This window comes from Actinoplanes sp. NPDC051346, from assembly GCF_040682215.1.
In the GTDB taxonomy this organism is placed as follows: domain Bacteria; phylum Actinomycetota; class Actinomycetes; order Mycobacteriales; family Micromonosporaceae; genus Actinoplanes.
The window spans coordinates 168,741-225,589 of the sequence record NZ_JBFBAJ010000013.1 but is presented as its reverse complement, the minus strand read 5'-3'; the positions used below and the strand labels follow the sequence as shown (position 1 = coordinate 225,589).

General features: G+C 72.1%; 48 protein-coding genes (2 of these 48 cut by a window edge). 28 read left to right on the top strand and 20 right to left on the bottom strand.

The annotated features are described in order from the left end of the window. Positions 1–520, bottom strand: partial view of an MBL fold metallo-hydrolase gene (locus AB0M36_RS29325; protein ID WP_364163731.1) — the 5' portion only. It extends 257 nt beyond the left edge of the window; only the first 520 of its 777 coding nucleotides appear in the window; its start codon is at positions 518–520; its stop codon lies beyond the left edge, outside the window. Between the two features lie 194 nt (positions 521–714). Here AB0M36_RS29325 and AB0M36_RS29320 point away from each other — a divergent pair, with 194 nt between their 5' ends. The 5 genes from AB0M36_RS29320 to AB0M36_RS29300 all read left to right on the top strand — a co-directional run bounded on the left by AB0M36_RS29320 (position 715) and on the right by AB0M36_RS29300 (position 9,036). Then, complete coding sequence (locus AB0M36_RS29320) at positions 715–1,158, top strand: DUF5990 family protein (RefSeq protein WP_364163728.1); 444 nt, start codon at positions 715–717, stop codon at positions 1,156–1,158. A 262-nt stretch (positions 1,159–1,420) separates the two neighbouring features. Continuing rightward, positions 1,421–4,750, top strand: coding sequence for a DEAD/DEAH box helicase (locus AB0M36_RS29315; RefSeq protein ID WP_364163726.1), 3,330 nt, complete (start codon positions 1,421–1,423; stop codon positions 4,748–4,750). Next, positions 4,743–5,495, top strand: a complete 753-nt coding sequence (locus AB0M36_RS29310) for a hypothetical protein (RefSeq protein WP_364163723.1) — start codon at positions 4,743–4,745, stop codon at positions 5,493–5,495. The genes AB0M36_RS29315 and AB0M36_RS29310 overlap by 8 nt, the downstream gene beginning before the upstream one ends. 185 nt (positions 5,496–5,680) lie before the next feature. Next, positions 5,681–7,405, top strand: coding sequence for a protein kinase (locus AB0M36_RS29305; protein WP_364163720.1), 1,725 nt, complete (start codon positions 5,681–5,683; stop codon positions 7,403–7,405). Positions 7,406–7,479: 74 nt separating this feature from the next. Next, entirely contained in the window at positions 7,480–9,036 is a 1,557-nt protein-coding gene (locus AB0M36_RS29300) for a nucleotidyl transferase AbiEii/AbiGii toxin family protein (RefSeq protein WP_364163717.1), read from the top strand. A gap of 46 nt (positions 9,037–9,082) precedes the next feature. Here AB0M36_RS29300 and AB0M36_RS29295 read toward each other — a convergent pair whose 3' ends face one another. Then, a complete protein-coding gene (locus AB0M36_RS29295) occupies positions 9,083–11,446 on the bottom strand; it encodes a VIT domain-containing protein (RefSeq protein ID WP_364163714.1) in 2,364 nt (787 codons plus the stop codon). Beyond that, on the bottom strand, positions 11,443–12,054 hold the full coding sequence (locus AB0M36_RS29290) for a MerR family transcriptional regulator (RefSeq protein ID WP_364163712.1): 612 nt from the start codon (positions 12,052–12,054) through the stop codon (positions 11,443–11,445). The genes AB0M36_RS29295 and AB0M36_RS29290 overlap by 4 nt, the downstream gene beginning before the upstream one ends. Before the next feature lie 64 nt (positions 12,055–12,118). Here AB0M36_RS29290 and AB0M36_RS29285 point away from each other — a divergent pair, with 64 nt between their 5' ends. After that, positions 12,119–12,829: a cyclase family protein gene (locus AB0M36_RS29285; protein ID WP_364163709.1), complete on the top strand. Its 711-nt coding sequence runs from the start codon at positions 12,119–12,121 to the stop codon at positions 12,827–12,829. A gap of 9 nt (positions 12,830–12,838) precedes the next feature. Here AB0M36_RS29285 and AB0M36_RS29280 read toward each other — a convergent pair whose 3' ends face one another. The 4 genes from AB0M36_RS29280 to AB0M36_RS29265 form a co-directional block, all read right to left on the bottom strand. Continuing rightward, positions 12,839–15,253 (bottom strand): peptidase M6 immune inhibitor A, encoded by a 2,415-nt coding sequence (locus AB0M36_RS29280; protein ID WP_364163706.1) that lies wholly within the window; start codon positions 15,251–15,253, stop codon positions 12,839–12,841. Positions 15,254–15,301: 48 nt separating this feature from the next. Then, complete coding sequence (locus tag AB0M36_RS29275; protein WP_364163703.1) at positions 15,302–15,568, bottom strand: hypothetical protein; 267 nt, start codon at positions 15,566–15,568, stop codon at positions 15,302–15,304. Between the two features lie 249 nt (positions 15,569–15,817). Next, the gene (locus AB0M36_RS29270; RefSeq protein WP_364163700.1) at positions 15,818–16,624 is read right to left on the bottom strand and encodes an ABC transporter permease; all 807 of its coding nucleotides are present in this window, start codon (positions 16,622–16,624) and stop codon (positions 15,818–15,820) included. Beyond that, the gene (locus tag AB0M36_RS29265) at positions 16,621–17,517 is read right to left on the bottom strand and encodes an ATP-binding cassette domain-containing protein (RefSeq protein WP_364163697.1); all 897 of its coding nucleotides are present in this window, start codon (positions 17,515–17,517) and stop codon (positions 16,621–16,623) included. The genes AB0M36_RS29270 and AB0M36_RS29265 overlap by 4 nt, the downstream gene beginning before the upstream one ends. A 134-nt stretch (positions 17,518–17,651) precedes the next feature. On the opposite strand from AB0M36_RS29265, the gene AB0M36_RS29260 reads away from it, so the two are divergent. The 4 genes from AB0M36_RS29260 (at position 17,652) to AB0M36_RS29245 (ending at position 21,737) form a co-directional block, all read left to right on the top strand. Beyond that, the gene (locus AB0M36_RS29260; RefSeq protein ID WP_364163695.1) at positions 17,652–18,914 is read left to right on the top strand and encodes a histidine kinase; all 1,263 of its coding nucleotides are present in this window, start codon (positions 17,652–17,654) and stop codon (positions 18,912–18,914) included. Between the two features lie 734 nt (positions 18,915–19,648). Further along, positions 19,649–20,353, top strand: coding sequence for a response regulator transcription factor (locus tag AB0M36_RS29255; RefSeq protein ID WP_364163693.1), 705 nt, complete (start codon positions 19,649–19,651; stop codon positions 20,351–20,353). 335 nt (positions 20,354–20,688) lie between these two features. Continuing rightward, positions 20,689–21,084: a hypothetical protein gene (locus AB0M36_RS29250; RefSeq protein WP_364163691.1), complete on the top strand. Its 396-nt coding sequence runs from the start codon at positions 20,689–20,691 to the stop codon at positions 21,082–21,084. 101 nt (positions 21,085–21,185) lie between these two features. Then, positions 21,186–21,737, top strand: coding sequence for a YciI family protein (locus AB0M36_RS29245; protein ID WP_364163688.1), 552 nt, complete (start codon positions 21,186–21,188; stop codon positions 21,735–21,737). A 174-nt stretch (positions 21,738–21,911) separates the two neighbouring features. On the opposite strand, the gene AB0M36_RS29240 is transcribed toward AB0M36_RS29245, so the two are convergent. Then, positions 21,912–22,424, bottom strand: coding sequence for a hypothetical protein (locus AB0M36_RS29240; RefSeq protein ID WP_364163685.1), 513 nt, complete (start codon positions 22,422–22,424; stop codon positions 21,912–21,914). A gap of 517 nt (positions 22,425–22,941) precedes the next feature. Here AB0M36_RS29240 and AB0M36_RS29235 point away from each other — a divergent pair. Then, positions 22,942–23,853, top strand: coding sequence for an AEC family transporter (locus AB0M36_RS29235; RefSeq protein WP_364163682.1), 912 nt, complete (start codon positions 22,942–22,944; stop codon positions 23,851–23,853). Here the strand turns inward: AB0M36_RS29235 and AB0M36_RS29230 are convergent. Then, positions 23,843–25,051, bottom strand: a complete 1,209-nt coding sequence (locus tag AB0M36_RS29230) for a dipeptidase (RefSeq protein ID WP_364163680.1) — start codon at positions 25,049–25,051, stop codon at positions 23,843–23,845. The genes AB0M36_RS29235 and AB0M36_RS29230 overlap by 11 nt on opposite strands. A gap of 206 nt (positions 25,052–25,257) precedes the next feature. Here AB0M36_RS29230 and AB0M36_RS29225 point away from each other — a divergent pair, with 206 nt between their 5' ends. The 4 genes from AB0M36_RS29225 to AB0M36_RS29210 all read left to right on the top strand — a co-directional run bounded on the left by AB0M36_RS29225 (position 25,258) and on the right by AB0M36_RS29210 (position 29,816). Beyond that, on the top strand, positions 25,258–26,967 hold the full coding sequence (locus AB0M36_RS29225) for a DNRLRE domain-containing protein (RefSeq protein ID WP_364163677.1): 1,710 nt from the start codon (positions 25,258–25,260) through the stop codon (positions 26,965–26,967). 102 nt (positions 26,968–27,069) lie between these two features. Beyond that, positions 27,070–27,654, top strand: a complete 585-nt coding sequence (locus AB0M36_RS29220; protein ID WP_364163675.1) for a sugar O-acetyltransferase — start codon at positions 27,070–27,072, stop codon at positions 27,652–27,654. Further along, entirely contained in the window at positions 27,651–28,280 is a 630-nt protein-coding gene (locus tag AB0M36_RS29215; RefSeq protein ID WP_364163672.1) for a TetR family transcriptional regulator, read from the top strand. Before AB0M36_RS29220 ends, AB0M36_RS29215 begins: the two co-directional genes overlap by 4 nt. A gap of 36 nt (positions 28,281–28,316) precedes the next feature. Then, on the top strand, positions 28,317–29,816 hold the full coding sequence (locus AB0M36_RS29210; protein WP_364163670.1) for an MFS transporter: 1,500 nt from the start codon (positions 28,317–28,319) through the stop codon (positions 29,814–29,816). On the opposite strand, the gene AB0M36_RS29205 is transcribed toward AB0M36_RS29210, so the two are convergent. Beyond that, a complete protein-coding gene (locus tag AB0M36_RS29205) occupies positions 29,773–30,225 on the bottom strand; it encodes a TetR/AcrR family transcriptional regulator (protein ID WP_364163667.1) in 453 nt (150 codons plus the stop codon). The genes AB0M36_RS29210 and AB0M36_RS29205 overlap by 44 nt on opposite strands. 249 nt (positions 30,226–30,474) lie before the next feature. Between AB0M36_RS29205 and AB0M36_RS29200 the strand changes: the two genes are divergently transcribed. Then, complete coding sequence (locus tag AB0M36_RS29200) at positions 30,475–33,198, top strand: EAL domain-containing protein (protein ID WP_364163664.1); 2,724 nt, start codon at positions 30,475–30,477, stop codon at positions 33,196–33,198. Here the strand turns inward: AB0M36_RS29200 and AB0M36_RS29195 are convergent. Then, positions 33,102–34,319: a helix-turn-helix domain-containing protein gene (locus AB0M36_RS29195; protein ID WP_364163662.1), complete on the bottom strand. Its 1,218-nt coding sequence runs from the start codon at positions 34,317–34,319 to the stop codon at positions 33,102–33,104. The genes AB0M36_RS29200 and AB0M36_RS29195 overlap by 97 nt on opposite strands. An 83-nt stretch (positions 34,320–34,402) precedes the next feature. Here AB0M36_RS29195 and AB0M36_RS29190 point away from each other — a divergent pair, with 83 nt between their 5' ends. Beyond that, positions 34,403–36,061 (top strand): FAD-binding dehydrogenase, encoded by a 1,659-nt coding sequence (locus tag AB0M36_RS29190; RefSeq protein WP_364163659.1) that lies wholly within the window; start codon positions 34,403–34,405, stop codon positions 36,059–36,061. Positions 36,062–36,134: 73 nt separating this feature from the next. Here AB0M36_RS29190 and AB0M36_RS29185 read toward each other — a convergent pair whose 3' ends face one another. Next, positions 36,135–37,175: a VCBS repeat-containing protein gene (locus AB0M36_RS29185; RefSeq protein ID WP_364163656.1), complete on the bottom strand. Its 1,041-nt coding sequence runs from the start codon at positions 37,173–37,175 to the stop codon at positions 36,135–36,137. Positions 37,176–37,530: 355 nt separating this feature from the next. Here AB0M36_RS29185 and pgi point away from each other — a divergent pair, with 355 nt between their 5' ends. The 3 genes from pgi (at position 37,531) to AB0M36_RS29170 (ending at position 41,767) form a co-directional block, all read left to right on the top strand. After that, complete coding sequence (gene pgi, locus AB0M36_RS29180; protein ID WP_364163653.1) at positions 37,531–39,162, top strand: glucose-6-phosphate isomerase; 1,632 nt, start codon at positions 37,531–37,533, stop codon at positions 39,160–39,162. A gap of 86 nt (positions 39,163–39,248) precedes the next feature. Next, positions 39,249–40,307 carry a winged helix DNA-binding domain-containing protein gene (locus tag AB0M36_RS29175; protein ID WP_364163932.1) on the top strand — a complete coding sequence of 353 codons (1,059 nt, stop codon included), beginning with the start codon at positions 39,249–39,251 and terminating at the stop codon, positions 40,305–40,307. A 140-nt stretch (positions 40,308–40,447) separates the two neighbouring features. After that, complete coding sequence (locus AB0M36_RS29170; RefSeq protein WP_364163650.1) at positions 40,448–41,767, top strand: hypothetical protein; 1,320 nt, start codon at positions 40,448–40,450, stop codon at positions 41,765–41,767. Here the strand turns inward: AB0M36_RS29170 and AB0M36_RS29165 are convergent. Both AB0M36_RS29165 and AB0M36_RS29160 read right to left on the bottom strand, forming a co-directional pair. Then, positions 41,764–42,546, bottom strand: coding sequence for an SCO2525 family SAM-dependent methyltransferase (locus AB0M36_RS29165; protein ID WP_364163647.1), 783 nt, complete (start codon positions 42,544–42,546; stop codon positions 41,764–41,766). The two genes, AB0M36_RS29170 and AB0M36_RS29165, sit on opposite strands and share 4 nt — an antisense overlap. Positions 42,547–42,657: 111 nt before the next feature. Next, positions 42,658–43,584 carry a hypothetical protein gene (locus tag AB0M36_RS29160; protein ID WP_364163644.1) on the bottom strand — a complete coding sequence of 309 codons (927 nt, stop codon included), beginning with the start codon at positions 43,582–43,584 and terminating at the stop codon, positions 42,658–42,660. Positions 43,585–43,790: 206 nt separating this feature from the next. Between AB0M36_RS29160 and AB0M36_RS29155 the strand changes: the two genes are divergently transcribed. Genes AB0M36_RS29155 through AB0M36_RS29145 form a run of 3 tightly spaced genes read left to right on the top strand, consistent with a single transcriptional unit; the run spans position 43,791 to position 46,088 of the window. After that, positions 43,791–44,885, top strand: a complete 1,095-nt coding sequence (locus AB0M36_RS29155) for an LLM class flavin-dependent oxidoreductase (protein ID WP_364163642.1) — start codon at positions 43,791–43,793, stop codon at positions 44,883–44,885. Continuing rightward, positions 44,882–45,493: an FMN reductase gene (locus AB0M36_RS29150; protein ID WP_364163639.1), complete on the top strand. Its 612-nt coding sequence runs from the start codon at positions 44,882–44,884 to the stop codon at positions 45,491–45,493. The genes AB0M36_RS29155 and AB0M36_RS29150 overlap by 4 nt, the downstream gene beginning before the upstream one ends. 25 nt (positions 45,494–45,518) lie before the next feature. Beyond that, a complete protein-coding gene (locus tag AB0M36_RS29145) occupies positions 45,519–46,088 on the top strand; it encodes a histidine phosphatase family protein (protein ID WP_364163636.1) in 570 nt (189 codons plus the stop codon). Positions 46,089–46,098: 10 nt separating this feature from the next. Here AB0M36_RS29145 and AB0M36_RS29140 read toward each other — a convergent pair whose 3' ends face one another. Together AB0M36_RS29140 and AB0M36_RS29135 are read right to left on the bottom strand one after the other, a co-directional pair. Then, positions 46,099–47,175 (bottom strand): glutamate--cysteine ligase, encoded by a 1,077-nt coding sequence (locus AB0M36_RS29140; protein ID WP_364163633.1) that lies wholly within the window; start codon positions 47,173–47,175, stop codon positions 46,099–46,101. Further along, positions 47,172–48,113, bottom strand: a complete 942-nt coding sequence (locus tag AB0M36_RS29135; protein ID WP_364163630.1) for a class I SAM-dependent methyltransferase — start codon at positions 48,111–48,113, stop codon at positions 47,172–47,174. The genes AB0M36_RS29140 and AB0M36_RS29135 overlap by 4 nt, the downstream gene beginning before the upstream one ends. 158 nt (positions 48,114–48,271) lie before the next feature. On the opposite strand from AB0M36_RS29135, the gene AB0M36_RS29130 reads away from it, so the two are divergent. Both AB0M36_RS29130 and AB0M36_RS29125 read left to right on the top strand, forming a co-directional pair. Beyond that, positions 48,272–48,733 carry a hypothetical protein gene (locus AB0M36_RS29130; protein WP_364163627.1) on the top strand — a complete coding sequence of 154 codons (462 nt, stop codon included), beginning with the start codon at positions 48,272–48,274 and terminating at the stop codon, positions 48,731–48,733. Between the two features lie 211 nt (positions 48,734–48,944). Then, positions 48,945–49,190 carry a hypothetical protein gene (locus tag AB0M36_RS29125; RefSeq protein ID WP_364163624.1) on the top strand — a complete coding sequence of 82 codons (246 nt, stop codon included), beginning with the start codon at positions 48,945–48,947 and terminating at the stop codon, positions 49,188–49,190. Positions 49,191–49,252: 62 nt separating this feature from the next. On the opposite strand, the gene AB0M36_RS29120 is transcribed toward AB0M36_RS29125, so the two are convergent. Continuing rightward, positions 49,253–50,260, bottom strand: coding sequence for a TerC/Alx family metal homeostasis membrane protein (locus tag AB0M36_RS29120; RefSeq protein ID WP_364163929.1), 1,008 nt, complete (start codon positions 50,258–50,260; stop codon positions 49,253–49,255). A 115-nt stretch (positions 50,261–50,375) separates the two neighbouring features. Here AB0M36_RS29120 and AB0M36_RS29115 point away from each other — a divergent pair, with 115 nt between their 5' ends. Continuing rightward, complete coding sequence (locus tag AB0M36_RS29115; protein ID WP_364163926.1) at positions 50,376–51,488, top strand: MFS transporter; 1,113 nt, start codon at positions 50,376–50,378, stop codon at positions 51,486–51,488. A 6-nt stretch (positions 51,489–51,494) separates the two neighbouring features. Here AB0M36_RS29115 and AB0M36_RS29110 read toward each other — a convergent pair whose 3' ends face one another. From AB0M36_RS29110 to AB0M36_RS29100, 3 genes are read right to left on the bottom strand one after another with little or no spacing between them, the layout of a single operon-like run. Continuing rightward, positions 51,495–52,262 carry a class III extradiol ring-cleavage dioxygenase gene (locus AB0M36_RS29110; RefSeq protein ID WP_364163622.1) on the bottom strand — a complete coding sequence of 256 codons (768 nt, stop codon included), beginning with the start codon at positions 52,260–52,262 and terminating at the stop codon, positions 51,495–51,497. A 60-nt stretch (positions 52,263–52,322) separates the two neighbouring features. Then, the gene (locus AB0M36_RS29105; protein ID WP_364163619.1) at positions 52,323–53,537 is read right to left on the bottom strand and encodes a DUF1501 domain-containing protein; all 1,215 of its coding nucleotides are present in this window, start codon (positions 53,535–53,537) and stop codon (positions 52,323–52,325) included. A 12-nt stretch (positions 53,538–53,549) separates the two neighbouring features. Continuing rightward, the gene (locus AB0M36_RS29100) at positions 53,550–54,797 is read right to left on the bottom strand and encodes a DUF1800 domain-containing protein (RefSeq protein ID WP_364163616.1); all 1,248 of its coding nucleotides are present in this window, start codon (positions 54,795–54,797) and stop codon (positions 53,550–53,552) included. Between the two features lie 326 nt (positions 54,798–55,123). On the opposite strand from AB0M36_RS29100, the gene AB0M36_RS29095 reads away from it, so the two are divergent. Both AB0M36_RS29095 and AB0M36_RS29090 read left to right on the top strand, forming a co-directional pair. After that, on the top strand, positions 55,124–55,771 hold the full coding sequence (locus tag AB0M36_RS29095) for a GPP34 family phosphoprotein (protein WP_364163613.1): 648 nt from the start codon (positions 55,124–55,126) through the stop codon (positions 55,769–55,771). A gap of 32 nt (positions 55,772–55,803) precedes the next feature. Further along, on the top strand, positions 55,804–56,849 hold the 5' portion of the coding sequence (locus tag AB0M36_RS29090; RefSeq protein WP_364163610.1) for an APC family permease. 442 nt of this gene lie beyond the right edge of the window; 1,046 of the gene's 1,488 nt are visible here — the first part of the coding sequence; it begins with the start codon at positions 55,804–55,806; its stop codon lies beyond the right edge, outside the window.

Genomic DNA, 56,849 nt, shown 5'->3' with positions numbered 1-56,849 from the left:
CCGCGACGAGGTCGCCCTCGCCGGTCAACACGGACACCGACCCGGCCGTGTGCCCGGGCGTGGGCATGACCCGCGCATCGACCCCGAAGTCGTCGAGCGCCGTCGGCCCGTCGAGCAGCACGTCGGGCTCGACCGGCTCGGCCCGGACATGCAAAGCCCGTGCCCGGGCCAGCAGGCGGCCCATCGGACCGGTCGGCAGGTACGGCTTGCGGACCCGTCCGCTGCGGTACTGCCCGGCGTCGGCGACGTGCCCGGCGACGGGAGCGCCGGTCCGCCGCCGCAACTCGGCCGCCGCGCCGAAGTGGTCGATGTGGGCGTGGGTGAGAACGATCAGCGCCAGGTCGCCCGGGTCGACGCCGAGCCGGGCGATGCCCTCGTAGATCCGGTCCGCGCTGCCGGGAATGCCGGCGTCGACGAGGATCGGACGCCGCCCGATCACCAGGAAGGCGTTGATGTTGTGCTTCCCGGCAACCGGCACGGCGGCGACCCGGGTACGGCTTGCCGCGAATTTGTCTCCCATGGTGGTGCCTTTCCTTTGTGCCCGCCTCACGGCGCGACCGTCGGTTGACCGACCGGTCAACTGCGCGGATGCCGCTTGACTGATCGGTCAACTCACCCTAGGGCCTGGTTGACTGATCGGTCAACTGGTCGCCGTCACCGCAGGTCCGAGTGCCGCGCCGGAGAAATGTCGGAGGGGCGGCCTAGAGTTCAGGCGTGTTCATCCGGATCGAGGGCGACGACCTGCCGGGGCGGCGAGGCGGAGCCGAGGCCGACGCCCTGCGGCGCGGCAACGTGCACGTCGGCGTGCAGCGCAAGGCCGAGGTCGTCGACCGCTTCCCCGCCGATGCCACGGCGGCGCGGTGGGAGATCGAGGTGACCAGCCGCGAGGTCGACGGTCTGCTCGACGTCGGCGGTCCCTGGGTCCACGGTCGTCCCGGCGCCCGCTTCCTCTACCTCAGCTGGGGCACGGTCGACGGCGCGGCCTTCGCCATGTTCCGGCGGGCGAAGCTGATGTTCGGCGACGTCCCCACCACCATGCTGCGCGCCGCCCACGACGGCGGCGGGGTCCTCGTGGCGCGCCTCGGCCTGACCGCGCCCGACGGCGGCCCACGGTGCGCGCGCGTGCGGCCGCCCGACATCGGATGGCACCTGGAATGAGCATGGCACCGGGAATGAGCATGCCTGGAACGGGTGTGGCGCTTGGGGCGGGTGTGGCGCTTGGGGCGGGTGTGGCGCCTGGAGCTGGCGTGGCGCTTGGGGCCGGTGTGGCGCTTGGGGCCGGTGTGGCGCTTGGGGCCGGTGTGGCGCTTGGGGCCGGTGTGGCTTTTGCCGCTGGCGTGGCTCCTGGAGTGGGCGTGGCGCCTGGGACGACTGGGGTTTTCGGCGCGGGCGTGGCACCTGGAACGGTGAGGCACGTGGCATGACCGGTGTGGCGGTGTCGCACGGGTTCATCGCCCGCGACGGCGCTCTGGCCGTCTGGCTCGAGGGGGTCGGTCCCCAGGGCGGCCCGGCCGGGGTGCGGGAGCGAGGCGCGCACCCGTGTGCGTTCGCCGCCGCCGGTGAGCCGCGGCCGACCACCCTGCTGCTGCCTTCGACCTCCGCCGGGCCGTTGCCGTCGCCGCAGCTCGGGCTGGCGCCCCGGCGGGGGAGGCCACGGCTGCGGCCGTGGCGGGTGCCCGCGGTCGCCGTTCCGTTCGTGACCGCCGAACTCGCGGACGAGTGGGGCGCCCGGCCCGCGCCCTCGCTGACCTACCTCGCCGAGGTCTGCGCCTTCGCCGCCGACCTGGTCGCTCGCGGGCGCGTCCTGCCCGCCATGCGGTCCGCCGGTGAGCGGGTCCGGACCCTGTGGCGGCCCGTCCTGACCGGGCCGGATGCCGCGCGGCACGCCGAGCTGGTCCGGGTCATGCCCGCGGCCTGCCGCGCCGAACGCCTCAGTCCCGGTGACATCGCCGGCCTGCCGGCCGTCGACGCACTGCACGCCGCCCTGGAGCGCCTGGTGGACGGGCTGGTCCGAACCCGGCTGGCGGAAGGTCGCGTCCACCTGACCGGCGCGCCGTGGCTAGCCGCTCTCACCGCCGACGAGGACCCCACCGTCGAGGCCCGGCCCCGAGAGCTCGACCCCGTGGCCGATGCCCTGGACGAGTGGCACGCGGAAGCGAGCAGCGGCGCCGCCGTCCGGCTCGTCTTCCGACTCAGCCACCTCGCCGACGACCCCGAGCCCGACGAGCCCGACGCGACGACAGTCCACGACGCGACAACCCCGGCCGACGCGATGACTGTCCACGACACGACAACCCCGCCCGATGCGACGACCGTCCACAACACGACTTCCCCGCACGCGACGACCGCGCCAGGGGCGGTTACCGGGCCGGGGACATCGAGCGCTGCCGACGGGACGGGCGCGACCGGCGCGATGACGGTCCGCGACGCGTCGACCCCGCCCCGCGCGTCGACCCCGCCCCGCGCGTCGACGCAGGCCATCGCGGCGAGCTCGGCCATCGCGGCGAGCCCGGCCATCGCGGCGAGCCCGGCCGACGCGATGACCCCCGCCGACGCGGTGACCGTTCGTGGCGACGTCTCCGTTCGCGACGCTGCTGCGGATTCCGGCGGGAGCGGCGACTCGTGGCTGCTCGAGTTCCTGCTGCAACCGCTCGACGAGCCCAGCCTGCTCGTCCCCGCCGCCGACGTGTGGCGTGACGCCGTTGCCCCGTTGCGGCGGTGGACGCATCGGCCGCAGGAGCGGCTCATCGCCGGGCTCGGGCGGGCCGCGCGGTTGTTCGGCGAGCTCGACGTCGCGTTGCGGCTGGCCCGGCCGGCGGAGCTGGTTCTCGACACCGAGGGCGCGCATCGGTTCCTCGGTCACGCCGGGGTGCTCGAGCAGGCCGGGTTCGGGGTGCTGCTGCCCGCGTGGTGGCGTGAACCGCAACGCCTCGGGCTTGTGTGTGAGGTGCGCAGCCCGCAGGCCGCCGCGCCGGTGCTGCGGGATGAGGCCGCCGACCTCCGGGCGATCGTCGGGTACGACTGGGGGTTGTCGCTGGGCGGGCGGGTGCTGACCGACACCGAACTGTCCGAGCTGGCCCGAGTGAAGGTTCCCCTGGTCCGGATGCGGGGGCGCTGGGTCTACCTCGATCCCGAGCGGCTGCGTGCCGGGCTGGAGTTCCTGCGGCGCGGCGGGGGCACGATGACCGCCGGGGATGCCTTGCGGCTGGTGCGGTTGCTGCCGCCCGAGGAGGTGCCGCTGCCGGTGACCGAGGTGCGTGGCAGCGGATGGGTCGCCGATCTGCTGACCGGGCGGCTGGGCGAGCGGCTCGAGTTGCTCGATCCTCCGTCGGGGCTGGTGGGTGTGCTTCGGCCGTACCAGAGGAGGGGCTTTTCGTGGTTGGCCTTTCTTGACGGGTTGGGTCTCGGCGCCTGCCTTGCCGATGACATGGGTCTGGGCAAGACCGTGCAGTTGCTGGCGTTGCTGCTGCATCGCGCGGATGGGCCGACGCTTCTTATCTGTCCGCTGTCGGTGCTCGGGAACTGGCAGCGGGAGGCCGCCCGGTTCGCGCCGTCGCTGCGGATCCGGGTGTTGCACGGTGCCGACCGGCCGGATCCGGCGGGGCTGGCTCGCGGCGCGGATGTCGTGCTGACCACGTATGCGACCGCGACCCGCGACGCCGACGCTCTCGCCGCCGTGGCGTGGGATCGGGTCGTGCTGGACGAGGCGCAGCACATCAAGAACAGCGCGGGCGGTGCGGCGCGGGCGGTGCGGCGGTTCCCGGCCCGGCACCGCGTCGCCCTGAGCGGCACGCCGGTCGAGAACCGTCTCGCCGAGCTGTGGTCCATCCTCGACTTTCTCAACCCTGGCCTGCTGGGCAGCGCGCACACGTTCCGTAACCGCTATGCCGTGCCGATCGAACGGTACGCCGACGAGGACGCCGCCGCCCGGCTGCGCCACGCCACCCGGCCGTTCCTGCTGCGCCGGGTGAAGTCCGATCCGGCGATCGTCGGTGACCTGCCGCACAAGCACCATACGCGGCATCTGTGCGGCCTGACCGTCGAGCAGGCCACGCTGTATCGCGCGGTGCTCGACGACATGCTGCTGCGGATCAAGGAGGCCACCGAGACCCGCCGCAAGGGCTTCGTCCTGGCCGCGATGACGAAGCTCAAACAGGTCTGCAACCACCCCGCCCAGCTGCTGCGCGACGGTTCTCCGCTGCCGGGGCGCTCGGGCAAGCTGGAGCGGCTGGAGGAGATTCTCGACGCCGCGCTCGGCGAGGGGGAGAGCGTGCTGTGCTTCACCCAGTTCGCGCGGTTCGGCGCGATGTTGGTGCCGCATCTCGCCGCCCGTTTCGGGGTGCCGGTGCGTTATCTGCACGGGGGCACCCCGCGCGGGGCCCGCGACGAGATGGTGGCGGAGTTCCAGGCCGACCGCCGGCCCGGGATCTTCGTGCTGTCGTTGAAGGCGGGCGGCACCGGGCTCAACCTCACCGCCGCCAACCATGTCGTGCACGTGGACCGTTGGTGGAATCCGGCGACGGAGGCGCAGGCGACCGACCGCGCGTTCCGCATCGGCCAGCACCGCGACGTACGGGTGCACACCCTCGTCTGTCTCGGCACCCTGGAGGAACGCATCGACCGGCTCATCGCCGGCAAGGGTGTGCTCGCCGAGCGGGTGGTCGGCAACGGCGAGGGCTGGCTCACCACACTGTCCACCGACGAGCTGCGCGACCTGGCCCGGCTGGATCCGGAGGCCATCGGTGACTGACCGGTATTCCGCGCCGTTCGTCGCGATGTTCGAGGCGCTGCGGATGGCGCCGACCTTCGCCCGTGGCCGCCGCGACGCCCGCGCCGGGCACGTCCGGAGTCTGACCATCTCGAGCAGCCTGGTCGTCGCCCAGGTCCGGGGTCCCGAGGACACCCATGCGTTCCGCGCGCGCATCGCGGTTCGGGCCTTCGGCGCGTCGGAGTGGGCGCGCGTCGAGGGCGAACTGGCGGCCCAGGCCCGCTATGTCGCCGACCTGCTGGCGGGCCGCATGCCGGACGACATCGACGACGTCTTCGCCGCTGCCGGCCTGACGCTGTTGCCGCTGTCGCTGGACGAGGTCGCGATGGATTGCGGCTGCGAGCGCTGGCCGATGCCGTGCGTCCATCTCGCGGCGACCTGCTACGCCCTGGCCGCCTCGTTCGAGACCGACCCGTTCGGCGTCTTCGCCTGGCGGGGCCGGGGCCGCGACGAGCTCCTGATCCGGCTCAGCGACCTGCGCGGCACATCGGTGCACGAGGCGGACGCGGCCCCGGAGCCCCGCGAGCCCGCAACCGCGGGTCTCGGCGATCCGGCGGATTTCTGGGGTACGGGTACGCCCCCGGCGCCCGCACCGTCCCCAGCGGCCACCCGCGCCGACCTGCTGCTCGACCAGCTCGACCCGCCGGCGCTCAGCTACGGCGGGGTGCCACTCGCGGAGCTGCTGCGGCCGGCCTATCTCGCGCTGCCCCCGGACGAGCCGCTCTGACCCGACCCGCCGGATCGATGGACCTCTCGGGTAAGCCAGCGCGTCGGCGGACGGCGGGGAGGCCGGGTGATCCGCGGGTCGTCGCTTCGACGGCCGTCGAGATCGGCCGGCATCGGGGGGCCCGGCCGCGTACGTAGTATCGTCGCTGCGATGTTCAGTGATCCGGTCAGCGAGAGGATGGCCAGGTGAGGGGCCCGCTACGGCCGAATGATCCGCGCCGGCTCGGCGGTTACCGCCTGGAGAGCCGCCTCGGCCAGGGTGGCATGGGCACCGTCTACCTCGGCTACGGCCGCGACCGGCGGCCGGTGGCGATCAAGGTCATCAAACCCGAGTACGCGTACGAGGAGCAGTTCCGCGCCCGCTTCCGCAGCGAGGTCAACCGGGCCCGGCAGGTGCCGCCGTTCTGCACCGCCGAGGTCCTCGACGCGGACGCCGACCACGAGACCCCGTACCTGGTCGTCGAGTATGTCGACGGGCCGAGCCTGGCCGAGATCGTCGCCGAGCAGGGCCCGCTGACCAGCGGCAACCTCTACAGCGTCGCCGTCGGCGTGGCCACCGCGCTGGCCGCCATCCACGGCGCCGGCGTGATCCACCGCGACCTCAAGCCGCGCAACGTCCTGTTCTCCCTGGGCACGCCCAAGGTGATCGATTTCGGGATCGCCCGGGCCTTCGAGGCCACCAGCCAGCACACCGGCACCGATCAGATGGTCGGGACGGTCGCCTACATGGCACCCGAGCGTTTCGAGGCCGACGCCAGCCGCACCGTGGGTCCGGCCGCGGACGTGTTCGCGTGGGGTGTCGTCGTCGCGTACGCCGGCACCGGCCGTACCCCGTTCGGCGGTGACTCGGCGGCGGCGACGGCCGCGTCCATTCTCACGCAGCCGCCGGATCTCACCGGCCTTCCCGCACCGTTGCGTGACATCGTCGCGTCGACGCTGGAGAAGGATCCGGGCAGTCGGCCCTCCGCGTCGGACCTTCTCGACATGCTGCTCGCGGCCGGCGCTCAGGACCCGTCGGGGGAGGCCGGTCTGGCGGGCCCGCCGGAGTTGCGGCGCGTGGTGCGGGAGGTGCGGCGTTCGGGTCCGGGCGCCGGCCGGCGCCGACGTGGGGGACATCCGGAGACTCACGGCACCGGGGTGACCTCACGGCGCTGGAGGCGTGCGGCGCCGGCCCTGGCCGCGGCGGCCATCGTCGGCATCGCGGCCGCCGGCCTGCTGATGTTTCCACCGGCCCGGCAACTGGTGCTGGGCCAGGATTCGGACGCCGCTTCGCGAGGTGCGGTGGCCGCCCCGGCGGACCTGCCGGCGCCGAGCGGCGGCGCGGGATCGAATGTCAGCCCCTCCAGCGAGGGGAAGCCGGGCCGCGGCCGGGCCTCCGACCCTGCGGCACCCGCGGGTGAGGCGGGACGCGACCGGGACGCGCCGACCGCGACGGCCACCCCGGCCGTGTCTCCGCCGGTCCGGCTGTGCCGTAACTCGGACATCGCGCTGTCTATCTCGGCGCAGGGCGACAACCCGGGAGCGCCGGGCACCCAGAAGGCGATCGTCGCGGTAGCCAACAAATCGGCCACCGCCTGCCGCGTCGACGGCCGCGCCTTCATCACCCTCTACAACGCCGCCAACGAGCCGGTGGCGGTGCCGACCGAGGTTGTCGACGAGCCCGGCCCGGTCGTCGCCATGGTCATCCGGCCGGAGAGGACCGCCTTCCAGGGCATGAAGTGGCAGGCGTGCGACCGGGGTGACACGGATTGCCCGGTCGGCAACACGCTGGTCGGCAGCCTGTCCAGGTCGTCCGAGGGCGTGGCGGCCACGCTGGAGGGATTTCCCTCGCCGCTGCAGAGCAACATCACCATGCGGACGCTGCAGCTCGGCACCCTGCAGGGCAGCACCACCGGCGTCGTGTCGTGGTGAGCCGGGAACGGCCCCGGCCCGCCCCACACGCAAACCGGTCGTCGCGTGGCGGCCCCACGCGCTAGCCTCGCGCGGTGATCAACGGCACCTTCGAAACGCACCTCACGGGGTGGGACCACGACCGCGCGGCGTTGGCCGCGTTCGCGGCGGAACACGGCCTCGGGTACGTCTACATCGAGCTCGACCGGGGATTCACCCGGCACCAACCGATGCTGACCCTGCCCGGATCCGGCACCCTGGAGCAGCAGCACGCCATGGTCCGCGACTGGTGCGCCCGGTTGAAGAAGGCGGGAATTCGGCCGACCCGCACCAAGATCGAGGCCGCGCCGTGGTCCACCGGGGTGCCGGACACCGACCGCGCCGCCAGCGCCGAGCCCGACGGCCGTTACTTCGAGCATCACGTCAAGGTGCGGCTGCCGTCGGCGGCGGTGGCCGACCTGCTGGCGCTCACCGATCTGAGCGAGGCCCACGGCGCGCGCCTGTCGCGCAACGCCCGCCGGCGCGACACCGACGGCGGCGAAGAGCGGTTCGTCAACCAGCGCTGCCACAAGGTGGGACGGGCGACCGCGACCGAGCGACTGGACCGGCTCGTCGCCGCTCTGCGTACGGCCGGGCACGACGTCGCCTCCGTCGAGCAGGAGTACGTGGTCTACGACAGCAACCTCGACCTCGACCAGGGCTGGCTGAACGCGGCCCCGCCGCCGGAGCCGTGGGTGACGAAGTGGGAGCAGCGCAACCTTCCCGCGCCGGCCGCGTCGCGCGCCTATCCGGCCACCTACCAGCCGCTGCGGCGGGGGTGGGACGTGGCGCAACGGGCCGCTTTCGACCCGGCACTCAAGCAGCACGGCAACGCGTTCACCGCGGGAGAGCCGGTTTTCGCCGACCCGGAGCTCGGGCAACGGTGGAAGGATGCCCGACGGTCGGCGATGCGCCACCTGTTGACCGTGATCGCGGGCATCAAGTGGGCCAACCACCTGGTGCTGCGCGGCAGCAGCACCATGGCTTCCTGGGTGGGCACGGCGGCGCGGGAGCCCGGTGATCTCGACTTCGTGGTCGTCCCGCCGGCGATGACCAGCGGCAGCGCGGACGCCGAGGCGCTGCTGGCGGACCTCACCGCGGCGGTGGCCGCCACTCCCGGCGCCGGGCTGCGGCCGGAGCGGACGACGCAGTCGGCGATCTGGACGTACGAGCGGGCGGACGGCCGCCGCCTGGTCATCCCGTTCACCGGTCACAGTATTCCGGACGGCATCGTGCAACTGGACCTGGTGTTCGGCGAGTCGTTGCCGATCCCGCCGGAGCCGATCACGGTGCTCGGCGTGGACCTCCCTGGGGCGGCCACCGCCGAGTTGTCGCTGGCCTGGAAGCTGCTGTGGCTGGCCACCGACAGGTACCCCCAGGGCAAGGATCTCTACGACGCGGTGCTTCTCGCCGAGTACACCACTGTGGACCTGGGGCTGGTCCGCGAGTTGATGCGGCCGGAGTTGCGGGAGCTCGCCGACGAGTTCACGGCGGCGACGGTGCTGAGCTGGCGGGACGTGGACTGGGCCAACTTCGCCGCCGAGTATCCGGGCGTGGAGGGCACGGCGGAGCAATGGCTGCGGCGGTTGGCTCTCGCTCTGGACCGCTCGTAAGTCCGGCGCCGATTGCCGGGGCCGGCGTGGCCGGCCCCGGCATAGGTCAGCGCTTCCAGAACGCCTTGCGGTGCGCAGCCGCCGGGGCGAAGCCGTCCAGGACCTGTCGGGCATATGCCCAGTCCGCGGCCAGGTCTCCCGGAGTCCGTAGCCGCTCGACCAGCTCGCGCAGGGCGGCGACCTCCGGCCCGGTCAGGGCATCCAGCACCGCGGACAGCCGGGTCTCCAGGTCGGCCAGCAGGTCACGCCGCTCCGCCGCGGGTCGGTCGTCGGCGTCGCGCAGGCGTGCCGCCTCGACCGCGACGATGGCGGTGAGGCTGTCGAGCGTCACGCCGGGGCCGCCCCGCGCGGCCATCTTGCGGCCGCCGCCGCGCGCCATCACCGTTGACGGCAGGGCCGCGAACGGCTGTGGGCCGCGCGCCGACCGGGCCTGGACCGGCGCGAAGCCTGGCGCACCCGCAGGGGCCACGCTGGGCGCGGGCGGAGGGGGCATGCTGGGCGCGGGCGGAGGGGGCATGCTGGGCGCGGCGGCCGCTGCCGCGCCCACGGCGAGCGGGAACGGCTCGTCCAACTCCCACCCCGATGGTGATTCCACGGGCTGGGTGATCCGGCGCCGCTCAGCGCCCTCGTGGACCACGCGGCTGTCCACGGCGACGAACGCCGTGAACCGGCACAGCACCCCGTAGCGCAGCGAGGTCGCGACGATCTGCGACTCCAGGCCGTTCTCGCCGGCGACGTAGCGGTCCTCCAGGTCCCGCAGGTGGGTGCGAGCCCATTGCGCGGTGATGGCGGGCACGTCGCGGACCTCGGCCGGGACTTCGACGGCGAAGTCGCTGTCGTCGCGGGTGCGGCCGCGCACCGCGACCGAGGCCGGGGCGGTGCCGGTGTAGCGGCCGAACACGACCAGCGGCACCCCGGGGAAGAGGGACTGCGGCCGGGCCTGCTCCACGCCGGTGACTGTCACGTCGGTGACCAGCGGCGCACCGATCCGGCGGTGGATGCGTTCCATCGCCTCGTCCAGCCGGTCCTCGCTCTCCACCAGTTCGCAGCGCCCGGCGCCGAGGGTGGCGAGGCGGCCGAGGAAGCCCGCGTTCACCGCCCGGTCGATGCCGACGGTGTGCACGCGGGTGGTGCCGATGTGTGCGCTCACCTCGGCGAGGATCTGGTCCTCGTTGCCCACCTGGCCGTCGGTCACCAGCACCAGCACCCGATCGCGCCCGGCCGAAGGTTCGGCCAGCAGGGACAGGCCCTCACTCAGCGGCGCGAGGAGCTCCGTGCCGCCGCGGGCGTCGACGCGGGCCAGGTGCTCGACCGCGCGGAACCGGTGCCGGTCGGTCGCCTCCGACAGACCCTTGCCGAGGTCGTCCGGGCGGTCAACCTGGTGGTCGAAGGTCAGCACCGCGAACCGGTCGGCCGAGGTGAGCGTGTCGACCACCCGGGCGGCGGCGCGGCGGGCGGCGACCATCTTCCAGCCGCGCATGCTGCCCGAGCGGTCGAGCAGCAGGACGACGTCCTTGGCCCGCGGGGGCGTGTCACCGGCGGCCGGCGGCAGCACGACGAGCTGGTAGGTGCCGCCGGGCTCGTCGCCGGTCCGGTCCGGCACGAACACCGCCCCGGAGCCGTCGCCGGCGTACGGAAGTCGCAGGATGAAGTCGCGGTCCGCCCGCTCGCCGGCGGCGATCTCGATCCGGGTGCCGGCCGTGGTGACCGTGTGCAGGCTGGACCGGATCTCGCCCAGCGGCAGCCCGGCGGTGTCGATGTCGACGCCGACCGACAGCCGCAGCGGGTTGGGGAAGCCGGGCAGCAGCACCGGCGGAGTGATCCGGGAGGCGTCCGGGACCGCGTCGGTGTCGCGCGACTGACCGTCGCCGACCGGGGTGCCGGGCAGGGGGATCCCGGGCACGTAACGGGGCGCGACCACGAGCGGGAACCGGAACGTCGCCGCGCCGTCCTCCCAGGGCAGCGGGCCGACCAGGCGGAGCTCGACGACGACCCGCTCGCCGGGCAGGATGTTGCCCACCCGCATGGTGAAGACGTCGGGACGTTCCTCCTCGGCGATGGACGCCCGCTGACCGGCGTCGACGGCCCGGTCGTAGGCCTCGCGGGCCGCGCCGCGTTCCCGCAACTCGGCCTCGACCGTGCGCCCGTCCGCGGTCATCGTCATGCCGGTGACCGCGGCCCGGTCGGGCAGCGGGAAGACGTACGTGGCCTCCAGCGTGCTGTCGTAGGCGTTGACGAACTCGGTGGTGACCGTGGTGTGGGCGACGAGCCCGCTGATCCTCGCCTGGACGTCGAGTCGGTCCAGGGGAAGGTTGCCCCGGTCGGTGCGGAGCGCGCCGAGGCCCGCGTCGCTCAGGGCGCGGATGCGGCCGAGTTCCGCCGGCTGCATCGGTGAGACGGACAGGGTCATGAGGGGCTCCCATCGTCGGTGTGCTGCTCATCGGGCGTGCGCGTGGTGTGCGGGGCGGGGTGGGTGCGGGCGTCGAGCAGCCCGCGGGTGGCGAGCAGGTCCAGGAGGGGCGCGGCGGCGGCGGCGATGTCGGGGTGGTCGGCGGGCTGGGGGCGTACCGGAAGAATCAGGATGGCGCCGCCGCCCAGCGCGACGCCACCGACCTCGGCAGGGGCCGGGGCCGGGGGAGCCGGCGGGGTGGACCAGAACCGGGGCCGGGCCGGTTCGGGCGCTGGCGCGGTGACTGACGGCACGGTCGGCATCCGGGCCACCTCGGCGAGCTCGGCGTCGGTGGCGCCGGCGAGCTCGGCCTGGATGGCGGCCAGCGAGTGTCCCTGCGCCTGGCGGCGCTTGACCGCGACGAGTTGCAGGAGATGGCGCGGCCCGTAGAGGGCCGTGCGTCCCCGCATGCCGGACGGGCGGTCGACCAGGCCGGTCGTCGTGTACCACCGGATGGCGCGCCGGTCGGGCACATCGCGGACGCGCCCGTTGGGGGCGCCCGGATATTCCGCCGCGAGGGCGCGGCGTACCTGATCAACGAGCTCGTCCATCGTCCACACGCCGACCATCGTGACACTGTCAATGTGACAGTGTCAATGTGCGGCGCGGGTTCGGGAGCGGCAGACTGGCGGGATGCGGCTCGATCTGGTCAACCTGTCGCACGTCGCCGATCCCGCGACGACCTGCGTCTATCCCGGCGACCCCACCTTCGCCGTGGAGGCCGTCGCGACGCTCGCGGAGGACGGTTTCCGCCTGAACTACGTGCGGCAGGGCGAGCACACCGGCACCCACTGGAGCGCGCCCGGGCACTTCACCGACGGCGGCGCGCTCGCCGACGACCTCGACGTGCAGGATCTCTTCCGGCCAGCGGTCAAGATCGACGTACGGGAGCGGTGCGCGAACGACCCCGACTACACGCTGACGCGTGCGGACCTGCTCGCCTGGGAACGCGACCACGGCCCGATCCCGCCCGAGTCGATCGTCGTCCTCTGGACCGGCTGGGACGCCAAGTGGGGGCGCGACGCCTACTACGGTTACGACCGCGCCGGCGTCATGCACCAGCCCGGCTTCGAGGTGGACGCGATCCAGTGGCTGATCGACACCGGACGCCTCGGCGGGCGCGGCGGCACCGGGACCGACACCTTCGGACCCGACCCGGGTGCCGATCCGACCTACGCGGTCTCCAAACTGGTCCACCGGGAGCACCGGATCAGCGTCGAGGTGCTCGCCAACCTGGCCGCCCTGCCCGAGACCGGGGCGTCGCTGTGGTGCGGCGGCCAGATCGTCAAGGGCGGCACGGGCTCCCCGGCGCTGGTCTACGGCGTGCTGCCGCCGACGCCCTGACGGGGGCTGCTACGGCGCTCCGCCGGGTTGCCGAACCCCATTCACCGTCAATGTGTACGGCGCATACTGCGTGAGCTCCCCGCTGGGCTCGTCGTAAGCCACCACCGCGACCACCTTCGGGTACGGCCGCAGCGCCGCGAACTGGCTCACCGGCACCTGCCGCGCCCGCCGCCCGGCCTCGTCGAGGCCGACCAGCCGCACGTTCCACGCGTGCACCGCCACCGGCGCGATCTGCGACGGCGACCGGAATTCCCGCAGGCTCGAGCCGTCGCTGATCGTCTGCGTCCCCACCGCCACGTCGTCGACATACCAACCGCCCTGGTTCACCGCGCCGTCGCTGACGTAGCGGAAGCCGAGCAGGACGCTCTTGCCCGCGAACGCGGAAAGGTCGTAACGATGCGGCACGAAGCCATCGGTGTCACCGGTGACGCCGGGGCCCAGCGGGCCGGAGACCGTCCGGTCGCCGGCGAGCGCGTGGTAGGTGCGACCACCGTCGGTCGAGACCGTCACGTACCCGTAGTCGTAACCCTCCTCGGCGCCGTACCGGGCGCGCAATGTCAGCGCCGGCTCACCGTCGGGCACCCGCACCGTGACGATCGCGGCGGCGTCGGTGTTGCTGGCGTCGCCGGAGAACAGGGCACCGTCGCGGACCTGCCAGGTCAGGGACAGCGGCGGCAGCGTGCGCGCGCCATGGAACCGCACCGATCGCAGCGCCCTCCCCGTCAGCGACCGGCCGGCGGCATCGCGCAACCGCACATAGTCGGCGCCGTTCGGAGCGGCCCCCGGACGGTCGTAGGACGCGGGATTGGCCAGGTTGACCGTCGAACGCAGGCTGGGCACGCTGACCCGCTCCCGGGGCACGCCGATCATGGTGCCCTCGCCGACGACCTTGTCGACCAGGGTCATCGTCTGAAAGTCGTGCAGGACGCCGTAGAGGCGCGCGTCCGGACCGATCGCGCTCTGCACCGCGGCCAACCCCTGGTGGGTGCCGTCGCGGTGCAGCCGGGACAGCACCTCGGCGCCGAACCGGTCACGCAGATACAACATGAACTGGTAGGCGTTGCCGTAGTCGGCCAGGACCTCCGCGGGCTTGCCCTCGTCCCACAGGTTCAGCGAATTCTGCGCGCCGCCGCAGTCGCGCGGATTGGCGTTGAAGGTGGTCCGGACGACGGCGAAGCCCTGGAAACACACCAGATGGGTGTCCGCGCCGGGGTGGTGCACGGTGGCGTTGCCGTCCGCGTACCCGACCAGGCTCTGGGCATAGTCGGACAGGCCCTCGTTCACCCAGAGGTCCTCGCCCGGGTCGGTGTAGTGCTGCAGCAGGTGCTGCCACTCGTGCGCGAAGGTGCCCTCGTACATCCGGGGGCGGGCCGGGCGGCTGGTGCACAGGTCGTCGGTCGGCTCGTTCAGCGGGGCGGGGCCGGTGCGGTGCTTCCAGTCGTACACATCGATCGTCATGACATTGCGGTCGACGAGATCGTTGAGCTGCGAGGAGAAGAAACCCGCGATATAGGTCTCCGCGGCGGGGAAGTCGAAGTAGTTGTCGTCGCGGATGTTGTCGACCAGTGTCACCGTTCGGTCGCCGGCGCCGGTGAAGTCGCCGGAGAGCTGGGGAGCGGTGCCGTCGCGATTCGGCGGGGTGCTGAAGGCCGCGGTCTCGCGCGGGTAGATCGTCTGGTCGAACTCGCGGACCAGGTCGGCTACCTGGGCGTCGGTCACGTCGGTGGAGTTCGTCGGGCGGCAGTCGCCCGCCGGGAAGGCGATGTCGTCGGCTACCCAGACCTCGATGTGCTCGCCGATGGCGCGCAGCTTGAAGTTCTTGCGGTAGTACTTGCCGGCTAGGTCGTCGAGGGCGGGCCACTCGCGGACGGTGCCGGTCGTCGGGGTGGGCCCGGGGGCGCGCCGGGCGAAGCCGGGTTGGCGTGTGTCGAGGCCCGTGGTGGAGAACGTCTTGCGGGACGGCTCCCGGACGTCATCGCTCAGATTCTCCGTGCCGGGGGCGGTGGCCGTGGCGGGTGCCGTGCCCGGGCCGGCGACCGTCCCGAGTGCAGTGACGGTGCCGGGGTCGGGTGTCGTGCCCGGGCCGGCGACCGTCCCGAGTGCAGTGACGGTGACGGTGCCGGGGTCGGGTGTCGTGGCCGTGCCGGGTGCGGTGGCCGTGCCGGGTGCCGTGGCCGTGGCGGGTGCCGTGCCAGGGCCGGTGGCCGTGGCGGGTGTCGTGGCCGTGCCGGGTGCGGTGGCGGCGCCGGGTGCCGTGGCCGTGGCGGGCGTCGTGGCCGTGCCGGGGGCGGTGGCCGTGCCGGGTGCAGCGGTCGTGGCGATCGCTGTGCCCGGCGCTGCGGCTGCGGTGACCGGCGAGCCGGCCGGGAGCAACAAGGTGGTGGGCAGGAGGACGGCGGCGGAGAAGCGGAGTGAGGCGCGCACAGCCCAGGACGCTACCGCCACGTTGCGGACAAAAGGGGTAAGACGCGGCTACTCGAAGAGGGAGTGATGCCGGCCGCCCTCCGCCCTCGCCCGTGCCCGCCGTCGCAGCTGCACCACGACGGCGTCACCGGCGGCGACCACCGCCCACCCGGCCAGCAGCCAACCGGGCACCGGCCATCCGCGCCGGAACAGCACGACGGCTAGGACCGTGCACACGACGACGCCGAACAGGGCCAGGACGAGCCGCAGATTAAGCGCACTGAAGGGCTTGTCGACGGTTCCCCGCCGGCCGGGAGGCTGCGCACCGATCGGCATCTCATCAGCCTAAGCCCGCCGCCCCGCCCCGGCGAGAGCGAGCCGCCGGAGACGGCCCGCCGCTCCGGCCGCGGGACCCCACGCCGGCTGCTCTCGCTGTGGGGGCCCACGCCGGTTGCTCTCGCTGTGGGGGCCCACGCCGGCCGCTCTCACTGTGGGCCCCAGACCCGCCGCTCTCGCCTTTGGGGCCCGGCCGCTCGTGTCGCGGGGCCCTCACACCCGCCGCTCGCGTCGCGGATCCCGCTCGCGTTAGGAGATCTCCCGGCGCAGCATCCGAACCGTGCCGAGCACCAGTGGCAACCCGACCCAGACCGCACACGCCACACCCAGCCGCCCCCACTGACCGCCGCTCATCGTCGCCGCGCTCAGCGGCATCGACGTGACGTTGATGTCGAGCCACTCGGCCGCCCGCCCCAGCCACTTGACCATCGCGCCGAGCACCGTCCACGCCGTCGGGAGCGCGAAGTACAGCACGATGGCCACCGGTGAATTCATCAGCAGCGCCCCGAAGGCCGAACCCATGAGCACGAAGATGACCTGGTTGAGCAGCAGCCGGCCGATCTGACCCGCGGTGATCTCCCAACTGCCGTCACCGCCGGTGCCGATCGCGACCAGGTTCGCCGCCGCCGACAGTGCGGCCGCCGCGGCCGTCGACGCGAGCGCGATGAGCACCGCCGCGGCCAGCTTCGCCACGATGATCCGCCCCCGGGCCGGCGTCAGGGTCAACGTGCCGAGCGCCGTCCGCTGCGACCACTCGCTCGTCATGGAGAGGATGCCGAGCACGGGCAGGAGCACGCTCGACGGAAGCAGGCCGAACGCGAACAGCGCGCGAAACGTCTGCTCCCCGTCCGGCGACGCGGAGATCATGATTATCGCCGTCCCGGCCGCGGCCAGGCCGATCGCGATCAACAACCACAAACCCGATCGGGTGTCGGCCAGCTTGCGCAGCTCCACCCGGGTGAGTCGGGCCAGGGAGACCCCTTTTTCGGTACGGCTACCGGGCGAGCCAGACGCAACACCGGGCGCCGAGGTCGGCGCGTTCTGGACGGCGGTCATCGCATGGCCTCCTGGGGCTCACCGGCGGTCAACGTCAGGAACAGGTTTTCGAGCCCACTGCCACCGGCCGGACGCAGCTCGAGCAGCGCCACCCCCGCATCGGCGGCAAGGCGCCCGATGGTCTCGGCGTCCGCCTGCACCACGACGCCCCCGTCGGCCGCCGTAGTGCAGATAAGCCCGGCCCGCCGCAACGCCAACTCCAACGCGTCCACGTCGAGCGCCCGCACCACTGTGCCGGACGCGTCGAGCAACTCGGCCTTGTCGCCCTGGGCCACGATCCGGCCGCCGCCGATGACGACGAGCCGGTCCGCCACCGCCTCCACCTCCCGCAGCAGGTGTGAGGAGAGCAGCACGGTGCCGCCCCGGTCGGCGAAGTCGCGCAGCAACCCGCGCATCCAGAAGATGCCCTCCGGGTCGAGCCCGTTCGCCGGCTCGTCGAGGATGAGGATGCCCGGGTCGCCGAGCAGGGCGTAGGCGAGGCCGAGCCGCTGGCGCATCCCCAGCGAATAGGCCTTGACCCGGCGCTTGGCGGCGACGCGGTTGAGGCCCACGCGTGCCAGGCTCTCGTCGACCCTCCGCGTGTCGACGCCCATGGTCAGCGCGGCCAGGGTCAGCACCTCGCGCCCGGTGCGCCCGGCGTGCTGCGCGGAGGCGTCCAACAGCACGCCGACGCGCCGCCCCGGGTTGCCCAGTCGCCGGTACGGGACGCCGTCCACGGTCGCGGTGCCAGACGTGGGCGGGGTGAGCCCGCAGATCATCCGCATGGTGGTGCTCTTGCCTGCCCCGTTCGGCCCGAGGAAGCCGGTCACCGTGCCGGGCGTGCAGGTGAACGACACGTCGTCGACGGCCGGGTGGGGTCCGTAGCGTTTGCTCAGGTTCTGGACCGTGATCATGCGTCATAGCGTGTCGAAGTCGGGCCGCTGTCCACGACGGCCAAAGGTCGTCTTCAAGGGCGAACCTTGGTCTAGCGCACGGTTCGACTTTGGTCGGTATCGCGCCCGGAAACGGCGCCCGTACGATGGCCGCCATGGGAGAGCTCGCGCCGGTCAGCCCGCACGGGCAGCCGGAATACAGGTGGCTGCTCCCGGCCGTGCTGCGCGACGAGGCGGACGCGCCGCCCAGCCCGCGCACGATGCGCGACTGGCTCATCGACATCCTCTGCTTCGTGCTGAGCATCGGCTGGACCCTGCTGGTGACGGTCGACCTGCTGAGGCCGACCCCGGTGGTGATCCTGGAGTTCGGCTACACGCCGGACTGGATGGTCTGGAGCGACCTCCCCGTCGGTGTCGCCTTCTCCGTCGCGCTGTGGTGGCGCCGTCGCTGGCCGGTGCACCTCGCGGTCGCGGCGATGGTCTGCGCCACGGCATCGATCACCATCACCATCGCCGCCCTGGTGGCCATGTTCTCCGTGGCGGTGCACCGCCGCTTCGCCGTGACGGCCGTGGTGACGGTGGGCGCGATGCTCAGCAACACGGCGTTCTGCGTGATGCGGCCCGAGGAAAACAACCCCGTTCTGGAGTCGCTGCTCTGGAGCCTCGCCGTCCTGAGCATCGTGCAGCTCTGGGGCATGATCGTGCGAGCGCGCCGCGAGCTCGTGGTGTCGCTGCGCGACCGCGCCGAACGGGCCGAGTCCGAGCAGCAGCTGCGGGTCGCCCAGGCCCGAGCCCTCGAACGCACCCGCATCGCGCGCGAGATGCACGACGTCCTCGCCCACCGCATCTCGTTGCTCAGCCTGCACGCCGGCGCGCTGGAGATTCGACCCGACTCGGCCCCCGCCGAGGTCGCGAACGCCGCCGGGGTCATCCGCGCCAGCGCCCACCAGGCCCTGCAGGACCTGCGTGAGGTCATCGGCGTGCTGCGCGAACCGGTCGGCGAGTCCCCGCCGGAACGTCCCCAGCCGACCCTGGTCGAGCTGCCCGCCCTCGCCGCCGAGTCCCGAGCCGCCGGAATGAAGGTGACTCTGGCCCTGACCGTCGACCCGTCCCAAGAGATGCCGTCCGGCATCGGACGCGCGGCATACCGGATCGCGCAGGAGGGCCTGACGAATGCCCGCAAGCACGCGCCCGGCACCGCGGTGGAGGTAACCGTCGACGGCGCGGCCGGCCGGGGCCTCTCCATCGACATCCGCAACCCGGCCCCGCTCAGCCGCCCGGCAACGGTCATCCCGGGCGCCGGCACCGGCCTGATCGGCCTCACCGAGCGCGCCACCCTCGCAGGCGGCCGACTGACCCACGGCCGCGGCCCGCGAGGCGACTTCGTGCTGGCGGCCTGGCTCCCATGGCCGGAATGAAAACCGTGCGCCCGGAGCCAGCCGATCCGTTGACGTCCGTGCGCCCCGAGCCAGCCGATCCGTTGACGTCCGTGCGCCCCGAGCCAGCCGATCCGTTGACGTCCGCGCGCCCGAAGCCAGCCGGTCCGGTGACGTCCGTGGGTCCAGGGCCCGCGGCCGGGTCCCATCCACCTGCGCGGCCAGGCCGGCAGCCTGCCCCACGGTCGCGGCTCGCGGCGCGTTTTCGTGCAGGCGGCCTGGCTGCCGTGGCCGGGATGAGGGTCGCGTGCCCGGAGCCAGCCAGCGCCGGTGACCTCCGCGGGTCTGGGGCCCGCAGCCGGGTCCTACATATCTGCGCGCATATCTGCGCGGCCAGGCCGGAAGGGCTGGGCCCACCTGGCGACCGGTGCTGCGATGCCAAGCGCGGGCGGCGACGGCGCGAGGTCCGGCAGGTGCCCTCCGATGCCGGGGGCGACGCTGCGATGCCGGGGGGCGACGCTGCGATGCCGGGGGGCGACGCTGCGATGCCGGGGGGCGACGCTGCAATGCCGGCAGAGGCCATTGCAATGGTAGAGGCGTTGCAATGACCGGTAGAGGCGTTGCGAGGTCGGGCGAGGGCGCTGTGATGTGGGGCGAGGGTGGTGTGGTGTCGGGCGAGGGCGCTGCGATGCCGGCCATGGATGGTGCGAGGATGAGCGCGGCTGGCGATCGGCCTGACCGCGGATCTGGTCTCAGAGACGGGGGAGGCTGTCGCAATGCCGGATTGGGATGGTGAAACGCCCGCCGTGGGCAACGGCTCGCCTTCCGCGCCGATTCGGGTCCTGATCGTCGACGACGACGCCCTGGTCCGTGCCGGCCTCACCATGATTCTGTCGGGTGCCGACGACGTGCGGGTCGTCGCCGAGGCGGCGGACGGTGCGCAGGTGCCGCAGGCCGTCGCGGAACACAGCCCGGACGTGGTGCTGATGGACATCCGCATGCCCCGTGTCGACGGGCTGGCAGCGACCGAGGCCCTCCGCTCGCTTCCCGGGGCGCCTGAGGTGATCGTGCTGACCACGTTCGACGCCGACGAGGACGTGCTGCGCGCCCTGCGCGCCGGGGCTAGCGGTTTCCTGCTGAAGGACACCCCGCCGATCGACATTCTCCAAGCGGTCCGCCGGGTGGCCGGCGGCGAGGCCACACTCTCCCCAACGGTGACCCGCCAGCTGATCGCCCACGTGGCCGCCCCGAACGGCAACGCCGGCCAACACCGCGCCCGCCGCCTGCTGGAGACCCTGACCGAACGCGAACGCGACGTAGCGCTGGCCGTCGGGCAGGGCAGAACGAACGCCGAGATCTCGGCCGAGCTGTTCATGAGCGTTGCGACCGTGAAGGCCCACGTGTCACGCCTGCTAACCAAGCTCGACCTGGACAACCGTGTCCAGATCGCCCTTCTCGTCCACGACGCCGGCCTAGCGTAGCCGCCACTGTCGGCCGCTGGCTGGCTGGCACTGTCGGCCGCTGGCTGGCGCCACTGTCGGCCGCTGGCTGGCTGGCTGGCACTGTCGGCCGCTGGCTGGCGCCACTGTCGGCCGCAGGCTGGCTGCTACCGCCGGCCGGCCTGGGTTGGTACCGAGCTTGCCGGCAACTTCCGGCTTCGATCCAGCGTCGCTGCTGGATCAGCCCTGTGCGCCGCCAAGGGTGACGACGGCGGCTATCGGCGGGCCGGCCTGGTGCGGGCAGAGACAGGCCGAGCGCGCGTCTTTTGCGGCAATGAGCGCGCCACCTTGGCAAGTGGCTTGCCATGATTGCATACGTGATTGTCGAAGTGGAGAAGATCGCCAAGTTCCCTTCGAGTCCTCTCCTGGCCCAGATCCGGACTCCCTTCGGCCATACCGCAGTTCGCTGGTGCGGAGCTCCAGACATCCCATCCGGGCAGTACCCCGTGGAATGGACGATCGACGAAGAGATCGTATGGGGACAGAATGCCCGCCCAGCTGGCGAGGCTTCACCGACTCTCCAGCAAGAAGGTCACCGCGTCATCGTCCGGGGCCGGCTCAAGCTCACCATTGATGGCGCAGCGATTCTCGACTTGGGCGGCGATCAGATCCTGCTGGACGTGGTCGGATCCATCCCGACCGCGACCGACGGATCCTGGGTGAACCTCTACCTCCAGCGGGAGAAGGTCGCCCTCCACCCGTACGAGCTTTGATGACTGGCGCGGATCGTGGCAGTAGAGCGCATCTGCCGAATGTATGCGGAGGGGTGCACCCGCGTGCGTTCGTGTCTGGGGTCGAGGTCCAGACTCTGGGCATGGAGTTCTTCTGCTATCACCGGGACAGGCGAGGTTCTTCGGCACTGCGCGAGGAGTTGCTGGAGGCACATTGGTCCTACATGGATCGGTATGCCGAAGCGATGATCGCCCGCGGTCCGACCTTCGCGGACGACGGTGATGCGGCGACCGGCAGTGTGCACATGGTCGACCTGCCTGATTCCGCTGCGGCGCGCACGTTCGCTTTTGACGAGCCCAACTACCAAGGCGGTGTATATCGGGACGTGCAGCTGCGCCGTTGGCGGAACTTGCTCGGTCGTACTATGTGGGACTTTTCTGGGGGCCGGGACGGCGGCAACCGTTATCTCGTGCTTGGTCTCGGCGTTGACCGGGACGGCGAGCTCGCTGTCCCGTCTGATCGGGACGAGCTGATCGCGTACGGGCCGTTGCTGTCCGACGACGGGGTCATCTGGATCGGTACGGCGGTGCTGCTGCGAGCGTCGGGCCCGAACCAGGCACTCGCGGTGCTGGATTCGAACCGGTATGCCGAGATCGAGGTGCATAGCTGGGCGTTCGGCGGACGGCGGTCATGAGTCGAGGATGGCTGTGAGCTTTCCCGTCAGGCTTGGAAGGCCGCGCCGCGAGACGGATGTAGCGGGGATGTCTGGCACTGCGCCGTCGCCCCGCATGGGTAACGGTGGATCACCGCGATCCGGCCAGGACGCACGCACAGCGGCAGATTCGGATGCTGTCGGGCTCGGGGCTGATCAATTCGGTATGAAGTTCCAGAGTTTCGGCAGGGCGCTGTCGCACAGCGCGCAGGTGAAGTCGCCATCGCGGACGATGTTGCGCTCGCCGCAGGCGGGGCACCGACGGAATACGAGCTTGGCGGTGAACTCTCCGGGATGGCGTACGCCCAGCAGGTCGAGCGCTACCCCCACGGCCGGCCAGCAGTCCGGATCGGGGCAGTATCCCGTCGACTGGTTGGTCACCTCGACAACACACCGCCCCGCTCCGTCCGGAGCGAACCTCAGCTCCCCGGCGGCGAGGACATCCTGACCGCTGGCGAGCGCGACATGTTCGCTGCGACGCGGCCCGAGCCGCAGCATGCCGTCGAGCGCGATGACGAACGTGAAGGGTTCGTTGCGTTCCTCGCGGCCCTGACTGCCGAGCCAGCCGTCGAGCGTGGCGGGCGCATCCAATACAACAGCATTCACTGCCACGGCCTCGTCGCGGAGATCAGCCGGACCGACGTAGCGGTACCACCTGGGCTGCACCACCGCGCGACGGTAGCGGCTGAGCGCCGAACTCGTCCATGCCATTTCCACGCCCTGCGTACAACCGCTACGGAGCGCCCGGACGGTGGTCCAAATGAGCGCACGTGAGCTGGTGGGACCGCGTCAATGTGGTCATGAGTTGCGCAGTCGCCGGGCTGAAGCGGTGAGGTCCTGGCGGTGTGGGACGACCGCACGCGAGCGCAGCATTGGTTGGTGACCGTTCACGATGGCGGCCGGCAGTCTGTCCGGTCGGTAGTTCTCGACGGCCGCCTGCGCCCGAGCTTTGTCCAGCCCTTGCCAGACGGCCGCGTTTTGCTGGTGGCAGCACGCCGGAGGCAGCGGCCTAACGCCGAAGTCTGGGACGTCGACGGGCGCTGTCATCATGCCGGATGGAACTGCGAAACACCCGCTCAACCAGCCGCGGACCCGATCTCCACATCATCATCGGCATTACCTGGTATCGCACCACCTGGCAAGCTGCTCGGCAATCCGAAACCGCTCTCCGCTAGCGTGTCGCTGCGTGATCTCCGCTCTCTCCGGTTTCGCGCTCATCGGGGCCATCGTGCTGGTCGGATGGGTCGTCGCCCGGTGGGGCGGGCTGCCGGAGAACGCGGAGGCGGTGCTCGGCCGGCTGGTCTACTCCGTGCTGACGCCGTGCCTGCTGTTCACCGTCGTAGCGGCGGCCGATCTCCCCGTTCTGCTCAGCGAGCCGTTGCTCGTCTCGGCCGTCGCGGCGTTTGTCTGCTTCGGGCTGTCCGTGCTGGTCACCGCTCGCCGCGACCGGGGCACCCAGATTGTCGGCGCCCTGGCGGCGGGCTACACGAACGCCAACTATGTCGGTATTCCGGTCGCCACCTATGTGCTGCACGACGCCGCCCTCGTCGTGCCGATCGTGATGCTGCAACTGCTTGTCGTTACCCCTGTCGCGCTTACTCTGCTCGAGATCGCCGCTACCGGCCGCACGTCGGTGCGGTCCACGGTGATGACGCCGCTGCGTAATCCGCTGATTGTCGCCGTTCTGCTCGGCCTGGTTGTCTGTGTGAGCGGCCTGCGGATACCGGCGGTGCTTGCCCAACCGGTCGCGACGATCGGCTCGGCGGCGGTGCCTGTGGTGCTGATCGCGTTCGGGATGTCGCTGCTGGGCCGGCGGGTTCTCGAGCCGGGCGCCGACCGGGTCGCCACGATCGCGGCTGTCGCGCTCAAGACCGTGGTCATGCCGGTGCTCGCGTTCGTTCTGGCCCTCGCGCTGGGACTGCGGCGTGACGCCACCTACGCGGTGGTCGTGCTGGCGGCCCTACCCACCGCTCAGAACATCTTTCTGTACGCGCAGCGCTTCCAGACCGGCCTGCTCCTGGTCCGCGACGCGATCTTCCTCTCCACGGTCGCCTCGGTGCCGGTGCTGCTCCTGATCGCGGTGCTCTTCACGCTGTGACCGCCCGGCCCGGCCACATCGGCTCGGTGGCGTGCTCCTCGGCCGCCCGGAGCACTCGCAGGACGTTGCGGCCGGCCAGCTTCTCCAGTTCCGGGGCGGTCCAGCCGCGCGTCGCGAGTTCGGCGAGCAGGCGGGGATAGCCCGAGACGTCCTCGAGCCCCACCGGGAGCCGGTCGCAGCCGTCGTAGTCGCCGCCGAGTCCGATGTGGTCGACTCCGGCCGCTTCGCGCAGGTGTTCGACGTGGTCGGCGACCTGGGCGACGGTGGCCTCGGGTCGGGGGTTCGCGGCCAGCCAGAGTCGGAACGCCGCGGGCGCTTCCGCAACGGTCGAATCCGGGATGTCTTCGCCCGGTCGGGGCGCGCGGGGCCAGGGTTCCGGTTCGGGCGGCAGGCCCAGCCGCCGGAGTTCCTCCTCCGCCGCCGCGGTCCAGGCGGCGACCTCCGCGGAGACGAACGCGGGCACGAACGTCGCCATGCACACGCCGCCGTTGGTGCGGAGCTTGCCCAGGACGTCGTCGGGGACGTTGCGGCGGTGGTCGGTCACGGCGCGGGCGGAGGAGTGGCTGAAGATCACCGGTGCGGTCGCGATGTCGAGGGCGGCGTGCATCGTCGTCACCGCGACGTGTGACAGGTCCACGAGCACGCCGATGCGCTGCATCTCGCCGACGATCGCGCGGCCTTCGGCGCTCAGCCCGCCGACGTGCCCGACGTCGGCGGCCGAGTCGGCCCAGGCGGTGTCGTGGTTGTGGGTCAGGGTCACATACCGCACTCCGAGGCGGGCGAAGACGCGCAGCACCCCCAGCGACGACGCCAGGCTGTGCCCGCCCTCGATGCCGAGGAGGGAGGCGATCCTGCCGGACCCGATCGCCGACTCCACGTCGGCCGCGGTGTACGCCATCGCGAGGTCCCGCGGGTACGCCGCGACGAGCCGGTACACGGCGTCGACCTGCTCCATCGTCGCCACCACCGCCTCGGGCTCGGGCAGATCCGACGGTACGTACACCGACCAGAACTGCCCGCCCACCCCGCCGGCGCGCAGCCGGGCGAGGTCCGTGTGGAATTCCGGGCGGTCCGCGGCGAGCCCGCTCACCCGGTAGCCGACCCGGGCGCGCAAGGCCATGGGCAGGTCGTTGTGCCCGTCGATCACGGGCATGGCCGCCAAGGCGGCGTCGACCTCGGTCATGGGTACCCCGCTCACTGTCTGATCGGTAATCGCCCGCGAAGCATATGACCGCGAAAAGCGGCGTTCGCGGCCATCTCCGCCCGCGGAATTCTCAAGTGTCGCCGTTCGGGTCGTTCGCAACCGGGCCGCACCTGGTCGGGACCGGTTCGCGCACCGCGCCGCCCGGATTGTTTCTCCCATGCCCGGCCGAGACGCGGCCGGACAACGCGGGGGAGAACACATTGCGTCGCTCGAAGTCGCTCAAGTCCGTCACCGCCCTGGCCGCCCTGTTCGCGGGCGCCGGCAGCGGCCTGGCCGCCGCCCCGGCCACCGCCGCCCCGGCCGGTAAGGACCTGCAGCTGGCCGCCACGGACGACACGTATGTGTCGAGCGGCCGCCAGAGCGCGAACTTCGGCGCCGAGGACAAGCTGGCCGTCGGCCACCTGGAGCGTGACTCCAAGATCGCTTTCCTGAAGTTCCTGGTCCCCGCCGGCGCGAAGGTGACCGGCGCCCGGCTGAAGCTGACGACGGTCGGCGACGTCGGCGGCCGCCTGAGCGTGAACCGGGTCGCGAACACGACCTGGTCCGAGGCGAAGCTGACCGCCCGCACCGCTCCCGCCCTGGGCGTCGTCGCCGGCACGGCGAAGCCCGCGGCTGACGCCGACGAGGTCACCATCGACCTCGGCAAGGCGGTCTCCGGGCCCGGCGCGTACACGTTCGCGATCCGGTCGTCGGGTGCCGTCACCCGCTTCCGTTCGACCGAGGCCAAGGACGGCCCGAAGCTGCTCGTCTCGCTCGCGGCGCCGTCCACGCCGGCCGCCCCGCCGGTCGCGCCGCCCGTCGCCGTGCCGAGCACGCCGCCGGTCGCTGTGCCGACGACGCCGCCGGTCGCCGTGCCGACCACGCCGCCGGTCGACGTGCCGGTCGCGCCGCCGGCGGAGGTGCCCGCCGACGTCACCACGCCGCCGGTTGCCCCGGTCGAGGAGGACATGCCGCCGCCCCCGCCGGCGACCGGTGACTGCGAGACCGGCAAGCTGCTCGTGCCCTCGTGTGGCGTTCTGTGGGGTGCCGCCGCGGGTGGTTTCACCGACGCGCCGCGTGACGCCGCGCTCAAGGACTGGGAGAAGCTCAGCGGTCGCACCGCGACCATCTTCCACACCTACCACAAGGGTGACGAGCCGTTCCCGACCAAGTCGGAGATGGCGATGGCCCGGGACGCCGCCGCGCCGCGGGTGCTGCTGCTGAACTGGAAGATCGCGTACGGTTCGACCTGGGCCAAGGTTGCCAAGGGTGAGCAGGACGCCCGCATCGACCGCTTCGCCGCCCGGATCAAGTCGTCCTTCCCGGAGAAGTTCTTCCTGGTGCTCAACCACGAGCCGGAGAACGACGTCATCGCGCGTAAGGGTTCGGGCTGGGAGGCCAAGGACTTCGCCGCCATGTACCGGCACACGATCGAGCGGCTGCGGGCCAAGGGTGTCGACAACGCGATCAACGTGATGGCGTACATGGGCAACGAGAAGTGGATGGCGCAGTCGTGGTGGGCCGACCTGTACCCCGGTGACGACGTCGTCGACTGGATGGGTCTGGACTCCTACGTCAGCGCGGAGAAGGGTTACTACCACTACGGCACGTTCGCTGACCTGCTGGACCGTAAGGCCCCGAACGGCCCGACCTTCTACGACTGGGCCACCACCAAGCACGCCAGCAAGCCGCTGATGGTCGCCGAGTGGGGCGTCTACCACCGCGTCGGCAAGATCACGGACAAGACGGCGGGCTACAAGAGCGTCCTGCCGGAGCTCGCCAAGCGCCCGAACATCAAGGCGATCGTGTACTTCGACACCAAGCACGACGACCAGGGTGACCGCGACATCAGCATCGACAGCACGAAGGCCAACCTGGCCGCGTTCCGCGCCCTGGCCGCTGACAAGATCTTCAACGTCAAGCTCGGCTGACACACCTACGACGACGAGCCGCCCGGCGCTACGCCGGGCGGCTCTTCGCGTTTCCCGGGAAGCTTATGTACGAGCGTACGCATCATGTGTACGCTCGTACGTATGTCTGTCGACCCGGACCGCCGCTCGATGCGGGAACGCATGCTCGCCGGCGACCTCTACCTCGCTGACGATCCGGAGCTCGCCGAGGAGAACCTGCGGGCCATGGAGGTGATGGACGCGTTCAACGCGACGCCCGCGCGTGAGCCCGAGCGGCGTCGCCGGCTGCTCACCGAGCTGCTGGGCGCCGTCGGGGACGGGGTGGAGATCAGGCCGCCCCTGCGGGTGGACTACGGCAGCCGGATCCGCGTCGGCGCCCGCACCTTCGCCAACTTCGGCCTGATCGCGTTGGACGTCGCGCCGATCACCATCGGCGAGGACGTGCAGCTCGGCACCAACGTGCAGCTGCTCACCCCGACCCACCCCGTCGATCCCGAGCCGCGCCGGGCCAAGTGGGAGGCGGCCCGGCCGATCGTCATCGGCGACAACGTGTGGCTCGGCAGCGGCGTCATCGTGCTGCCCGGCATCACGATCGGGGAGAACACGGTGGTCGGCGCCGGGTCGATCGTCACCCGCGACCTGCCGGCGAATGTGGTCGCCGTCGGCAATCCCGCCCGCGTCACGCGCACCATCGGCGGCGCCGAATGAGCGAGGCCACCGACCCGGCGTCCGCCCCGCGCCGGCCGCGTCGGCACGATGCCCCGGGCCAGGATGCCCCGGGCCAGGATGCCCCCCGCCGGGCGCGTCGGCACGATCCCGGTCGGCGGGACCGCCTGATCGGCGCGGCCCTGACGGTCATCGCCGAGCGCGGGGTGGCCGGCACCACGCACCGCGAGATCGCCCGCGTCGCCGACGTTCCCCTCGGCTCGATGACCTACCACTTCGCCGGGATCGACGAGGTCCTCGTGGAGGCGTTCACCCGGCACGCCGAGGCGGTCGCCCAGGTTTTCGACCGGCGGCTGACCGCCGCGGCGGACCGGGACGCCGCGACCGAGGCCGTGATCGCGCTGGTGTGCGACGACCTCTTCGGCTCGCAGGACGACCTGGTCCTGACCGTGGAGCTGTACGTGGCGGCGGCGCGCAACCCTGCCCTGCGCACCGTCACGCAGGCCTGGATGCAGCGCAGCCGTCAGGCCCTGGAACGCCACTTCGACCCCACCACGGCCCGCGAGCTCGACGCCCTCATCGAGGGTCTGACCCTGCACAGCGCGCTGTCGACCGATCCCATGACCGCGTCGCAGATCCGCCACGCCGTCGAGCGATTCCTGCGCTGAGCCGGACCCACCCTTCCACCGCTCTGGAGTCTCCCCGTGTCCGTCTCCGCCAGCCCATCCGCACCGAGCCGGCGGGCGCGCCGCGCCCGCGCCGCCGTCGCCGCCGTGTTCCTCACCAACGGCGCGCTGTTCGCCAACGTCATCCCGCGCTACCCCCAGATCAAGGCCGACCTCGGCGTCAGCAACGCGCTGCTCGGCGCGGCCCTGGCCGCGTTCCCGCTGGGCGCGCTGCTCGCCGGGTTGTTCGCCGCCGCCGCGATCCGCCGGCTGGGCTCCGCCCGGGTGGCGGCGGGAGGCATCGTGGCGGTGGCCGTCACGACCCTCGCGATCCCGCTCGCCGCCCACTGGATCGTCCTCGCCGCCGTCCTGGCCGTGATCGGCGCCCTCGACGCGATCGTCGACGTGGCCCAGAACGCGCACGGCCTGCGCGTGCAACGCCTCTACCGGCGCTCCATCGTCAACTCGTTCCACGGCGTCTGGAGCATCGGCGCCGTACTCGGCGGCCTCATGGGTTCCGCCGCCGCCGGCCTCGACGTTCCGCTGGCCGTGCACCTGGCCGTCTCCGCCGCCCTGTTCAGCCTGGTCGCGCTGGGCGCTCTCCGGTTCCTGCTGCCCGGCGCGGAGGACGCCGAGCGCGCGACGCGGGCCCAGGATCTCGCCGCCGCCAGCGGTGACCACCCGGCCGCGCCGCCCGCCCGCCACGGCGGCACGCGCACCGTCGCCGGCCACGCGGTTCGGATGCTGGCCGCGCTCGGCGTGCTCGCCGCCTGCGGCGCCCTGGTGGAGGACGCCGGCGCGTCCTGGGGCGCCCTCTACCTCAGCGGCGATCTGCGCACCGGCGCCGCCACGGCGGGCCTGGCCTTCGTCGCACTGCAGGTCGCCATGACGATCGGCCGGCTCACCGGCGACCGCGTCGTCGACCGGTTCGGGCAACGGACCGTCGTCCGCGCCGGCGGGGTGCTCACGGGCGTGGGGATGGGCGCGGCCCTCGCCCTGCCCACCCTGCCGACCGCACTCGCGGGTTTCGCCCTCGCCGGCCTCGGCGTCGCCACCCTCGTGCCCGCCGCCATGCACACCGCCGACGAGCTTCCCGGCCTGGCACCCGGCACCGGTCTCACCGTCGTGAGCTGGCTGCTGCGCGGCGGCTTCCTGCTCTCACCCCCGCTGGTCGGGGCCGTCGCCGACCTCACCAGCCTGCGGGCCGGCCTGCTCAGCGTGGTCGTCGCCGGCACCCTCACGGCCATCCTCGCCCGCGTGCTGGCCCCGGGCGCCGCGACCAGGCCGCCGCCCGGTCACGAAGACCGGGGCGCGCCGGCCGGTCCGGCGCCCGGTCACGAAGACCGGGGCGCGCCGGCCGGTCCGGCGCCCGGTCACGAAGACCGGGGCGCGCCGGCCAGGCAGGCACCCGATCACGAAGACCGGGGCGCGCCGGCCAGGCCGGCACCCGGGCCCGGGCCCGGAGAGCCGGACGGAGCGGCCACGCCAGCACCCGTCAGCCCGGGCCGGCCGGGGTCCGGGCCTGGAGACCGTCCATGAGCAGGTCCAACAGCCGGCCGGCCTGCTCCCGCCGCTCCGCCCCGGCCGTGGCCAGCGTCACCCCGCTCAACCCGGTCAGCACGTCCAGCACCGGCACGTCACCGCGCACCGTCCCCGCCGCCACCCCGGCCTCGATCAGCGCGGTCAGCGCGGCCAGCAACCGGTCGCGGCTGTGGGCGTACGGGTCGCCACCGGACGCGATCACCGCTCGCAGCGCGTCCGCCATGCCCCGCTTGGTCGTCATGTAGTCGACGAAGCGGTCCATCCAGGCACGCAACGCCGCGGCCGGCTCGTGACCGCCCAGCAGCTCGGGCGCCGCCGCGCAGAGCCGGTCCAACTCGGTGCGGTACGCCGCCTCCACCAGCGCTTCCCGGGTGGGGAAGTGCCGGTACAGCGTGCCGACGCCCACTCCCGCTGCCCGCGCGATCGTCTCGACGCCGACGTCCGGCCCGGCGGTCGAGAACGCCTGACCGCGGCCGCGAGCAGCCGTTCGCGGTTGCGCCGGGCGTCGGCGCGCAGCGGGCGGGAAGTCATGACCGACAGCGTCGCATACGCCAATCGCGGGCGGCGGCACCGGCGATTCTCTCAAGTCCGTCCCCTGGCGCCCGATCTCAAGGCTCGTCAGGGGTCCGAAGTCCGTGAGAGGGAGGGGCGTGCGATGGTCGGCAGCCGCCGCCCGCGAGTGCTGATCGCACTCGTCGCGCTCCTCTGCGTCGTCTTCGTGGTGATCATGGTCGCCGGCGGATCCGCGGGCCCGTTCGTCTCGGACGTCGGCACGGTGGTCATCGTGGCCCTCGCCGCGATCGCCTCTCTCGTCCGTGCCCGCGCGCGCCGTGGCCGCCTTCGCGTCGCCTGGACGGGCATCGGCCTGGGCTCGGTGGCGTACACGTTCGGTGAGGGCACCTGGACCTGGATCGAGACGGTACGCGGCGAAGAGGTGCCCTTCCCCGGCGTGGCCGACATCGGCTACCTCGGCATGGTGCCGATCCTCACGATCGCGCTGTTCCTCGTCCCGACGCCCCGGCAGTCGGCGGCCAATCGGATCCGCGGCTTCGTCGACGTCGCGATGATCGCCTGTTCGCTGCTGCTGGTGAGTTGGATCCTCGTGCTCGACCCACTGGTCAGCGCCGGCGCGTCCGCCACCGCTCTCGCCCTCGGCGTCTCGCTCGGCTACCCGCTCAGCGGCGTCGTCCTGGTGACCGTGGTGTTGCACATGCTCGCCGTGCTGCACCGGGACAGTCCGGACGTCGCACCGCTGACCCTCGTCGGCGTGGCCATGATCGTTATCGGCGCCGGCGACAGCGCGTACACCTACGCCGAGTTGCACAATGCCTACCAGTCCGGCGATCTCATGGACGCGAGCTGGTTCGTCGGCTTCGCGCTGGTGTTCCTGGCCGCCCGCCTCCCCGGCAAGACGGTGACCAGGACCACGCCGGACGCCGCGCCCGGTCAGGCCGAGCCGCGGGCTTTCGCCATGCTGGTCCCGTACGTGGCGGTGGTCGCCGCCCTGATCTGCTGCACCTTCTCGTACGTGATGACCGGCGACATCGACCCCCTCGTCTCCTGGGGCCGCTCGGCGCTGATCCTGCTGATCGTCTGCCGTCAGCTGCTCACCCTCCTGGAGAACCGGCACCTGACCCGTCACCTGGAAGCGCGCGTTCTCGAGCGCACCGCCGAGCTTCAGGCGAGCGAGCAACGTTTCCGCGCCCTGGTGCAGCAGAGCTCCGAGTCGGTCGCGGTCATCGACGCCGACTCGACGATCCGCTACCAGAGCGAGTCGGTGGAACGCATCTTCGGCTGGCCCGCGCAGGTGCTGCTCGGCCACCGCCTGACCGAGGTGTCCGGGCGCAAGTCCGGGCTGCGCATCGCGGCCGCGATCGAGTCGGTCATCGCCGGCCCGGAGTCGGTCACGGTCATCGAGGTGCCGATGCGCCACCAGGACGGCCGGATCCGGCTCGCCGAGATGACCATCACGAACCTGCTCGACGATCCCGCGGTGGGTGGCCTCGTGCTCAACACCCGCGACGTGCACGACGCCAAGGAGCTGCAGGAACAGCTCATGTACGAGGCGTACCACGACAGCCTGACCGGGCTGCCCAGCCGGGCGCTGTTCCGCGAGCGGCTGGTCGAGGCGATCGCGCGGTGCGCCGGCCGGGACGAGGCCGCGATCCTCTTCCTCGACCTGGACGGCTTCAAGGAGGTCAACGACAGCCTCGGCCACGCCGCGGGTGACGCCCTTCTCGTGCAGGTCGCCGCGCGGCTGCGGGCCGCGGTCCGCGAGGAGGACACGGTCGCCCGCTTCGGCGGCGACGAGTTCGGCGTGATCGTCGAGTCGCTCGCCGCCCGGGCCGACGCGGAGGCGGTCGCCGGGCGCATCACCGCGGCCCTGGAGGCGCCCTTCGAGGTCGGCGAGCGGGAGCTGCACGTCGCGGTGAGCATCGGGCTGGCCTGTGCCGCGGACGCCGACGACGTCGAACAGTTGCAGCGCAACGCCGACCTGGCCATGTACCGCGCCAAGTCCGGCGGCGGCCGCCGGCTGGCCGCCTACGACCCCGCGATGCTCGCCGGCCTGGTCGAGCGGCTGGAGCTGGAGGCGGACCTGCGCGTCGCACTCGCCCGTGACGAGCTGGCGCTGCACTACCAGCCGACCGTCGACCTGCGCACGGGAGAGATCACCGGCTTCGAGGCGCTGGTCCGCTGGCATCACCCCACCCGCGGCATGGTTTCGCCGCTGGACTTCATCGGTACGGCCGAGGCCACCGGCCTCATCGTCCCCCTCGGTCGGTGGGTGCTCACGGAGGCCTGCCGGCAGGCGGTCGCCTGGGGTGCGGGCACCACGCGTTCGCTGAAGATGGCGGTCAACGTCTCGGTGCGGCAGTTCGAGCACGGTGAGCTCGCCACCATGGTGGCGCAGGTCCTGGCCGAGACCGGCATGCCGGTCGACCAGCTGTGCCTGGAGATGACCGAGAGCGTGCTGCTCACCGACACCGACGAGAACCTCGCCCAGCTGCATCGCCTCAAGGAGCTCGGCGTCACCCTGGCCATGGACGACTTCGGTACGGGCTACTCCTCGCTGGCGTACCTGCGCCGCTTCCCCATGGACACCCTGAAGATCGACCGCTCGTTCGTGGACCGCCTCGGCGGCGAGCACGAGGACGAGGCCCTGGTCAGCACGATCGTGCGGCTGGGCCGGAGCCTCGGGATGACCACGGTGGCCGAGGGCATCGAGGACTCGGTGCAGCTGGAGTTCCTGCGCGGGCTGCGGTGCGACTACGCGCAGGGTTACTACCTGTCGCGCCCGCTGCCCGCCGCCGAGGCGGGCCGGGTCCTGGTGAACGGACTCGCCAACCCGATCGGCGAGCCGGTGCCGTCGACGCGCTGAGGTTCGTCGGCGAGCCGGTGCCGTAACGCGAGTTGCAGCCGCAGCCGGGTGTCCGGGTCGTCGAGCGCGGCGCCGAACACCTGACGGATCTTGCGCATCCGGTATCGCACCGTCTGCGGATGGGCGTGCAGCGCCGTGGCCGCCGCCACGACCTGGCCCTGCTCGCGCAGCCAGGCGTGCAGCGTCTCCAGCTCGGGCTCCCGCAGGCTGTCGGCGCCGGCCAGCTCCCGGGCGGCGAGCCGGTCCATGAGGCCGGGTTCCCAGCCGGTGACGAGTTCGAGCAGCCGGTCGTCGCAGCGGATGAGCCCGTCGCCGGGCAGGATCCGCAGGGCCCGCCGCGAGATTCGGTACGACAGCCGCGCCGAGTCGAGCGCCACCACCGGCCCGAGCGCCGCCCGCCGTCCCGTCAGCACCGCCGCGAGGTGCGCGAGCCGCCCGGCGGTGGCGGGAGCCGGCACGACCATGCGGGTGGCGTCGTCGATGACCGTGGCGATCACCCCGTTGCCCGCCGTCCGCGCGAGGTGCTCGGCGTCCGTACTGTCGACGCTCACGACCGCGACCGTCGCCGGCAGCGGCCAGCGCGCGGCGTCCGCGGCCGCCTGCAGCGCCGCGTCGCCCGGCGGATCGGGCTGCACCAGCAGGGTGATCAGCCGGCGCCGGATGGTGTCCCAGTCGCGCGAGTTCTTCTGCTGCTCGTCGAGGTAGCCCTCGACCGCCGCGCCCGCCAACTCGTCGACGTACCCGAACAGCGCCGAGGCCAGGGCGTAGAGGGCGGCGGGCGGCAGGTCCTGCGCGACGAGGAAGGCCCAGAGATCGCGGCCGCCGGCGGTCAGGATGCTCCGCAGCGCGTCGACGCGGTGGCCCTCGCGGAATTCCGTGCGGCCCAGCTGGGTGAACACCGCCCGGTAGGGGCTCAGGTCGGGTGAGGTCGACGCCGCGGCTTCCACGAAGGCGTCCACCGCGGTCTCCACCCCGAGGACGAGGCCGCGGCCCTGCCCGCCGGCCAGCGACCGGCCCTGAGCACTCATCACCGTTCGTGCCGTGTCCAGGACCCGTTGATGCAGCAGCGGCTTGAGCGCCCGCAACCGGGCGGCCACGCCGTCGGGCAGATCCTCGAACATTTGTCACCTCGGTGATAAGAGCACGGCCTTTTTATGCGCCACGGATGCATCATCTTGCCATCTGGGTTCGTACGGTAAGAACCATGAACGCGGATGTGATCGTGGTGGGCGCGGGCCTGGCCGGGCTGGTGGCCACCGCCGAGCTGGCGGACGCCGGCCGTCGGGTGCTGCTGCTCGACCAGGAACCCGAACAGAGCCTCGGCGGCCAGGCCTTCTGGTCCTTTGGCGGTTTGTTCCTCGTCGGCTCCCCGGAGCAGCGGCGCATGGGCGTCCGCGACAGCGAGGAGCTGGCCTGGCAGGACTGGCTCGGCAGCGCCGGCTTCGACCGCCCGGAGGATCACTGGCCCCGGCAGTGGGCGCGGGCCTATGTCAACTTCGCCGCCGGCGAGAAACGGCCGTGGCTGCGCGCCATGGGCCACCGGCTGTTCCCGGTGGTGGGCTGGGCGGAGCGCGGCGGCGCGGCCGCCGACGGCCACGGCAACTCGGTGCCGCGGTTCCACATCACCTGGGGGACCGGTCCGGGTGTGATCGAACCCTTCGAGCGACGGGTACGCGACGCCGCCGCGCGCGGCCTGGTCACCTTCGCCTTCCGGCACCGCGTCGACGCCCTGGTCACCTCGGCCGGGGCGGTCACCGGCGTGCGCGGGCGCGTCCTGGAGCCCAGCGACGTCGTGCGCGGCGCCAGCAGCTCCCGCACCGAGATCGCCGATTTCGAGTACGCCGCCCAGGCGGTGATCGTCACCTCCGGCGGCATCGGCGGCGACCACGACCTCGTCCGCAAGGCCTGGCCGGCCCGGCTCGGCACGGCGCCGAAGCGGATGGTGTCCGGCGTGCCGGCGCACGTGGACGGGCGCATGCTCGGCATCACCGAGGCCGCGGGCGCCCAGATCATCAACCCGGACCGGATGTGGCACTACACGGAGGGCCTGCGCAACTGGGATCCGATCTGGCCCGGGCACGGCATCCGCATCCTGCCGGGACCGTCGTCGCTGTGGCTCGACGCGACGGGCCGGCGCCTGCCCGCGCCCCTGTTCCCGGGCTTCGACACGCTCGGCACGCTCAAGCACCTGATGGGGACCGGCCACGGTTACAGCTGGTTCATCCTGACCCAGAAGATCATCGAGAAGGAGTTCGCGCTCTCCGGCTCGGAGCAGAACCCGGACCTGACCGGCCGCAGCATCCGTCAGGTCCTGAGCCGCGTCCGCCCGGGCGCCACCCCGCCGGTCGAGGCCTTCAAGCAGCACGGCGAGGACTTCGTCGTCGCCCGCGACCTGCCGGACCTCGTCGAAGGCATGAACAAGCTGGCCGCCGCCGAGGACGGCCCGGCGCTCGACCTCGACGACATCCGCCGCACGATCGAGGCCCGCGACCGCGAGATCGCCCACCCGTTCAGCAAGGACGCCCAGGTGACCGCCATCCACGGCGCCCGCCGCTACCGTGGCGACCGGCTGATCCGGGTGGCGACCCCGCACCGCCTGCTCGACCCGGCGGCGGGCCCCCTGATCGCGGTCCGGCTCAACATCCTCACCCGCAAGACCCTCGGCGGCCTGCACACCGACCTCGACGCCCGCGTCCTGCGCGCGGACGGCAACCCCCTGCCCGGCGTGTACGCGGCGGGCGAGGCGGCCGGCTTCGGCGGCGGCGGCATGCACGGCTACAACTCGCTCGAGGGCACCTTCCTCGGCGGCTGCATCTTCTCGGGCCGCACCGCCGGCCGCGCCGCCGCCAAGGCGGTGAGCTAGTCGAGGGCAGCCCGAGTGCGGACACCTCAGCGTGTCGCACTCGGGCGCCTGTCTCGGCGTGCCGGCGGTCGGGCTAGTTCACGGTGGCGCCGACCCAGAGGCTGCCGTTGCTCGGGTGGTAACCGACGACGTCGGCGCGGTAGTCGCCGGCGTAGTTACCCGCGACGAAGCTCCACCCTCCCGGCGGGCTTACGGTGGCGTATTGGCTGAACGAGAACGCCGAGCCGGTGTTCGTTCCTTCCCACAGGCTGCCGTTGCTGGGGTGATATCCGACGATGTCGCTGCGGGAATCGCCGGCGAAATCGCCCGCGACGAAGCTCCAGCCACCCGGCGGGCTCACGGTCGCATAGCGCGCGAACGAGAATGCCGAGCCGGTGTTCGTTCCCACCCATACGCTGCCGTTGCTCGGGTGATATCCGGCGACGTCGGCGCGGTAGTCACCCGAGAAGTTGCCGGCGACGAAGCTCCAGCCTCCGGGCGGGCTCACGGTGGCGTATTGGCTGAAGGAGAACGCTGAGCCGGTGTTCGTTCCTTGCCACAGGCTGCCGTTGCTGGGGTGGTATCCGACGATGTCGGCGCGGGAGTCGCCGGCGAAATCGCCCGCGACGAAGCTCCAGCCTCCGGGCGGGCTCACGGTGGCGTATTGGCTGAAGGAGAACGCTGAGCCGGTGTTCGTTCCCACCCATACGCTGCCATTGCTCGGGTGATATCCGACGATGTCGGCGCGGTAGTCACCCGAGAAGTTGCCGGCGACGAAGCTCCAGCCTCCGGGCGGGCTCACGGTGGCATAGCGCGCGAAGGAGAATGCCGAGCCGGTGTTCGTTCCCACCCATACGCTGCCGTTGCTGGGGTGGTAACCGACGACGTCGGACCGGGAGTCACCCGAGAAGTTGCCGGCGACGAAGCTCCAGCCCGAGGGCGGGCTCACCGTGGCATACCGTGCGAACGAGAACCCGGCGGCGATTTCCGCGGCTCCGGACTCCGACTCCACGGACACGGCCGGCGAGCCGCCCGGCGTCCTCGCGGTGCCGGCCTCGGCCGCGCCGGACCAGGCGAGTACGCCCAGGAACGCGGCCAGCCAGACGGCCGAACCCCGGACGAGATGGTTGCGCATGAAGAACCCCCTCCATGTCGGTCCTGACGAATCGTGAGTTCGTCCAAAGACATTCAAGCCGACCAATGTTAATTTGCTTGGGTGGCTTGCTGTCATCGTTATTGCCCCGCGAATGTGACCGAATTGTTTTTCGCCTTCGTGAAATCAATTCCGTGACATGTGCGAACACCGGCCAGGTCGCCGCGCCGGCCGGGTCGGTGGGCGGCGGACCCTCGGCGGCGGCTCCGCCTGACGGTCGCCGGGGTAGGCCCACGGCGTCCCCGTGACCCGTTTCGCCGGTCATGATTCACGGCGGGGGGCGGCGATCCGTGCCACGATGGCACGGATAGTTCGGTTCAGGCGGGAGTCAAAAGCAATGAGCGACCACGTTTCCGACAGCGCCGAATGGCAGGCCGTGCAGGGTCATGCCGAGAAGATCGCGGGCGTGCACCTGCGCGAGCTGTTCGACAGCGATCCACGGCGCGGCGAGCGGCTCACCGCCCAGGTCGCCGACCTCTTCGTCGACTACAGCAAGAACCTGGTCACCGACGAGGTGATGGGCGCGCTGATCGCGCTGGCGGAGCAGGCCGGGTTGCGGGAGCGCACCGCGGCGATGTTCGCCGGCGAGCACATCAACGTGACCGAGGACCGCGCGGTGCTGCACACCGCCCTGCGGCTGCCGCGTGACGCCACCCTGGTCGTCGACGGCCAGGACGTCGTGCGCGACGTGCACGAGGTCCTCGACCGCATGGGGGCGTTCAGCGACAAGGTTCGCTCCGGTGAGTGGAAGGGCGCCACCGGCGAGCGCATCAGGACCGTCGTCAACATCGGCATCGGCGGCTCCGACCTCGGCCCGGTCATGGCGTACGAAGCGCTCAAGGCCTACGCGGACCCCGGCGTCGAGTGCCGTTTCGTGTCCAACATCGACCCCACCGACCTGCACGAGAAGACCCGTGGCCTGGACCCCGCCAGCACCCTGTTCGTCGTGGTCTCCAAGACCTTCGGCACCCAGGAGACGCTGACCAACGCCACCGAGGCCCGCAACTGGCTGCTGGCCGGGCTCGGCGGCGACCAGAGCGCGGTCGCCAAGCACTTCGTCGCGGTGAGCACCAACGCCGGGCGGGTCGCGGACTTCGGCATCGACACCGAGAACATGTTCGGCTTCTGGGACTGGGTCGGCGGGCGCTACTCGCTGCCCTCGGCGGTGGGCCTCTCGGTCATGATCGCCGTCGGCAAGGAGCAGTTCGCCGAGCTGCTCGCCGGCTACCACGCCGTCGACCAGCACTTCCTCACCACGCCGCTGGAGCGCAACGTGCCGGCCCTGCTGGGCCTGCTCAACGTCTGGTACGACACGTTCCTCGGCGCGCAGTCGCACGCCGTGCTGCCGTACTCGCAGTATCTGCACCGGTTCGCGGCGTACCTCCAGCAGCTCACCATGGAAAGCAACGGCAAGCAGGTGCGGCTGGACGGTTCCGCGACGGGCTACCAGACCGGCGAGGTGTTCTGGGGCGAGCCCGGCACCAACGGCCAGCACGCGTTCTACCAGCTGATCCACCAGGGCACCAAGCTCATCCCGGCCGACTTCATCGGCTTCAGCGTGCCCAACCACGACACCGGGGTCATGCACGACCTGTTCATGTCGAACTTCTTCGCCCAGACCGGGGCGCTGGCGTTCGGGCGTACGGCGGAGCAGATCGAGGCGGAGGGGGTGGCGCCCGCGATCGTGCCGCACAAGGTCATGGCGGGCAACCACCCGACGACGACCATCCTGGCCGAGAAGCTGACCCCGTCGACGCTGGGCCAGCTCATCGCCCTGTACGAGCACATCACCTTCACCCAGGGCACCATCTGGCAGGTCAACTCCTTCGACCAGTGGGGCGTCGAGCTCGGCAAGGTCATGGCCAACCAGCTGGCCCCGCTGCTGACCGCGGACACGGCACCGGAGGCCGCGAACGACTCGTCCACCGACGCGCTGATCGCCCGGTACCGCTCGCAGCGCGGCCGCTGACCCGCCCGTAGGGCGGCCCGTTGTCGGAGGGTCGCCCTACGCTGCACCTTGTGAACCTGACGACCGAGCAGGCCCTGGCCCTGCGCATGCACAGCCTGCTCCTGACGCCCGAGGTCCGCCCCGCCACGGTGGCCGGCATCGTCGAGTGGTTCGGCGCCATGCAGGCACAGGACATGGCCAGTGGCCTGTGGTCGCTCGGCGCCCGACTGCCCGGCGCCACCCTCGGCGACGTCGAGGCGGCCCTCGAGCGCCGCGAGGCGATCCGCACGTGGCCGATGCGCGGCACCGTGCACCTCGTCCCGCCCGCGGACGCCCACTGGATGCTGGAGCTGATGGGCGTGCGCGCGCTGGCGGGCGCGGCCAAGCGCCGCGCGACGATCGGGCTGACCGAGCGGGCGGCCGACCGCGGCGTCGAGCTGCTCGGCGAGGCGCTCGCGGGCGGCAAGCGGCTCACCCGCGCCGAGTGCCTGGCGGCCGTCGCCGCCGGGGGCGTCGAGCTGAGCGGCCAGATGGGCTACCACCTCCTCTGGTACGCGAGCCAGCGCGGCGTCACCTGCATCGCGCCGCACCTCGGCAAGGAGCAGTCGTTCGTGCTGCTCGACGAGTGGGCGCCGAAGCCGAACCGGCCGTCACGCGAGGAAGCCCTCGGCCTGATCGCGACCCGCTTCTTCCGCGGTCACGGTCCGGCCACGAGGGCGGACCTCGCCCGCTGGACCGGCCTGACCATGACCGACGTGCGAGCCGGCATCGCGGCGGCCGGCTCCGCCCTGGCCACGGTCACGGTCGACGGCACCGAGATGTTCGCCGACCCGGCCGTCCTGGAGGCCGCCGCCGCCACCCGCGACGACTGGGCGGCGCTGCCGGGCTTCGACGAGTACATGCTGGGCTACCAGGACCGCACGATGATGGTCGACAAGCAGCACCTGGACGCCATCGTCCCGGGCGGTAACGGCATCTTCAAGTCCACCCTCGTCGAGCGCGGCCGCGTGGTGGCGACCTGGAAGCGCACCCTCGGCAAGAAGGCGGTGACGGTGGACGTGTTTCCCCTGGCGCCCCTGACCGCGGCCGCCCGTGCCCACGCCGAGGCGGCGCTGGAGCCGTATGCGCGGTTCGTCGGCCTGCCGCCGAAGGTGCGCTGGCCCTGACGGTCGTCCGTCCCGGCCCCCGCCGAGCGGTCTCGCGCAGTGACTCAGATCACCTCAATGGCGAGAACCGGGGGCGAAGGCCCCGTCGTCTTGGGGATCATGAGACGAGAACTACGCCGACACCGGGCGGAGGCACGCCGATGAACCGCATCCTCGGTATCGAGCTGCGCCGCTCCGCCGCGATCGGGTCCGCCCTTCTTGTGCTTCTGGTCGGCGTCCTGTTGCTCTTCTTCGCCGGTGATTCCAGCTTCACGACCGGATGGATGCAGCTGGCCATGACCCAGCGGCTCTATCTGGCGGTGCTGTGGCCACTGGCGCTCGCGGCCGGCGCCTGGCAGGCGCGCCGTGAGCACCGGTCCCACGTGGAGGAGTTGTTCGCCAGCACGCCGCGTCCGAGGGGGCAACGCACGCTGCCGACGGTCGGCGCGATGGCCCTCGCGGTGGTGTGCGGCTATCTGGCGATGGGAGTTGTCGGTGGGCTGTGGATCATCGGCACCGCCGGATACCTGCCGACGCAGGCCTTCGTCGTCACGGCGGTCGGCCTTCTGGCGCTGACCGGGGCAGTGTGGCTCGGTCTGGCGGCCGGCCGCCTGCTGCCGTGGCTGGTGACCGCTCCGGCGCTGGCCGTGGCGGGCACGGCACTGATCCTGCTCATTCCCAGGGCGACCCGCCCCCGGGGATGGCTGGCCCTCGTGTTCTCGCCGATGCACGAGATGAACCTGCCCGGCCCCTACACCACCGTGCCCGGTCAGGTCAGCATCGCGCAGGCTGTCTGGCTGACCGCCCTGGCCGTCGCCGGGGTGATGCTGTTCGCGTCCAACGGCTGGCGCGCCCGCATGGCGGCGCTGCTGCCGGTGGCGGCGGGCGCGGCCCTGGCGATCACGCTCATGCCGCGTGAGAACAGGGTCGTCTACGACGCGATCGACCCGGTGGCGAGGGAATTGGTGTGCACCGAGGACGCGCCGCGAGTGTGCGTCAGCCGGGTCCATTCCGGGCTCCTCCCGGAGGTCACCCCGGTGGGCCGGCAAGCGCTGGCGCTTCTGGCCAAGCTTCCGGACCCGCCGGCCGAGGTGCACGAGGACACCACCGTGTGGGCCACGGACTCCGCCCCGCCGTGGCGCCGCGACGTCGCCCTGCTCACCGTCGGGGCCGGCCAGAACGGTCACCTCGCAAACAAGGAGAAGGCAGTGGCGGACGCGGTCTCCGGAGCGTTCGCCAGCCCGTTGGACTGCGAGAAGCCGGCACGTATCGCGGACCGGCTCGCGGCCACCTACTGGCTGTTGGACCGTGAGCCGCAGGCCGACGACCTCTACGATCCGAACGACGTCGCCAAGTCCGTGCGGCTGTGGAAGGAGCTGCGACAACTGCCCAGCGGCAAGGCGAAGACTCTGGTGGCCGAGCTGCGCCATGACGCGGTGACCTGCACCGACAGCGCGGGACTCTCCGCGCTGTCGCGCTAGGCCCGCTTCCGTCCGGTGGCCACGATCATCGCGTGGTATCCATCGCGATGGTCGGCGCTCGTGACCGGCCGGATCCGGGTTCCCTGGGCGACCGGGGCGAGCGCCCGCCGCACGTGGCGTTCGTCCACCGAGCAGGCGGGGAAGCTGCGGCCACTGACCTCATATCCGGAGGAGTTCCGGATGAAGACCGCGGCGAACGGCGCCCTCGCCTTCAGCGAGTTCACGAACGACTGGGTGGCACGCTCGAACTCGTCGTCGCGGGTGGTGATCGACTCCGCCACGAAGAACATCGTCCCCAGGTCGAACTGGCCGGGCGGCAGGCTGAAGACGTTGCCCTTGACGACCTCCGCCCGGCGGCTGAGCAGATCGAAGGGCTCCCTGAGCGCCGCATACGCCCCGTGCCCCCGCGACCCGCCGGCGATGTGGTCCCAGAACCGCCACCAGGACCGGTGCGGATCCCTCAGCTCGTCGGTGAGCCACTGCCGGTTGCTGAACGCACGCTCGTAGAGAACGACCTCGGCCGCGAACGGCAGCATGGTGAGCGCCGGGTAGAGATTGGCTCCGGTGCCGACGTCGATCGCGCGCTCGGCCCAGGCCGGGGCCGCGTCCTGGAAGAAGTTCGCCACGATGTCGATGACCTGCGCGTCGTCGTCCCGCAGCGTGCCGTAGTTGTGGTCGAAGTACGCCCGGGAGTCGAACTGGTCCCAGTCGACGTCCCCGTTGCCGATCCGTGGCGACTCCACATCGGCGACAGTCATGGGCGCGACGGGTTCGGACACGGCAACCTCCGGGAGTGGGTCGGAGAACCGCACCTCTGCGTCGCGGCTTAGCGGCTGTCCGGTCCACGCTAGGGGGCTCGCCCGGAGACCGGCAAGTCCCCCGAGCGGTGATCACCGCTCGTCGGCGTCGCGCCACAGCTGCTCGAAGCGCTGCTTGCGGTCCTCGACCCGCCAGTCCACCACCAGCGTCACGCTGGCGATCAGCGGGCGGGCCTCCGGCCCCAGGACCGACGCCGACCGCAGCTCGTAGCTCAGCCGGCCGTCGAAGAGGATGAAGTCGAAGAGGTCGGGTTGCAGCAGGAAGTCCAGTTTGGACTGGCGCAGGACGCGCGTCTCCACGCCGATCTTGCGGTGCGGACTCACCAGGGTCTCGATCCGTGCCGCGTCCTCGGCGGACGCGTCGTCCAGCACGAACAGTCGACGCACCCTGACGCCACGGTCGTTGATGGCGCGCCGCTGCTGTGCCAGGTAGCGCTGGCCGAGGTCGCTGGCCCAGAACTGACCCTCGTCGACGAAGCCCTTCGGGGTGTCGAACGACGTCATGCTCGTCGCGTCGATCGTCTCCTCGACGCAGGCCGTGAGGTCCAGCAGCCAGTCCCGGTCCTCGCCCTCGTAGAAGGCCCAGCCGCTCTCGAGCCCGTCGAAGAGCCGCGCCAGACGGTTGATTTCGTAGTCGGCGAAGCGCCGCAGGAGGTGGTCGTCTGCTCTGATGCTCGCGGCAGAGCAGACGAGGCGGGTGATCTGGTCCTCCCGCAGCGCCGTGGCCTCGACCCGGCCGTACAGGGCCGTGGCCTCGCTGACCTGGGCGAACCGGCGATCGACGACGTCTTCGGTGCGCTGGGAGTGCTCGGTCATCGTCGCCTTGAGGTCGATGACGGCGAGGTCGTACTCGATGAGGACCTGGGTGACGAGCACGATGCCGCCGACGAACACGGACATCGTGAGCTGCCAGATCTCCGGTTGGTTGGTGGCGTTGGTCAACAGGTAGGTGAGACCGCCGGCGACGGCGGTGACCAGGATCTTGACCCTGACCTTCATGGCGACTCCTCGATTGATCGACCGAGCGCTCCCGTCCCATTGCAGGGCATGGCAGTCTCCGGGGCAATGGAGTGAATCGAGGGAGGGACGATGTGATCCATCCGGCTCTTCCCCGAGGTGTTTGACTGTGAAATAATTGCTGAGTCAAAGAGGTTGTGCGGGGCAGTCCGGGGCCGGTGGTCCCGACCGAGAGCTCAGGAGCGGTCATGCAGTTCGGGATCTTCACCGTCGGCGACGTCACGCCCGATCCTGTGAGCGGACGGGTGCCGACCGAGCACGAGCGGATCAAGGCGATGGTGACCATCGCCCGCAAGGCCGAGGAGGTCGGCCTCGACGTCTTCGCGACGGGTGAGCACCACAACGAGCCCTTCGTGCCGTCCTCGCCGACCACCATGCTCGGCTACATCGCCGCAAGCACCTCCACGCTGCTGCTCAGCACGTCCACGACGCTGATCACGACCAACGACCCGGTCAAGATCGCCGAGGACTACGCGATGCTGCAGCACCTCGCCGACGGCCGGGTGGACCTGATGATGGGGCGGGGCAACACCGGCCCGGTCTATCCCTGGTTCGGCAAGGACATCCGTGCCGGAATTCCGCTTGCCGTCGAGAACTACGCGCTGCTGCACCGGTTGTGGCGCGAGCACGTCGTCGACTGGAAGGGCAAGTTCCGCACGCCGCTGCAGTCGTTCACTTCCACCCCGCGCCCGCTGGACGGCATCCCGCCGTTCGTCTGGCACGGTTCGATCCGCAGCCCCGAGATCGCCGAGCAGGCCGCCTACTACGGCGACGGGTTCTTCGCCAACCACATCTTCTGGCCGGCGTCGCACACCCAGCGGATGGTCGCCCTCTACCGCGAGCGGTTCGCCCACCACGGCCACGGGGATCCCGACCAGGCCATCGTCGGGCTCGGCGGGCAGGTCTTCATGCGCCGCAACAGCCAGGACGCGGTGCGGGAGTTCCGGCCGTTCTTCGACAACGCCCCGGTCTACGGGCACGGGCCGTCGCTGGAGGACTTCACCCGGGAGACCCCGCTGACGGTGGGCAGCCCCCAGCAGGTCATCGACCGTACGCTCGGCTTCCGCGACTACGTCGGCGACTACCAGCGGCAGCTGTTCCTGCTGGACCACGCGGGCCTGCCGTTGAAGACCGTCCTGGAGCAACTGGATCTGCTGGGCGAGGAGGTCGTGCCGGTGTTGCGCAAGGAGTTCGCCGCGCTCAAGCCGGCCCACGTCCCCGAGGCGCCGACCCACGCGTCACTGCTGGCCGCCGCGGCGGCCACCGAGGAGACTGTCGCATGACCGCGCGCACGCTCGTCGTCGTCACGGCGGGGCTGAGCCAGCCGTCGTCCACCCGTCTGCTCGCTGACAGGCTGTCCGCGGCGACCGTGGAGCACGCCCAGCGGATCGGCGTGGACCTGCGGGTCCAGGTCGTCGAGCTGCGCGACCTGGCACATGACCTGATGAACCATCTGCTGACCGGCTTTCCGCCGCCGGCCCTGCGCGAGGCCCTGGACGCGGTGGCGGCGGCGGACGGCCTGGTCGCCGTGACGCCGGTCTTCCACGCGTCGTACAGCGGCCTGTTCAAGTCGTTCTTCGACGTGATCGACAAGGACGTCCTGGCGGGCAGGCCCGTGCTGATCGCGGCGACCGGCGGCACCGCCCGCCACTCGCTGGCCCTCGAGCACGCCGTGCGGCCGATGTTCGCCTATCTGCGGGCGGTGACCGTGCCGACGCCGATCTTCGCGGCGCCGGAGGACTGGGGCGGGGACGAGGCCGAGGGGCAACTGCGCCAGCGGGTGGACCGGGCGGCGGGGGAGCTCGCCGCCGAGCTCGGCCGGCGCGAGCCGGCGCGGCCCGCCGACCCGTTCGCGCTGACCACCTCGTTCGAGGAGCTGCTCGCGGGGTAGAAAGGGCGGGACGACAGGGGGCAACATGGCGGAGATCGTGCTCGTCCGGCACGGGCAGACCGAGTGGAGCGCGGCCCGGAAGCACACCTCGTACACGGATCTCGACCTCACCGGAGAGGGTGAGCAGGAGGCCCGCCGGGCGGGTGAGCGGCTCGCGGGCCGGTCGTTCGCGGCGGTGATCTCCAGCCCCCGCCGCCGGGCGGCGCGCACCGCCGAGCTGGCCGGCTTGGCCGTCACCGAGACGACCGAGGATCTGGCCGAGTGGCACTACGGCGACTACGAGGGCATCACGACCGCTACCATCCGCGAGACCCGGCCCTCGTGGTCTCTCTGGACCGACGGCTGTCCCGGCGGCGAGTCGCCGACCGAGGTGGGCGAACGGTTGGACCGGGTGTTGGCCCGGTCGCGTGCCCTTCTCGACGGGGGTGACGTGGCTTTGATCGCGCACGGCCACTGTCTGCGGGTGGCGGGCGCGCGCTGGATCGGCCTGCCGGCCGGCGGCGGGGGACTGCTCCGCCTCGACACGGCGACCCTCTCGACGCTCGGCTTCGAGCACGGCAACCCGGTCATCGACACCTGGAACGCCGCGGCCTGAGCGACCGGGCCTACCCGGGGGCGACCGTCACCTCGGCCAGCGCCGCGGGGATGCCGCCCTGGGACAGGGCTCGGCGCTGGCGGGCGGCGCCGGTGCCCTCGTCGCGGATCCGTTCCAGTTCGGCCGCGACGCGGCTCGCGTCACCGAGGCGGCGCAGGGCCGGCCGCACCGACGCGACCAGGTCCGCGACCACGTCCCAGGCCGGGCGGGCGGTGCCCGTGCGCACGTCGAGCAGCGTGCCGTCCATTCCCGTGTGGGCGGCGTTCCAGTGCGCGGCCTCGAGGAGATGGTCCGGGACGGGGGCGCCGCCGCCGTCCGACGCGACGGTCGCCACGAGGGCGCGGACGAGCGCCGCCAGCAGCGCGGTGTCGGCGGGGGTCGGGCACACGTCGGCCACCCTGATCTCCACCGTCGGATAGGTCGCGGACGGGCGGGCGTACCAGAGCACCATGCTGTCGTCGAGCATCGTGCCGGAGGAGACGAGCGTGGTGACGGTGTCGTCGTATTCGGAGGCGGAGGTGAAGGCGGGGGTGGGGCCGAGCGCCGGCCAGCGGGTCAGTTGCAGGGAGCGCCAGCTGGCGTGGCCGGTGTCGGCGCCCGCGGCGAGCGGGGAGTTGACCGTCAGCGCCTGCAGGATCGGCAGCCAGGGCCGCAGCCGGGTGCAGACGCGGACGGCCGTCTCCCGGTCCGGTACGCCCACGTGCACGTGACAGCCGCACACCGCCGCGTCGTACGCGATCGGCCCGTAGTGCCGGGCGATGGCGCGGAACCGGGGGTTGTCCGTCGGTTCGCGCACCGGATCGGCGACCGGGGTGGCGCCGACCGCCACGAGGTGGACTCCCGCCTCCCGGGCAGCCGCGGCCGCGGCCCGGCGCAGACCGGTGAGCTGATCCGTCAGCTCCACCAGGTCCGTGCAGACCGGGGTGACCATCTCGAGCATGCTGTGCCGGAACTCCAGGCGGCTCTGGCCGCGCAGGGCGTCCGGCAGCGCGGCGAGGACCTTCTCCACCACCGGCGCGTTCTGGCCGGTCTCGGGGTCGATCAGCAGGAATTCCTCCTCGACCCCGAGGGTCACCGCGCCGGTCATGTGCGGGTGGCGGTGAGGACCACGACGGCGAGGCGTTCGGCGTGCGCGTACGCCTCGCCGTCGAGTTCCTCGCCGTACACGTCCGGGTCGGCCTCGCGGTAGGTCCAGGTCAGGCCGGTGTCCTTGAGGCGCTCCGCGGCCGCGGCCCGCAGCGGGTCGTGGCCGGCGACGATGCCCGTGCCGCTGAACAGCACGAGGGAGCCGCCCGGGGTGAGCCGCTCCGCGGCCGCGTCGAGGATCGCGAGCGACAGGTCGTGGCCCTCGGGCCCGCCGCCGTCGCGGTAGGCGCGACCGACCGGGTCGATCATGAACGGTGGGTTGGCGACGATCAGGTCGAAGTCGCCGTCGACGCCGCCGAGCAGGTCGCTGTGGCACGGGCGGACCCCGGCCGTCCCGGCCAATGCCACGTTGACCTCGGTGAAGCGCAGCGCGGCGGGGTTGATGTCGACGGCGAGGACCTCGGCGTCCGGGATCCGCTTGGCCACGGCGATCGCGCCCGCCCCGGTGCCGCAGCCGATGTCGGCCGCCCGGCGGACGGGTCGGTCGCGGGCGGCGAGGTGCGCGGTGGCGGCGTCCGCCATCCGGTACGTGTCCGGGCCGAAGAAGACGGCGTCCGGTGCGGTGGTCGGGTATGCCGAGTGAACGAACAGCTCCCCGTCGTACGTGGAGAAGCGCACCTGGCTGCGCCACAGGTCGCCGTCGCGCTCCAGCACCCCGGCGGCGTCCATGAGTGCCGCGATGCCGGACGGCAGCACGTCGCGGGTGCACGGGCGGCTCCAGCCCAGGACGTCGCGCAGATTGCGGGCCAGCGCGTTGTGCGGGCGGCCATTGACCCTCGCGTGCGTCGCGGGGGTGACGGTGGTGAAGGCGTACCCGAAATCCTTGAGAGCCGTGCCCAGTTCCTTCAGTGCGGCCACGGTCGGTGTCGTCGCGATCATGGTGGGCTGTGTGCCCCGTCGCGCGCGGGATATTCCCGGCCGTGGCCACCTCGCCGCCCGGAATTGTCATCGGACGCACAGGTCGGGCACAAGAGCAGTTCAGCCTCGGGGTGAAGGCTGATCGTCGACAACAGACGAACGCCGTGGGGGAGTCCGACATGCTCGTGCAGCTGAATCGCAGCGACCGGAACCGCGCGTTCGCGCCGAACTCGACGGCCGTGCCGGTTCCCGGCCTCGATCGGCGGCGGTCCGACGCGGTCGTGGTCGTGCTGGGCCAGGCCGGGCGCGTCGCCGCACTCGAGAAGCAGTTGCCCGCGGGCTGGTCGGTGCGGTTCGCGGCCTCCGCCGGCGCGGTGCTGCCCGACGAGATCGTCCTGATCAGCGGTGCCCGGGAAGACGCCGTGCGCGCCGCGCGGGCGGTGCTGTCCGCGCGTACCCGGATCGTCGCCCTGGTCGATGAGAGCGCCGCGGCCGAGCTGGTGACCGGCGTGCTGACCGCCGGCGCGGACGCGTGCGTCCGCGGCGGGCAGCCGGCGATCCTGGCCAGCCATCTGGTGGCGTGCCGGCGTCGACAGCTCGCCGACCGCTGGCTGAACGTGGCCGGCCCGTCCGAGGAGTGAGAATTTTACTCTGCTGTGGTGCAAAACACCGCGGCCGGCTGACCAGCCAAGAGACAACGGAGAGTGACGCGGGCTACAGCGATCGCGTGGTCCGGATCACCTTCGTATTGAATGTTTTACCTGCTTGATTTGCTGCGTTAGGAGGGGAGGCGGAACCTGGTAGGCGGAAGCGACGACGCTTTCGTCATCACTTTCCGTAAGGAGACGGACCATGCCTCTCAAGAACCTGATTCGCGATGTCCGCGTCAGCCTGTCGCACCGTCGCACCAAGCGGCGCGCCTACCGGCAGTTGAGCGCCGAGCTCGCGGCCTTCCACACGCCCGCCGAGCGCGCCGAGCTCGACCTCATCCTCGGCCGGCACGACGAGAACGAGACCGCGGAGATCCGCGCGATCCTCAACCGGCAGGACTACGAGCGTCAACGTGCGCGGATGACCGTGGGCGGTTATCGCGCCTGACGGGTCCACCCCCAGACGACGGCCCCGGCGGCACTGCCGGGGCCGTTTCGTGTCCGATGTGCTCACTGCCGTGGGCGGTTCTCCTGTGGGGCGCGGGCGCGCAGGCTGCCGGCATGGGCCTTGGCGGCTGGATCCCGGCGGGTCCGCAGCAGGCTGGCCACCGTCGTGACCACGAGGACCACCAGGATGACGGCCAGCGAGACCGGAGTGCTGATCTCCGGCGCGTCCGCCCAGACGTCCTTGTGCAGCCAGTGCAGCACCAGCTTGACGCCGATGAAGGCGAGGATCAGCGACAGGCCGGTCGACAGGTAGACGAGCCGGTCCAGCAGTCCCTTTACCAGGAAGAACAACGCCCGCAGGCCGAGCAGGGCGAAGGCGTTGGCCACGAAGACGATGTAGGCCTGCTCGGTCACGCCGAACACCGCGGGAATCGAGTCCAGCGCGAAGAGCAGGTCCGTGCTGCCGATGGCGATCAGCGTGATGAACAGCGGCGTCGCCATCCGGCGCCCGTCGACGCGGGTGAACAGCCTGCCGCCGTCGTACTCCTCGGTGACCGGGAAGAGCCGCCTGCTCGCCTTGACCAGGATGTTGTCGTCGACGCTGGGGTCCTCGTCGCGGTGGCGGAAGAGCTGGACCGCGGTGTAGATCAGCAGCAGTCCGAAGATCAGGAACATGAACGTGAAGAGCGACAGCAGCGTCGCGCCGAGGGCGATGAAGACGACCCGCAGGGCCAACGCGATGATGATGCCGAAGGTCAGCACCTTCTGCTGGTACTTCTCCGGCACGGCGAAGGTGCTCATGATGATCACGAAGACGAAGAGATTGTCGACGGACAGGCTCTTCTCGACGATGTAGCCGGCGAAGTACTCCGTGCCATAGTCCCACCCGGCCACCTGGGCGAAGACGACACCGAACAGGAGCGCGACAGCGATGTAGAAGACCGACCAGGCGGCGGCCTCCCGAAATCCGACCGCGTGGGGGCGCAGCACGCCGAGGGTCAGGTCGAGGGCGAGCAGGGCGACGATGACCGCGATGGTGAGCGTCCAGCCGAGCGCGGTGACCTCCAGCATCAGGAAAGAACCTCCGGGCGTCGGTGCGGTGAGCGGGTGCGGAGTCCATCCAGCGTCCCCGCTCACGCTGGGAGGATGCTGAAAACGATCCACCGGAGGACCACTAGTGCGACAGATGTGGCCGCTGTTCGCGGCGGGGTTCACCACGGCTTTCGGAGCCCACGGCGTCGCCGCCAGCCTGGGTGCCGCCCCGGACGCGGTGAGCTCGTTGCTCGTCCTCGGTGTCCTGCTCGCGCTCTACGACGGCGCGGAGATCGTGCTCAAGCCCGTCTTCGGCACGCTCGCCGACCGGATCGGCCCGCGCCCGGTCCTGCTCGGCGGCCTGCTGGCCTTCGCCGCCGCGTCGGCGGCCTACGCCGTCGTCGGCGAACCGTCCTGGCTCTGGGCGGCGCGCCTGGGCCAGGGCGCCGCGGCCTCGGCGTTCTCTCCGGCGGCGTCGGCGATGGTGGCCCGGCTGACGCCGGACACCGCGCACGGCCGCGCGTTCGGCTCGTACGGCTTCTTCAAGTCGATCGGCTACACCCTCGGCCCGCTGCTCGGCGGGGTGCTGGTCTGGGCCGGCGGACTCCCGCTGCTGTTCGCCGTCCTGGCGGTGCTGGCGCTGGCGGTGTCGGGCTGGGCGGCGTTCGGGGTCCCGGCCCTGCCGCCGCTGCCGAGGGCTCGCCAGACCCCGGCCGACCTCGTCCGTCGCCTGGGCGGCCGAGGCTTCCTCGCGCCCACCGCGGCCCTGGCCGCCGCCACCGCCGCGCTGTCGGTGGGCGTGGGCTTCCTGCCCGTCTCCGGCGCCGCCGCGGGGCTTGATCCGATCACGACCGGCGCGGCGGTCTCCGTGCTGGCGTTGTGCGCGGCGCTGGTGCAGCCCTGGGCGGGCCGGGCGCTCGACGCCGGCCGGATCGCCGGGCGCGCGGGACTGCGGGCCGGGCTCGCGCTCGCCGCGGCCGGGCTCGGCGCCGCCGCGCTGCCGGGGCCGGCCGGCATCCTGGCGGCGGCGGTGCTCATCGGCGTCGGCACCGGCCTGGTCACCCCGCTGGGCTTTGCCGCGCTGGCGGCGGTCACCCCGCCCGAGCGGCTGGGGCAGACCATGGGGGCCGCCGAGGTGGGGCGCGAGGTCGGCGACGCGGGAGGTCCGCTGCTCGCCGCCGGGGTGGCCACGGCCGCCGGGCTGGGCTACGGATACGGCGTCCTCGCCCTGGTGGTGCTGCTCCTGGTGGCGCTGCCGATGGCCTGAGTCTTCTCAGGTCACCTGGAAGGAGCGCTTGGCCAGGCCCATCCAGAAGCCGTCGATGCTCTGGTCGGGTTTCTGTGCGGCGTCGCCGGAGGCGCCCAGCGTCAGGAACATCGGGGCGAAGTGCTCGATCGTCGGGTGGGCGTACGGCATGCCCGGCGCCAGCGACCGGAAGTCGGCCAGTTCGTCGACCGCGCCCCGAGCCAGGGTCTCCGCGGCCCAGGCGTCGAACTCGCGCGACCAGCCCGGCGCGGGCGCGTCCGTGCGGAAGTCGCGCAGGAACGGCAGGCCGTGCGTGGTGAAGCCGGAGCCGATGATCAGCACGCCCTCGTCGCGCAGCGGGGCGAGCCGGCCGCCCAGCTCCAGCAGGCGGTCGGGTTCCAGGGTCGGCAGCGACATCTGCAGCACCGGGATGTCGGCGTCGGGATACATGACGCTCAGCGGCACGTACGCGCCATGGTCGAGCCCGCGGGAGGTGCGGGCCACGCGTTCGTGGTCCGGCATGAGCTTCTCGACGCGGGCGGCCAGCTCGGGCGCGCCCGGTGCCGGGTAGCGGGCCTGGTAGTAGCGCGGGGCGAAGCCGCCGAAGTCGTACACCAGGGGCACCGTCTCGGTGGCGCCGAGCATGAGCGGTGCGGACTCCCAGTGTGCCGAGGCCATGAGGATCGCCGTGGGGCGGGGGAGCCCGGCGGCGAGCTCCTGCAGTTGCGCCACCCACGCCGGGTCATCGACCAGGGGCGGCGCGCCGTGGCTGAGGAAGAGTGCGGGCATGGACATGGGGGCCTCCGTTGAAGCTTCAACTGAATGAGTCCACCATACGGCGATTTACTTGAGCCGTCAACTAAATGTGAGCCGTCCCGTCCATCCGCCCAGGATCGGTTCCGGGTCCGCGCCCAGGACGTCGGCCAGCAGTGTGGCGTACACGTCGCGGAAATCGGTCGTGTGCCGCAGGTCCCCGTCGTCGAGGTCGGTGAGGCTCGGTGCTTCGCCGTACCGGCCGCCGGGGATGCCGGCGCCCAGCATCAGGACCGAGGAGGCCGTGCCGTGGTCGGTGCCGTCCGACGCGTTGGCCCGCACCCGGCGGCCGAACTCCGAGTAGACGACCACCACCACCTCACGGTCGGCCATCCGTTCCACGAACGCGGAGAGCGGCGCGTCCAGGCTGGCGAGGATCGCTTCCTGGGCGCCCTTCTCGTCGGCGTGCAGGTCGAAGCCGCCGAGCGAGACGGAATAGACCCGGGTGGCGGCCCCCGCCTCGATGCACCGGGTCACCAGTGCGAGCTGCCGGTCCAGCGCCGGGGCCTGGCCGCCGGTCGCCGTGGCCGGCTGCTCGTCCCCGCCGGCCTCCTCGTCCTCCTCCGGCGCGGTCTCGGCCACGAGGTCCCGCACGCGGACCAGGTCGGCGAAGCACGCCGCGGCGCGCGCCCGCTGCGGTGACTCGCCGGCCGACGGCGTGCCCAGACCCGTCAGGATTCCGCTCGTGACGCCGGCGGGCAGGTTCAGCGTCCCACCCGGCACGGTGGCGCCCGCGCTGGTGGCCCCCGCCAGCAGTGGGGGCAGCGCCGGCTCGAACGACACCGCCAGCCGGGGGTCGCCGCCGGCGGTGTCCAGCCACCGGCCCAGCCAGCCGGTCGTGTCGGGGCGCTCCGGGCTCGCCGTCTGCCAGATGTCCATGGACCGGAAGTGGCTGCGGTCGGGACGCGGATAGCCCACCGACTGCACGATGGCGAGGCGGCCGGCTCCGTAGAGCTTGTGCAGGCCCTTCAGCGCGGGGTTCAGGGCGAGGTCGCCGTCCAGGGTCAGGACCTCGTCCGGGCCGTAGGCCAACGACGGCCGGTTCTCGGCGTACGCCGGGTCCGCGTACGGAATGACGGTGTTCAGCCCGTCGTTCCCGCCGTAGAGCGTGACCAGCACCAGGGTGCGCCCAGCCGGCTCCTCATCGTGAAATCCCAGGATGTCCCGCAGGCCGTAGGTGGTGGCTCCGGCGGCGAGGGCACCGGCCGCGACCACGCCGCTCGCGGTCAGGAACCGGCGCCGGGTGATGGTGTCCATGTCACTTCCTCCTCAGTGGACGGCGTACTCGGGGCTGGCCAGTCCCAGGGTCAGCAGCAGGCGCGGATCGTCGGCGGCCCCCGCGAGCACGGCCCGCGTGCGTGCCGTCCACCCGTCGACGACGAGCAGCCGGGCCAGCGCGTCAAGCCGGTCCGTGCGGGCCGCGCCGGCGAGCCCGTCGACGGCCTCGGGCGCGAGGGCGGCCAGGGCCCGCCCGGACGCGAGCCGGTCCCGGGTCGAGGACGTGGTCAGCCACGCCGTGCCGGCCGGCCAGCCGCCGACGCTCGGCGGCCGGAACGGGACCTGGCCCAGCGCGCGCAGCCCGCCGAGGATCCGGGCCCGGCCGCGCTTCGGGTCGACGCCCAGTTGGCGGACCGCACCGACCATCCATTCCACCGGTTGCTTCACGAGCCGGCCGCGGGTGTCCACGAAGGAGGGATCGCTCACCAGGGCGCGCAGCATGGCAACCGTGGACGCGCCCCGCGCCACCAGCCGGGCGGTCGTCGCCGCGTCCGGGGCGGTGTCCGCGCCGTACCGCGCCCAGAGGCGGCCGGCGAGGAACGGTAGATGGGCGGGATGGGCCACGAGCAGGTCGGCGTACGCGTCGGTGTCGAACGTGCCGGTGCGGCCGAGCAGGGTGACCGGCGACGGATCGTGGCGCCGCGCGACGAGGGTCGCCGGTCCGCCGGTCCGCTCCGCCCGCCAGCCGGTGAGCACCCGGGCGCCCGCCTTCACGTCGGCCTCCGTGTAGCCGGCGCCGACGCCGAGCGTGAACAGCTCCATGAGCTCGCGGGCGAGGTTCTCGTTCGGCGCCCGACGGGTGTTGCGCTGCCCGTCGAGCCAGATGATCAGGGCGGGGTCGCGCAGCATCGCCCGGACCAGCGGGCCGGTGCCGCCCGCGCCGTAGCGCCGCAGCGTCGCCTGCTGGTCCAGCATCAGCGCCGCCGAGCGCACCTTGCGGACCGACGTCGCCCAGTGCCCGTGCCAGAAGAAGGTGAGCTTCTCCGCGGCGCCGGCCTCGGTGATCATTCGGCCGACCCACCACTCGAGGGCGGCGGTGGCCTGCCGGCGGGCGTCGTCGCGGCCCTCCTTGCCGGGCCGGAAGGCACCGACTTCCGGCGGCGTGGCGCGCCCGGCGGGGGCGAGAACCTTGTCGAGCGTCGCCGGCACGCCGGCCCGCGCGGCCGCGTCGACCTCGGCGGCAGTGGGTCCGAACGTCAACCGGCGAAGCAGGTGGGAAACCGTGCTGCGGTCCGTCATGGTGGCGACGCTAGGCGCGCGGTGTCAGCGGGCGGTAAGGACCGTGTTCGGTGTACGTCCGGACCGGCCGCAGGAGCGAGCCGGGGCAGCCGGGTCCACTGCGCCTGTGACATTGTCGCAGGTCAATGCTATTTCGAAGGATGCATTCGAGGTTTGCCCACTGAGGACATTGCGCCCGATGGTCGGGCGCTGGCAAGCTACGCGGTGTCGTGCATGCGCCGCTCACCGTGACGGTCTGCGGTAACTGCGCCCTGCCAGTGCCCGTACCCCCGTGGCCGCCGGCCACCGCGACCGGCGGTCATTCCGTCATGCCCTAGGGGAATCCCGTGCCGTCATCGCAGCTCCCGCTCGCCGATGACCTGTACCTCGCCGCCCACGACTCGCCCCGGGGCCGCTGCCTGCTGAGCGATGCCACCCTCGGCCTCGGGCTCGCCGCCGGGCTGCTCGCCGAGCTCGTCCTGTGGCGGCGCCTCGACGTGCGCGACAACCACATCGTCGTGATCGACGACGAGCCCACCCGGGACCCGGCCACCGCCGCCGTTCTCGGCCAGTTGCTGCGCGAGCCCGGCCACCGCCGGATCCGCGACTGGATCTCCTTCCTCGCCACCGGGGTCGCCACCGACCTGGTCGAGCGTCGTCTCGCCCGGGCCGGTCTGGTGCACCGCAAGGAGAAGCGTGGGCTGCTCGGCACCAGGGTCAGCTTCGTGCCGGCCGACTCCTCGACCGCCGGCTGGCCCGGCACCCGGATCCGCGTCGCCGCGACTCGAGGCGAGATCCTGGACACCTCCGACCTCGTGCTGACCGGGCTGGTGCTGGCCACCGGCCTCGACCAGCACGTGCTGATCACGCTCGAGCCCGGCGAGCGTGACCACCTGTTCGACCAGCTCCGCAGGCGCCTACCGGCGATGTTGCAGCACCTCGTCGGCCACGCAGAGGCCGCCGTGGGTGACGCCGTGATGGCCCGGCGGGCCTGACACCCCTCCCCTCCACCCCCCTTGGAGACCCCGTGTCCGCAACCACCACCTCGGCCAGACCCAGTCAGCTCTCCACCGCCCTCGCCCGCGACCGCCTGGGCGTGGCGGCCGTCGTCTTCTTCGTCATGTCGGCGGCCGCGCCGCTCACCGTGGTCGCGGGGGTGGTGCCGACCGGGCTGGCCGTCACCGGGCTCACCGCGATCTCCATCGCCTTCCTCGCGGTCGCCGTCGTGCTGGCCGTCTTCGCGGTCGGCTATGTCGCCATGGCCCGGCACATCGCGAACGCGGGAGCGTTCTACGCCTACATCGCCCAGGGGCTCGGCCGTCCGCTGGGCGTCGGCGCCGCGTGGGTCGCGCTGCTGGCCTACAACAGCTTCCAGCTCGCCTCGTACGGCGGCTTCGGCGCGATCGCGTCCCCGCTGTTCGCCGAATGGTTCGGCGTCGACGTCCAGTGGTGGGTGATCGCGCTGGCGGCCTGGGCACTGGTCGCGGTGCTCGGTGTCCGCGACGTCGCGGTCAACGGCAGGGTCCTCGCCACCCTGCTGGTCGCCGAGATCGTGCTCGTGGTCGTCTTCAGCTTCGCCGACCTGTTCACCCCCGACTTCGTGGCGTCGGCGGCTCCGATGGACGTCGGCAGCCTGGCCGGTGCCGGCGCCGGTGCGCTGCTGGTCATGGCGGTGACCGGTTTCGTCGGGTTCGAACAGTCCGTGGTCTTCAGCGAGGAGTCGCGCGACCCGCGCCGGACGGTGCCCCGCGCCACCTACATCGCCGTCGCGCTCATCGCGGTCCTGTACGCCTTCTCCGCCTGGGCGATGATCTCCGCCGCCGGTGGGCGGGCCGTCGAGCGGTCCGCCGCCGAGGGCCCGGAGCTGTTCTTCAACCTCGCCTCGGTCCAGCTGGGCACCTCCGCCCTGCACCTGGGCCACGCGCTGTTCCTGACGTCGCTGATCGCCGCCATGATCTCGTTCCACAACATCATCGCCCGCTACACCTTCTCGCTCGGGCGCGAGGGGGTGCTGCCGCGGGCGTTCGGGCGCACGGTGCCCGGCACGGGCGCGCCCAAGAACGGCTCGCTCGC

Coding starts and splice junctions, on each gene's coding strand:
- AB0M36_RS29315 (WP_364163726.1), top strand. CDS start 1,421: ATGACCGGTGTGGCGGTGTCGCACGGGTTCATCGCCCGCGACGGCGCT.
- AB0M36_RS29295 (WP_364163714.1), bottom strand. CDS start 11,446: ATGACCCTGTCCGTCTCACCGATGCAGCCGGCGGAACTCGGCCGCATC.
- AB0M36_RS29290 (WP_364163712.1), bottom strand. CDS start 12,054: ATGGTCGGCGTGTGGACGATGGACGAGCTCGTTGATCAGGTACGCCGC.
- AB0M36_RS29285 (WP_364163709.1), top strand. CDS start 12,119: ATGCGGCTCGATCTGGTCAACCTGTCGCACGTCGCCGATCCCGCGACG.
- AB0M36_RS29275 (WP_364163703.1), bottom strand. CDS start 15,568: ATGCCGATCGGTGCGCAGCCTCCCGGCCGGCGGGGAACCGTCGACAAG.
- AB0M36_RS29270 (WP_364163700.1), bottom strand. CDS start 16,624: ATGACCGCCGTCCAGAACGCGCCGACCTCGGCGCCCGGTGTTGCGTCT.
- AB0M36_RS29265 (WP_364163697.1), bottom strand. CDS start 17,517: ATGATCACGGTCCAGAACCTGAGCAAACGCTACGGACCCCACCCGGCC.
- AB0M36_RS29260 (WP_364163695.1), top strand. CDS start 17,652: ATGGGAGAGCTCGCGCCGGTCAGCCCGCACGGGCAGCCGGAATACAGG.
- AB0M36_RS29255 (WP_364163693.1), top strand. CDS start 19,649: ATGCCGGATTGGGATGGTGAAACGCCCGCCGTGGGCAACGGCTCGCCT.
- AB0M36_RS29245 (WP_364163688.1), top strand. CDS start 21,186: ATGGAGTTCTTCTGCTATCACCGGGACAGGCGAGGTTCTTCGGCACTG.
- AB0M36_RS29220 (WP_364163675.1), top strand. CDS start 27,070: ATGTCTGTCGACCCGGACCGCCGCTCGATGCGGGAACGCATGCTCGCC.
- AB0M36_RS29215 (WP_364163672.1), top strand. CDS start 27,651: ATGAGCGAGGCCACCGACCCGGCGTCCGCCCCGCGCCGGCCGCGTCGG.
- AB0M36_RS29200 (WP_364163664.1), top strand. CDS start 30,475: ATGGTCGGCAGCCGCCGCCCGCGAGTGCTGATCGCACTCGTCGCGCTC.
- AB0M36_RS29195 (WP_364163662.1), bottom strand. CDS start 34,319: ATGTTCGAGGATCTGCCCGACGGCGTGGCCGCCCGGTTGCGGGCGCTC.
- AB0M36_RS29190 (WP_364163659.1), top strand. CDS start 34,403: ATGAACGCGGATGTGATCGTGGTGGGCGCGGGCCTGGCCGGGCTGGTG.
- AB0M36_RS29185 (WP_364163656.1), bottom strand. CDS start 37,175: ATGCGCAACCATCTCGTCCGGGGTTCGGCCGTCTGGCTGGCCGCGTTC.
- pgi (WP_364163653.1), top strand. CDS start 37,531: ATGAGCGACCACGTTTCCGACAGCGCCGAATGGCAGGCCGTGCAGGGT.
- AB0M36_RS29175 (WP_364163932.1), top strand. CDS start 39,249: ATGCACAGCCTGCTCCTGACGCCCGAGGTCCGCCCCGCCACGGTGGCC.
- AB0M36_RS29170 (WP_364163650.1), top strand. CDS start 40,448: ATGAACCGCATCCTCGGTATCGAGCTGCGCCGCTCCGCCGCGATCGGG.
- AB0M36_RS29160 (WP_364163644.1), bottom strand. CDS start 43,584: ATGAAGGTCAGGGTCAAGATCCTGGTCACCGCCGTCGCCGGCGGTCTC.
- AB0M36_RS29155 (WP_364163642.1), top strand. CDS start 43,791: ATGCAGTTCGGGATCTTCACCGTCGGCGACGTCACGCCCGATCCTGTG.
- AB0M36_RS29150 (WP_364163639.1), top strand. CDS start 44,882: ATGACCGCGCGCACGCTCGTCGTCGTCACGGCGGGGCTGAGCCAGCCG.
- AB0M36_RS29145 (WP_364163636.1), top strand. CDS start 45,519: ATGGCGGAGATCGTGCTCGTCCGGCACGGGCAGACCGAGTGGAGCGCG.
- AB0M36_RS29140 (WP_364163633.1), bottom strand. CDS start 47,175: ATGACCGGCGCGGTGACCCTCGGGGTCGAGGAGGAATTCCTGCTGATC.
- AB0M36_RS29135 (WP_364163630.1), bottom strand. CDS start 48,113: ATGATCGCGACGACACCGACCGTGGCCGCACTGAAGGAACTGGGCACG.
- AB0M36_RS29130 (WP_364163627.1), top strand. CDS start 48,272: ATGCTCGTGCAGCTGAATCGCAGCGACCGGAACCGCGCGTTCGCGCCG.
- AB0M36_RS29125 (WP_364163624.1), top strand. CDS start 48,945: ATGCCTCTCAAGAACCTGATTCGCGATGTCCGCGTCAGCCTGTCGCAC.
- AB0M36_RS29120 (WP_364163929.1), bottom strand. CDS start 50,260: ATGCTGGAGGTCACCGCGCTCGGCTGGACGCTCACCATCGCGGTCATC.
- AB0M36_RS29115 (WP_364163926.1), top strand. CDS start 50,376: ATGTGGCCGCTGTTCGCGGCGGGGTTCACCACGGCTTTCGGAGCCCAC.
- AB0M36_RS29110 (WP_364163622.1), bottom strand. CDS start 52,262: ATGTCCATGCCCGCACTCTTCCTCAGCCACGGCGCGCCGCCCCTGGTC.
- AB0M36_RS29105 (WP_364163619.1), bottom strand. CDS start 53,537: ATGGACACCATCACCCGGCGCCGGTTCCTGACCGCGAGCGGCGTGGTC.
- AB0M36_RS29100 (WP_364163616.1), bottom strand. CDS start 54,797: ATGACGGACCGCAGCACGGTTTCCCACCTGCTTCGCCGGTTGACGTTC.